At 69.9% G+C, this 42,691-nt stretch carries 31 protein-coding genes, 1 tRNA gene and 2 pseudogenes (1 of these 34 running past the window's edge); 12 read left to right on the forward strand and 22 right to left on the reverse strand.

Annotation, left to right across the window (positions count from 1 at the left end):
- The 12 genes from ACWDEN_RS35725 to ACWDEN_RS35780 form a co-directional block, all read right to left on the reverse strand.
- A protein-coding gene (locus tag ACWDEN_RS35725) for a hypothetical protein (protein ID WP_351617293.1) crosses the window boundary here: on the reverse strand, positions 1–1,575 show its 5' portion. 147 nt of this gene lie to the left of the window's left edge; the window shows 1,575 of its 1,722 coding nt (coding positions 1–1,575); it begins with the start codon at positions 1,573–1,575; the stop codon falls past the left edge of the window.
- Positions 1,572–2,600, reverse strand: coding sequence for a hypothetical protein (locus ACWDEN_RS35730; protein ID WP_351617296.1), 1,029 nt, complete (start codon positions 2,598–2,600; stop codon positions 1,572–1,574). Before ACWDEN_RS35730 ends, ACWDEN_RS35725 begins: the two co-directional genes overlap by 4 nt.
- A gap of 1 nt (position 2,601) precedes the next feature.
- Complete coding sequence (locus ACWDEN_RS35735; RefSeq protein WP_351617299.1) at positions 2,602–2,934, reverse strand: hypothetical protein; 333 nt, start codon at positions 2,932–2,934, stop codon at positions 2,602–2,604.
- Between the two features lie 181 nt (positions 2,935–3,115).
- Positions 3,116–3,814 carry a DUF4232 domain-containing protein gene (locus ACWDEN_RS35740; protein WP_351617301.1) on the reverse strand — a complete coding sequence of 233 codons (699 nt, stop codon included), beginning with the start codon at positions 3,812–3,814 and terminating at the stop codon, positions 3,116–3,118.
- A gap of 142 nt (positions 3,815–3,956) precedes the next feature.
- Complete coding sequence (locus ACWDEN_RS35745; RefSeq protein ID WP_450862071.1) at positions 3,957–4,529, reverse strand: AMP-binding enzyme; 573 nt, start codon at positions 4,527–4,529, stop codon at positions 3,957–3,959.
- Complete coding sequence (locus tag ACWDEN_RS35750) at positions 4,442–4,810, reverse strand: acetyl-coenzyme A synthetase N-terminal domain-containing protein (protein ID WP_351617304.1); 369 nt, start codon at positions 4,808–4,810, stop codon at positions 4,442–4,444. Before ACWDEN_RS35750 ends, ACWDEN_RS35745 begins: the two co-directional genes overlap by 88 nt.
- Complete coding sequence (locus tag ACWDEN_RS35755; protein ID WP_351617307.1) at positions 4,807–5,430, reverse strand: RBBP9/YdeN family alpha/beta hydrolase; 624 nt, start codon at positions 5,428–5,430, stop codon at positions 4,807–4,809. Before ACWDEN_RS35755 ends, ACWDEN_RS35750 begins: the two co-directional genes overlap by 4 nt.
- Positions 5,427–6,770: an MFS transporter gene (locus ACWDEN_RS35760; RefSeq protein ID WP_351617310.1), complete on the reverse strand. Its 1,344-nt coding sequence runs from the start codon at positions 6,768–6,770 to the stop codon at positions 5,427–5,429. The genes ACWDEN_RS35755 and ACWDEN_RS35760 overlap by 4 nt, the downstream gene beginning before the upstream one ends.
- A 33-nt stretch (positions 6,771–6,803) precedes the next feature.
- The gene (locus tag ACWDEN_RS35765; protein ID WP_351617313.1) at positions 6,804–7,724 is read right to left on the reverse strand and encodes a TauD/TfdA dioxygenase family protein; all 921 of its coding nucleotides are present in this window, start codon (positions 7,722–7,724) and stop codon (positions 6,804–6,806) included.
- Positions 7,725–7,762: 38 nt separating this feature from the next.
- Positions 7,763–8,737 carry a quinone oxidoreductase family protein gene (locus ACWDEN_RS35770; RefSeq protein ID WP_351617316.1) on the reverse strand — a complete coding sequence of 325 codons (975 nt, stop codon included), beginning with the start codon at positions 8,735–8,737 and terminating at the stop codon, positions 7,763–7,765.
- Between the two features lie 48 nt (positions 8,738–8,785).
- The gene (locus tag ACWDEN_RS35775) at positions 8,786–9,844 is read right to left on the reverse strand and encodes a BKACE family enzyme (protein ID WP_351617318.1); all 1,059 of its coding nucleotides are present in this window, start codon (positions 9,842–9,844) and stop codon (positions 8,786–8,788) included.
- 303 nt (positions 9,845–10,147) lie between these two features.
- Positions 10,148–11,170: an AraC family transcriptional regulator ligand-binding domain-containing protein gene (locus ACWDEN_RS35780; protein ID WP_450862075.1), complete on the reverse strand. Its 1,023-nt coding sequence runs from the start codon at positions 11,168–11,170 to the stop codon at positions 10,148–10,150.
- A 183-nt stretch (positions 11,171–11,353) separates the two neighbouring features.
- Here ACWDEN_RS35780 and ACWDEN_RS35785 point away from each other — a divergent pair, with 183 nt between their 5' ends.
- Positions 11,354–12,715: a TauD/TfdA family dioxygenase gene (locus ACWDEN_RS35785; RefSeq protein WP_450862077.1), complete on the forward strand. Its 1,362-nt coding sequence runs from the start codon at positions 11,354–11,356 to the stop codon at positions 12,713–12,715.
- Positions 12,716–13,824: 1,109 nt separating this feature from the next.
- Positions 13,825–14,151, forward strand: a complete 327-nt coding sequence (locus tag ACWDEN_RS35790; RefSeq protein ID WP_351617329.1) for a hypothetical protein — start codon at positions 13,825–13,827, stop codon at positions 14,149–14,151.
- Positions 14,152–14,581: 430 nt separating this feature from the next.
- Here ACWDEN_RS35790 and manD read toward each other — a convergent pair whose 3' ends face one another.
- A complete protein-coding gene (gene manD / locus ACWDEN_RS35795; protein ID WP_450862079.1) occupies positions 14,582–15,823 on the reverse strand; it encodes a D-mannonate dehydratase ManD in 1,242 nt (413 codons plus the stop codon).
- Between the two features lie 88 nt (positions 15,824–15,911).
- On the reverse strand, positions 15,912–17,357 hold the full coding sequence (locus ACWDEN_RS35800; RefSeq protein ID WP_450862080.1) for a gluconokinase, GntK/IdnK-type: 1,446 nt from the start codon (positions 17,355–17,357) through the stop codon (positions 15,912–15,914).
- Positions 17,358–17,679: 322 nt separating this feature from the next.
- On the opposite strand from ACWDEN_RS35800, the gene ACWDEN_RS35805 reads away from it, so the two are divergent.
- The gene (locus ACWDEN_RS35805) at positions 17,680–17,877 is read left to right on the forward strand and encodes a hypothetical protein (RefSeq protein WP_450862081.1); all 198 of its coding nucleotides are present in this window, start codon (positions 17,680–17,682) and stop codon (positions 17,875–17,877) included.
- A gap of 34 nt (positions 17,878–17,911) precedes the next feature.
- Here ACWDEN_RS35805 and ACWDEN_RS35810 read toward each other — a convergent pair whose 3' ends face one another.
- Positions 17,912–18,901, reverse strand: a complete 990-nt coding sequence (locus ACWDEN_RS35810; protein WP_450862083.1) for a helix-turn-helix transcriptional regulator — start codon at positions 18,899–18,901, stop codon at positions 17,912–17,914.
- 297 nt (positions 18,902–19,198) lie between these two features.
- On the opposite strand from ACWDEN_RS35810, the gene ACWDEN_RS35815 reads away from it, so the two are divergent.
- Positions 19,199–20,704, forward strand: coding sequence for a hypothetical protein (locus ACWDEN_RS35815; protein ID WP_450862085.1), 1,506 nt, complete (start codon positions 19,199–19,201; stop codon positions 20,702–20,704).
- A gap of 67 nt (positions 20,705–20,771) precedes the next feature.
- Here the strand turns inward: ACWDEN_RS35815 and ACWDEN_RS35820 are convergent, their stop codons facing one another.
- Positions 20,772–22,358, reverse strand: coding sequence for a Na+/H+ antiporter (locus ACWDEN_RS35820; RefSeq protein WP_450862087.1), 1,587 nt, complete (start codon positions 22,356–22,358; stop codon positions 20,772–20,774).
- A gap of 533 nt (positions 22,359–22,891) precedes the next feature.
- On the opposite strand from ACWDEN_RS35820, the gene ACWDEN_RS35825 reads away from it, so the two are divergent.
- A complete protein-coding gene (locus ACWDEN_RS35825; RefSeq protein ID WP_351617355.1) occupies positions 22,892–25,150 on the forward strand; it encodes a SpoIIE family protein phosphatase in 2,259 nt (752 codons plus the stop codon).
- A gap of 676 nt (positions 25,151–25,826) precedes the next feature.
- Positions 25,827–27,035: an Ig-like domain-containing protein gene (locus ACWDEN_RS35830; RefSeq protein ID WP_450862105.1), complete on the forward strand. Its 1,209-nt coding sequence runs from the start codon at positions 25,827–25,829 to the stop codon at positions 27,033–27,035.
- A 113-nt stretch (positions 27,036–27,148) separates the two neighbouring features.
- On the opposite strand, the gene pntB is transcribed toward ACWDEN_RS35830, so the two are convergent.
- The 3 genes from pntB to ACWDEN_RS35845 form a co-directional block, all read right to left on the reverse strand.
- On the reverse strand, positions 27,149–28,615 hold the full coding sequence (gene pntB, locus ACWDEN_RS35835; RefSeq protein WP_450862089.1) for a Re/Si-specific NAD(P)(+) transhydrogenase subunit beta: 1,467 nt from the start codon (positions 28,613–28,615) through the stop codon (positions 27,149–27,151).
- Between the two features lie 6 nt (positions 28,616–28,621).
- Positions 28,622–30,184 carry a Re/Si-specific NAD(P)(+) transhydrogenase subunit alpha gene (locus ACWDEN_RS35840; protein WP_450862091.1) on the reverse strand — a complete coding sequence of 521 codons (1,563 nt, stop codon included), beginning with the start codon at positions 30,182–30,184 and terminating at the stop codon, positions 28,622–28,624.
- A gap of 202 nt (positions 30,185–30,386) precedes the next feature.
- Positions 30,387–31,724: a protein kinase domain-containing protein gene (locus ACWDEN_RS35845; RefSeq protein WP_450862092.1), complete on the reverse strand. Its 1,338-nt coding sequence runs from the start codon at positions 31,722–31,724 to the stop codon at positions 30,387–30,389.
- Between the two features lie 153 nt (positions 31,725–31,877).
- On the opposite strand from ACWDEN_RS35845, the gene ACWDEN_RS35850 reads away from it, so the two are divergent.
- Positions 31,878–33,491 (forward strand): glycosyltransferase family 2 protein, encoded by a 1,614-nt coding sequence (locus tag ACWDEN_RS35850; protein WP_450862094.1) that lies wholly within the window; start codon positions 31,878–31,880, stop codon positions 33,489–33,491.
- Between the two features lie 12 nt (positions 33,492–33,503).
- Here the strand turns inward: ACWDEN_RS35850 and ACWDEN_RS35855 are convergent, their stop codons facing one another.
- On the reverse strand, positions 33,504–35,735 hold the full coding sequence (locus tag ACWDEN_RS35855) for a bifunctional glycosyltransferase/CDP-glycerol:glycerophosphate glycerophosphotransferase (protein ID WP_450862096.1): 2,232 nt from the start codon (positions 35,733–35,735) through the stop codon (positions 33,504–33,506).
- Positions 35,736–35,965: 230 nt separating this feature from the next.
- On the reverse strand, positions 35,966–37,222 hold the full coding sequence (locus ACWDEN_RS35860; protein ID WP_351615320.1) for a cytochrome P450 family protein: 1,257 nt from the start codon (positions 37,220–37,222) through the stop codon (positions 35,966–35,968).
- Positions 37,223–37,695: 473 nt separating this feature from the next.
- On the opposite strand from ACWDEN_RS35860, the gene ACWDEN_RS35865 reads away from it, so the two are divergent.
- The 4 genes and pseudogenes from ACWDEN_RS35865 (at position 37,696) to ACWDEN_RS35880 (ending at position 41,052) form a co-directional block, all read left to right on the forward strand.
- Positions 37,696–38,286 carry a hypothetical protein gene (locus ACWDEN_RS35865; protein WP_450862098.1) on the forward strand — a complete coding sequence of 197 codons (591 nt, stop codon included), beginning with the start codon at positions 37,696–37,698 and terminating at the stop codon, positions 38,284–38,286.
- Positions 38,287–38,584: 298 nt separating this feature from the next.
- Positions 38,585–39,415: a class II glutamine amidotransferase gene (locus ACWDEN_RS35870; RefSeq protein WP_351615326.1), complete on the forward strand. Its 831-nt coding sequence runs from the start codon at positions 38,585–38,587 to the stop codon at positions 39,413–39,415.
- A gap of 466 nt (positions 39,416–39,881) precedes the next feature.
- Positions 39,882–40,876, forward strand: a pseudogene (locus ACWDEN_RS35875) (SulP family inorganic anion transporter); the annotation flags it as partial.
- 68 nt (positions 40,877–40,944) lie between these two features.
- Positions 40,945–41,052 (forward strand) — tRNA-OTHER (locus ACWDEN_RS35880).
- Between the two features lie 153 nt (positions 41,053–41,205).
- On the opposite strand, the gene ACWDEN_RS35885 is transcribed toward ACWDEN_RS35880, so the two are convergent.
- Positions 41,206–42,213 (reverse strand): tyrosine-type recombinase/integrase, encoded by a 1,008-nt coding sequence (locus tag ACWDEN_RS35885; protein WP_450862100.1) that lies wholly within the window; start codon positions 42,211–42,213, stop codon positions 41,206–41,208.
- Between the two features lie 73 nt (positions 42,214–42,286).
- Between ACWDEN_RS35885 and ACWDEN_RS35890 the strand changes: the two are divergent.
- Positions 42,287–42,691, forward strand: a pseudogene (locus ACWDEN_RS35890) (hypothetical protein); the annotation flags it as partial.

A 42,691-nucleotide genomic window follows, 5' to 3' on the forward strand; every position in this document is an offset into this window, starting at 1 on the left:
GCTGGTGCGCAACCGGTCGACGACGAGCGCCACGCCTCGAGGGGTGACACGCTGCTCGTTCTCCAGGCATCGTTCGAGCAGGTCCCAGCCGTCGCGGGGCAGCGCCGCGCCGTACAGGCGGGCGGCGATCTCGGCGATGACCGCACCCGAACCCCGGGGCACCCCGACCGGGTCGGAGGGGTCCGCCAGTTCCTTGCAGGCCAGATCGACAGCCTCGGCGCGGCCGTGGCCCCGCAGCCCTTGGACGTACTCGACGAAGAGCCCGGCGTCGGCGCCCTGTTCGAGGACGCGCGCGGCCAGTCGCTGGGCGATCGTCTGCGCCGCACGGTTGCGGTCCCTCGGCCGCTCGATCCTGACCAGCAGACCGGCCAGATCGGTTCCGGAGCGGCCGTCCGTGTGCACCGCGGCGGCGATGCGCAGCAGCCTCCTGCATTCCGGCTGGGCGTTGAAGTTGCCCAGTACCGTGTCCAGGTAGTCGAGTTCCACCGGCGAGCGGGGCCCGGCCGCTCGCGCCGTCCCCCTGGCCACGATGTCGGCGAGCAGGTCCTTGGTCGTCCTGGTGAGAGCCTCCGAGCGGTGCCAGGCGATGACGATCTCCGCCAGGTGCTCCACGTTGTCGCGCGACGCGGCGTACTCGCGGATCAGCACGCACTTCTCGGCGGCCCCCTGCCTGGCCAGCTGGCCGCAGATTTCAGCGATGTCATGCTGGGACAGCCGTGTGCCGACATGCTCCACGAGAGTGTCGGGGCTGTCGGTCCGGGTGGCGATCAGATGGGCGACGATCCGTCTGGTCTCGGGTACGCGATCCGGAATCCGCAGCTGTGCGTCGACCCACTCCTCCAGGATCCGCTCGGAGGGACTGAGCTGGTGCAGTGCGCCGGCGAGATCCTGGAACTCCCTGGGAATCGGGTACGAGGCCTGCGACGGCACGTGCACGTGCTCGGTGATCGCGACGAGGGTCTGCCGGAGGAGCTCGGCGGCCTCTTCCCCGCACTTCTCGTCGCGCAGCGCGATGTAGAGCAGGGCCTTGTCGAGATTGGTCCGCCCCGAACTCGGTGTGGTGAACACGCGCAGCGTCCTGTCCACCAGCTCGCTCTTTCCGGCGCGACGGCACTCCCTGACGAAGACGGCGACGTCGAGCACCGTCCGCTGGCAGGCGATGTCGTGGATGACGCCGTCCGTCAGCGGCGGGTGCCTGCCCTCGCTCGCGCGCTCGGCGTCCCATTGCCGGATGGCGAGTTCCGCGGCATGGATGATGTTCCGGCTCAGCGCCGCCGTGGCCACCATGTTGACGGCGTCCCGGTAGTCGAAACTCACCGCGCATTCGATGAGCCGGTCGATGGTGCTGAGCATGGCGAACGCGTGCAGGGCCCTGATCGCGTTGGCGGGCCGGGGCCTCTCGCTGCTCCCGGTGACGGGCTGCTCGCCCTCCCGCATGGCCTGCATGCGCTCCTTGAAGGCGGCGACCGAGCACTTGGTCACCCATTCATAGCCGAAGCCCCACGGCTCCGTCGCACCGTCGCCCTCGGAACTCCTGGCCACGCCGGAGCCCGCGGCCTTCTGGCCCTCCGTCATACGCGCAGTGCCTTCTCCACCTGGTTCCAGTAGCGGGCAAAGGCATGGGGCGAGCTGAACGCCTGGTTGGCCCTGACGTCGATGTGCCGCGCGAGATGCCGGCTGGCCTCATCCGGCCTGGAGCTGAGCAGGGCGACCACGTCGCCGGTCTTCCGCTCGTCCTTCAGCAGTTCGTCGAGGCGGGAGTCCCGGTCCATCAGCAACGTCCTGACCCAGTCCGAGGGCTCGACCGGGAGCTGCGGGACCGGGTCGCGCTTCTTGAGTTCCATCTGGTTGGTGAAGAGCGGGGTGCCGTCACGGGCGTCGTTCAGCGACATCCTCGGTACCTGGTGCTGGGCACCTGTGCAGTTCTCCATCTCCTTCTTCACCGCCTCCCGCAGGAGGCCGATGGTGAGCTGGTGATTGTGGTCCTTCGTGCCATCCTGCAGTACGTGCAGCAGATGCCCGCTGAACGGTGTGCACTTCGAGAGGTTCCCCGGCAGGGCTGAACAACCGTCGGCGGGTGCGAAGTTGGCGTTCTTGACGGCCGTGAACACACAGGTGCCCTCGTCCAGCGCGCCCAGCACTCCGGGAAGGACGGGCTCCTCCCCCAGCTGGGGCAGCAGGTTCGAGTAACAGCAGTCGGCGATCAGGACCTTCAGCCTCGCCCTGGCCTTGCGCATGACGCGGTAGACATACCAACTGGAAAGCCAGGTCCACGGCTTGTCCCGGTAGGACGAGCCCACGGAGAAATGGACCTGCGCGCCGGGAACGTCACTCCAGTACTGACCGTGGCCGACGTACACCACCAGGAGTATGTCGTCGGGCCCCGTCTCGTCGGCGGCCTCCTGCAACGCCCTCATCACGCCGTCGGCCGTCTGGACCTCGTCCTCGGTCAGGACCCGGCAGCAGTCGGCACCCCACATCTCGTCGCCCGCGAGAACCTCGCCGTACATACGCGCGCTCTCGCCGATCGGCGGATGGCTGTCCATCCCCGAATCGACGGCGTACCCGGCCGGTCCTATCACCACCGCACGGGACGCCATCTCAGCTGTCCAGCCCTTCCGCCGTCGGCTCCGCCGCGGAGTCGGGTACGGACTCGGTGCCGACCGAGGTCTCGGGCGGATCCAGCCGCTCATCGCGCCAGCGCTCGACCACCCGCTTCACGGCGTCCACCGCGGCCGACACGGTCATCTCGGTCGCCTTGCCGACCGCGGCCACGAGGACGACCTCGACGATGCCGCCGGTCAGCACCCTGCCCTGGTCGACGGGCGACGAACGCCACGACAGACCGGTCGCCGCCGCCAGCTCGTCAAGCATCCGGTCCCGGTCGTCCAGACCGGTCAGCCCCTTGACGGTCACCGAGATCCTCGTAGCCATGCCAACGCCCCCGCCTCGAGCTCAGGTCCACAACCAGGACGCCGAAACCGGTTCCGCGGTTCCCCGCGTCAACGCCCATACCAGCGTACTCACCGGGGCAAGCCGCCCCGGGGTGATGAGCACGACCATGCGGTGGCGCTGGTTGAGCCCGGCGGGCGTCGGCATCGAGGATCTTCGCTTACTACGGCGTACTTCCAGAGCCCGGCTGGAGCGCGCTGACGCTGAGGATGCCGACCGTCCCGGCGCAGGCCTTGGAGTTGTAGGCGACGTAGATCGGGGTCGTCTGGCCCGGCGGGTAGACCTGGAGGTACTGGGTGGCGGTCGGGTGGCACTGCGTCGTGGGGTAGTTGCCGGCGTCCGTGATCCTCAGCAGGGCGTTGCCGGTCGCCCCCGGTGCCAGCGTCACCAGCGCGCGGGGTGCGGTGGTGTTCCGTGTGGCGGCGGGGCCGATCTGATGAACGGGGCTGCCGCCGGCCAGCGACACGCCAGGGTAGCCGTACAGGGTGCAGGTGATCTGCGAGATGTTGGTGAAGTCGATCACCTGGTAGACGCTCCCGGCGGTGCCCTGGCTGACACCCGGTCTGGCGTTCAGGGACCGGGTCGGGCAGGCAGCGACGGTGCGCCCACGCGTTGTTCCGGCCGGTTGCGCCTGGGCGCCGGTACGCGTACTGCCGGCCCGAGCCGTGGTGGCCACGGCCGGCGTTGTCGCGGTCGGCGTTGCCGCACCCGGCGCCGACGTGGCCGGCGCGCCAGAAGCCGTGTCCGCGGCTGTGCCACCGGAGGAGGAGGCCGAGCCCGCGCTGCAGCCGGTGGCGAGCACCGCGACGCAGGTGAGCGCGGCGGCGGGGAGCACTCGCCGGAGCGTGAGGGGAGAGGACATCGCGGTTGCCTTTCTGCTGCGCGAAGCGGCTCCTTGGCCGTTCGACACTCATGACGCTCCAGTTGCCGCGCCGGTTGTACCGGACGCGTACCAGTGGTTTCACCGTTACGTCACGCCGCTCGGCACCGCGGACGGCTCGGCCCTATGTCCTGCCTGTCACGTTCGTCCACGCGTTCCCGCTCCCGTTCGTCCGTGCTCCGAACGCGGCGAACCAGTCCAGCATGTGGCCGTCGGTGACGGCGCCCGGGCCGGTGACGTCGGCCGTGTTCGCGCCCTGCAGCAGCCGTTTGACCGGCACCTCGAGCCTCTTCCCGGTCAGCGTGCGGGGCAGTGCGGGCACCCGCACGATCACGTCGGGCACATGGCGTGGGGACAACTGGTGTCTGATGGCCGCGGTGATCCGCTCCCGGAGGCCGTCGTCGGATTCCCCGCCGTCCTCGGTCACGACGAACAGCGGCATGAAGTAGCCGCCGTCGGCCTGCTCGACACCGACGACGAAGCTGTCCGCGATGCCGGACAGCTGCTCCACCACCGCGTAGGTGTCGGCCGAACCCATGCGCACCCCCATGCGGTTGAGCGTGGAGTCGGAACGGCCGGAGACGACGACCGACAGGTCCGCTTCCACGGTCACCGAGTCACCGTGCCGCCACATGCCCGGGTAGGTGGCGAAGTAGCCGGCCCGGTAGCGTGCGTCACCGGGGTCGTCGACGGGCACCGTTCGGCGAAGTTCAGCCGTGCGCCGGTGAACCAGCGGGCTCCCGGTATGGTGGCCTCGCCCAGCACCTCGTCGTACCCGGTGACGGCGTCCAGCCCGTAGTACTCCCACACCGCCGACCAGAAGCCCGCGAGATCGGTGGAGCTCCACCGCCACAGCTCGGCGTAGTCGGCGAAGCGCAGGCCGCGGGTCTCCTCCAGCCATTCCATGAACACCGCGACGTTGGAGTCCTCCAGTTCGCGGCGTCCCGGTGTCCACAGCAGCTCGGTGTCCGGCGTCATGGGTGCCCTCCGGTGGGGGTCGCCCCGAGCGGCTTGCCGGCGGTGTCGGTCTCCAGCATGCGGATCAGTTCCTCGGCCAGGGGCCACTCGCCGTAACCCGAGGCGGGGTTGAGGTGGCCGACCGCGCCCAGCTCCACGAGGCGGCTGCCCCAGCTGCGGGCCAGCCCGGCGACGCGCTCCGGGGTGCCGAGAGGGTCGTCGGCGCTGGCGGCGACGAGGCTGGGGAAGGGCAGCGGTGCGCGGGGCACGGGGGTCCAGCCGTGGTCCGCCAGGTCGGCGGGGGTGGGGTAGCCGTCCGGCAGCGGTGTGTCGAAGTCCGGTGGCGTGGCGAGCAGCGCGCCGCGCACGTCGGCGTGGTGGCGCCCGGCCCAGTGCACGGTGGTGACCGCTCCGGCGCTGTGGGCGACCAGCAGGACCGGTCCGTCCAGGGGCGCCAGCGTGGCGGCCAGGTTGCCGACCTGGACGTCCAGACCGAGTCGGTTCCCCTCCACCGGGGGAACGGTGCGGACGGCGCGGCCGGCCTGGGCCAGCCGTTCCGCCAGCAGGGTCTGCCAGTGGTCGGCGACGTGGTCGCGCAGACCGGGGACGATGACCACGGTGGGTTCCGCGGTGGGGCTCATGAGGGGATCTCCGACGGGTGCTTGGGCTCCGCCTTCACGGCGAGGTCGTCGAGGCGGAGGAGGTCGCGTTCGTACCAGTGCCGGCCGACCAGGAAGGCCACCGTGGCCGCGACCGCGACGAGGGGCACGATGCGCAGGGCACCCAGCAGGCCGAAGCGGTCCGCGAGCGCACCCGTGACAGCGGGGCCCGGGGCCAGCCCGAGCAGGCTGTTGGCCAGGGTGAGGGTGGCGAACGCGGTCGCCGCGATGGAGGAGGGGGTCAGGTTGGCCACCATGGCCGCCGCCGGTCCGGCGGAACCGGCCGACAGCAGGGCGCCTGCCGCCAGGGTCAGCAACTGGGCCGGTCCTGTGGGCAGTTGGAAGGCGAGGGTCAGCAGGAGGAGTGAGCCGAGGCTGCAGCCCACGGCGACGGCCCACTTGCGGATCGGGGTGGTGGAGCTGACGCGGTCGGAGGCGATGCCTCCGAAGATCATCCCGAGGCCGATGATCATCGCGTAGCCGCCGGCGACCGCGCCCGCTCTGGCCGTGGTCATGTGGTAGGAGCGGTTGAAGAAGCTGGGCAGCCAGGACAGGAGCGCGCCCGCGATGAACAGTTGCAGTCCGCTGCCGACGTAGGCGCTGACGACGGAGACGGAGGAGAACAGGCGGGGCAGGTGGGCGCGCAGCCGCCGCTCCTGCGCGCCGCCCTCGCCGCCGGTGGACTGTCCGCGCGGCGCCAGTCTGCTCTCCTTGACCACGATGCCGTACACCGCGGCGAGGACCAGGCCGAAGATCCCCATCGCGGCGAACGCCCAGCGCCAGCCCGCCGCCTGGGCCACGGCGCCGCCGACGGCGACGCCGAGCACCGAGCCGAAGGCGCCGCCCGCGATGAAGGCACCGGAGAGGGTGGCCCGAAGGGCGACCGGAAAGACGCTGAGGACCACGGCGATTCCCACACTGCCGTAGGCCGCCTCACCGATGCCGACGAAGAGCCGGCCGACGAACATCTCGCCGTAGCCCGCCGATACGGCACACCCGAGGGTGGCCAGGCTCCACAGCGTGGCGGCGAGCAGCAGGCTGCGCACCCGCCCCCAGCGGTCGGCCATGAGGGACATGGGGAAGGTGAGCACGCCGACCGCCAGGGCCACGATGCCGCTGAGCGACCCCAGGGCGGCGTCGGACAGCAGCCATTGGGCCTTCAGCATCGGGAAGACGGCGTTGAGGACCTGGCGGGACATGTAGTCGGACAGCAGCAGGCCGAAGCCGAGTGCGAAGACCGTCCAGGCATAACCTCTGGACACGGGCCAGGCCGGCGCGGACGCGGCCGGGGCCGTGGACTGCGCAGTGGTGTGAAACTCCATTGTCATCACCTCGACTGCTCGGGAAGTGGCAGGTCAGAACGGTCTGTCGCCCACGATTCCGGCGCGCTCCATCTTGCGGACGGCGGGCCAGTAGTCCTGTACGGCGTAGTGCTGGGTGGAGCGGTTGTCCCAGATGGCCACGCTGTTCGGACTCCAGCGCCAGCGCACCTGGTACTCCGGGATGGCGGCCTGGCTGATCAGATAGGCGAGCAGGTGGCTCGCGCCCGGCGCGTAGTCCTGGCCGAAACGCACGTTCTCGGGCGTGTGGTAGTTGACGAAGTGCGTCGCGAAGGCGTTGACGAACAGGATCTTCTCGCCCGTCTCGGGGTGGGTGCGCACGACCGGGTGCTCGGCGTCCGGGAACCGCTCCTTCAGCGCGTGGCGCTGTTCCTCGGGCATGACGGCGCCGAAGGTGGCCTCGATGCTGTGGCGGGCGCGCAGCCCCTCGATCCGCGTCTTGATGTGGTCGGGAAGCCGGCGGTACGCCTCGGCCATGTCGACCCAGATCGTGTCACCGCCGACCGGGGGCGATTCGACGCAGCGCAGCACGGCCCCCATCGAGGGGTTCACCCGCCAGGTGCCGTCCGTGTGCAGGGCGTTCTCGTAGTGCTCCGGGGGGCTGTCCAGGTCCTTGTAGATCCGGACCAGTCCGGGGTGGTCGGGGTCGCTGCCGGCGACGGGGTGGTCCTCCAGCGGGCCGAAGCGCGAGGCGAACGCGACGTGGTCGGCACGCGAGATGTCCTGGTCCCGCAGGAAGAGGACCTTGTACCGCAGCAGCAGGCTCTTGATCTCGGCGAACAGGTCGTCGTCACGGGCCGCGTCGGCGAGGTTCACACCGGTGATCTCTGCTCCGATGGTGCAGGTGAGCGGCTCGGCCTCGATCGAGGTACGGCACGCACCGGGGCGTACCGGCGCCGGGGCGTGCCGCGGCGACGACGAGAGGGTGTCTGGCATGGGTGCTCACTCCCTGGGTGGATACGGGGTGCGCCCTCTCACAGGACGAAGACCGAGGACCCGGTGGTCCGGCCGGCTTCCAGGTCGCGGTGCGCCTGCTCCGCGTCCTCGAGGGCGTAGCGCTGATTTATTTCGATCTTGATGCGCCCGGAGGCGACGTGCTCGAACAGCTCGCCGGCCAGCGCGGCGCGCTCGGCGGGGTCGGCGATGTAGTCGGCCAGGGCGGGCCGGGTGACGAACAGCGAGCCCTGGACGGCGAGTTGCATCGCGTCGATGGGTGGTACGGGACCGGAAGCGGTGCCGAAGCAGACCAGCAGGCCGCGGCGGGACAGCGAGGCCAGGGAGCCGGCGAAGGTGTCCTTGCCGACGCTGTCGAGAACCAGCGGCACTCCGGCGCCGTCGGTCAGTTCCCGCACCCTGTCGGCGACGTTCTCCTGCCGGTAGCGGATGACGTGCCGGCATCCGTGTGCGCGGGCGATCTCCGCCTTCTCCTCGCTGGAGACCGTTCCGATGACACGGATGCCGAGCAGTGCGGCCCACTGGGACACGATCAGGCCCACACCGCCGGCCGCCGCGTGCAGCAGTATCGTGTCCCCCTCCCGCAGCGGGTGGATCCTGCGCAGCAGATAGGCCGCCGTCAGGCCGCGCATGGTCATCGCGGCCGCCGTCTCGCAGCTGATGCCGGCGGGCAGCCTGATCAGGTGCGAGGCGTCCATGACCCGTTCGGTGCTGTAGGCCCCCAGCGGGCTCCCGGTGTACGTCACCCGGTCCCCCGGGGCGACGTGGGTGACGCCCTCGCCGACGGCTTCCACCACTCCGGCGGCCTCGACGCCGATGCCGTCGGGCAGCCGTACCGGGTAGAGCCCGGTACGGAAGTAGGTGTCGGCGAAGTTCAGGCCGACGGCCTCGTGCCGGATGCGCACCTGGCCCGGTCCGGGGTCGCCGACGGACACCTCCTCCCAGGTGAGGACGTCAGGGCCACCGGTTTCGTAGAAGCGGACGGCGTGTGCCACGGAGAGCTCCCGGAGGGGGTCGCAGGGGTGGGGTAGGGGGGCCGTGGATCAGGCCTGGACGTCGCGCAGCATGAAGCCGCGCTGTCCCGGTCGGCGGTTGGGCACCATGCCGAGCCGGGCGAGGGTCTCGTCGGCATCCGCGTAGTACTCGCCGAGCTTGTAGATCCGCTTGGCGTCCGCTCCCGTGGCGATCTCCCGGCCGAGCGCCTCGGAGATCCTCACCATCTGCTCGACCTGGGCCACGGAGGACATCCGCTCGCCCTTGGCGCGCCACAGGTTGTCCTCGTTGCCGACGCGCACGTGCTGGCCGAGGGCGATGGCGACGGCGTTCATCGGGGCCACGGCGCGCATGGAGCTCTCGATCGTCAGGACGGCGCCGTCCGGCACGCGGCGGATGAACTCGACCAGGTCGGCGGGGTGCCGGCCGGCGAAACCGCCGCCGATGGCCACGTAGTTGAGGATCAGCGGCCCGGTGTGGACGCCCGCGCGGATCAGCCGCTCCACGGTCTCCAGCTGGGCCAGGTGGGCCAGCTGGAAGTGGGGCTGGATGCCGTTCGCGTGCAGGCGCCTGAGGTGCTCGAGGTAGAACTCCGGACCGGCCTCGACGACCATGTCGCGGTAGGCGCGGTAGTAGTCCGGCTTCGCGATCGACGTGCCCTCCAGGTCGTCGTCGTTCATGATCTCGACGATGTTCATCTGGCTGGTGTTGATCGCGATCGTCACCTGGTCCGGCGCCGGGGTGAGTTCGGCCAGCAGGTGGCGGGTGTCGTAGGCGAGCCACTTGGCGTCACCGCCCTCCCCCTCGGGGGCGAAGGAGATCGAGCCGCCGATCTGGAGCACCATGTCCGGCACTGCCTCGCGCAGCCGCCCGAGCAGCTCGTTGAACATGGACATCCGCTTGGAGCCCTTGCCGTCGAGCTCACGGACGTGGATGTGGAGCACCGTCGCGCCGGCGTTGTAGCAGTCGACGGCCGCCTGTACGTGCTCGTCCATGGTCAGTGGCAGGTCGTCCGCGTCTCCGGGAAGCCACTCGGGGCCGTACGGCGCGGCCTGGATCACCAGCTTTTCCTGGTTCTCGGGAAAGAGAGAGTCGTCGTGGAAGTGCACGGTGCTTCTCCTTGTCGCAGGGGTGAGCGCGTCACGGGGCAGGCGGCGGACGCGACAACGGGGCACGCGGCAGCGGACGTCCGGGCTGGTGGTGACACCTGGCCCGGACGGCTTCGGGCCGGTCCGGAGGGAGTGCCCTCAGGGGAGCAGCAGAGCACTCCCTCCGGAGGCCGGCCGCCTGCGCGGTGGTGCAACCGTAGGGCGGGCGCCGCACGCCTGCTTTGCCTGTGGTGACAGGTGACTTGCCCATCGGGGACACACCAGCGGATCCATGGCCCTACCGCCCCCGCGTATCCCGCAGGCTCAGCTCCCGCCGAGCCCCGCCGGGCCGCTCCGGCTCTTGCGCCACTCCCGCGGACCGGTGCCGAAGTGCTCGTGGAACCAGCGGGAGAACGCACTCAGCGAGGAAAACCCCAGCAGCGTCGAGACCTCGGTCAAGGAGCGGCTGGGATTGGCGACGAACTGCTCCGCGAGCCCCATCCGGGTCGAATTGAGCAGGGAGGAGAACGTCTCGCCGGAACGGGCCAGATGACGGTGCACGGTGCGCCGGTCGACGCCGAGGCTGCGTGCGATCTGCTCGATGGAGCAGCGCCCGGTCGGCAGCAGCGCCTCGATGAGGTCGCGCACCCGGTCGGCCTCGGACGCCTCCCTGGGAGCCGCGACGGGCTCGAAGTACTGGCGGGTGTAGCTGCGCAACTGCGCGTCGGCCATGGCGTTGGGGGCGTCCAGGTCCCCGGCGTAGCAGACGATGCCGTTGAAGTCGCGGTCGAACTCCACCAACGGCCCGAACAGGCGGCGGTGGCCGGCGGTGTCCCGCGGCGCCCGGTGGGCGAAGCAGACCGACGACGGGCGCCAGCGCGGGCCGAGGAAGCCGCACAGCACGCGGTGGAACGCGCCCACGGCGAGCTCCGTGCCCTGCCGGGCCGGCTGCGGCTCCCCGAGCCTGAGGTCCACCTTGAGCGTGGCCACCCCGTTGCCCTCCGAGAGCCGGGCGTGCAGGACCTCGTTGTACGTGTGCTGATGGCGGATCAGCAGTGCCAACGCGCTGCGCACGTCCGGCTCTTCACGGACGAGCAGGCTGATGGGGCCGAGGTTGGAGAAACGCCGCAGCTCCGCAAGGAGCAGACCGAAGTCCTCGCGCCCTGAGGCTGCGGCCGACAGCTCCAGCAGTCCGACCACCGCGGTGCCGGAGATCCACCGGTCCTGCACGGCCAGGTCCGCGGTGTCCAGGCCGACGCTCTTCATCAGTGCACGGGGATCGAGACCGAGGGAACGGCTCAGCTCGACGTAGCCGTTCAGCGCGGCGGTGCGGACAAGGGGCCTCATGGGCACGCTCCAGGGGCGGCGGGTCCCCAGAAGTTAAGTTTCCCGTCCCCGGACGTCAAGCATGGGGCACGGGTGATGCGTAGCATCCCCGTCAACGCGGCCGTGGGGCGTCCGGCAGCCGCACGGCCTGCCCGCCGCACCACCGGACGAAGCCCCTCGGCTCACCAGACCTCGGAGGCGACCATGGCCGAAACCCCGGATACGACGGCGCCGACCGGACCGTTCACGGGCCCCGCCCTGTGGTACGGCCCCGATGCGGCGGCCCGTGACGACTGGGTTCTGCGGCTGTCCGCCGAGCACCGTGAGGAACTGCGTACGGCCGTGCACACCGCCCGCGGGCGAGGCGCCACCCTGCTGCGGATGACCGTCACCGACTTCCCGCTGCCCACGCTCGCCGCCGAGCTCCAGCGCGCCGCGGCGTCGCCGGCCGAGGGACCGGGCTTCGTCCTGCTCCGGAGCGTGCCGGCAGATCTGCTCGGCGAGGCGGAGGCGAGCACCGTGCTGCGCGGCATCGGTCAGTACCTCGGCAGGCCCGTCCCGCAGACCGCCGACGGCCGCGTCCTCTGCCACATCCGGGACACCCGCCCGGTGCCGGGCCTGCCCCGGGCGGCGCTGCCGTTCCGCACCGCCGAGTCGGACCTGCTCGGCCTGCTGTGTCTGCGGCCGGCCCGCTCGGGCGGCCGGACGCTGCTGGCGAGTGCGGCCGCCGTGCACAACGCCGTGCTCGACACCCGGCCGGACCTCGCCGGGCGCCTGTACCGCAGGCACCTCTTCGACGGTCCGTCCGGTGAGGGCGCGTACCTGGCCTCCCCGCTTGTCACCCGGTACGGCGACAGGCCCAGCATGCGCTACGACCGGGCCCGCCTGGACAACGGCGCCGGCACTTCCGGCGACGGTGGTGCGGACGGTGCCCGGGCCGCCGACAGGGAGCTGTACGACCTCATCGAGACGACGGCCGCCTCGCCCGCCGTCCGGCTCGAACTGGATCTCCACCCCGGTGACCTGCTGCTGCTCGACAACCATGTCGTACTGCACGCCCGCTCGGCGTACGAGGACTTCGACGCCGCGGAGCACAGACGTCACTTGCTGCGCATGTGGCTGGCCCGCCACGAGGACACCGGCCATGCCGGGCGGCCGACCGGACCGCACGCCCGTCCCGTGACACGCGCCGGGGTCACCCCACGCGACGTGATCCTCCCCCGGAGCCTGCGCACGACGCGCCCCGGCTGCATGGAGCGCACGCCGCTCGTACGCCACGACGACACCGCCCTGACGTACGAGCGGCGAGATCAGGCGAGTGCCCGCCTCGCCACGGTCCTGCGCGACGGGGGGTGTCCAGCCAGGCGACTCTCACTGCACAAGGTCAGTTTCCGGCCGACTGCCCAGGACTCGCGTCGTCATGTCCCAGGCGGCCTGCCACATCGAGTCGCCGGAGGCGAGGAAGGTCTCGATGGTTTCACGATCCGGATATGCGAATCTGACCTCTTCGGGAGTAGTACCCCGCTGGAATTCCCCGGACGTCTCATACAGGTTCGCCAGCAGTGAGTAGAACACTGTCTCGCGCCGGCACCTCTTGTCCCAGTCGTCCAGCATCGCCGGTTCGTAGTGGAGAGAGGAGACCGGAACCGCGTTGTAACCGGTCGCCACCTTGCCGAAGAACCCTCCCAGAGCAGCAAAATTGAGCACGTTCAGGGACCCGACACAATGGACGAATCCAGCCTTTTCCATACTCAGCCAATCGCGCATTTCCGCAGGATAGGCTTCGGCCATTTTGGTGCTGGCAACAGTGAACATGTCACGGCGAACAATGGGGTGCGAGTAGATGCCACCCTCATAGGCCCCCATTCGTTTGCGATGGGCGTCGTACAGTGCGTACAGCATCGTAACCGCGTAGGACAACCGGAAGTACCCCACCGGCATGCTGACGTCCAGTCCGCGTTCCAACCCGGCCTTGACTCCGATCCGCTGGGCGTCGATCACCCAATACGTTGCCATGATGTCGGCGTCCGTCTCAGCGAATCGCTTGAACACCCGTTCCCCCAGCGGGTCACTGATCACTCCAGCGCGTTTGAAGTGCCGGAATGCCGCACCGTGCCGGCGGTGTACGTGTGCGCCCTCGTGTCCGGCGATGAACATGACGGCCAGGGAAGTCAGCGACTTGGCGTCGTAATCGGCATCATCCGTGCATCTCACCCTGGCGTACAGTGCCGCGATGTCCCGCCACCAGTTGTCGTCAGCTCTGGCAGCACCGAAAAGGGACTCCAGCTCGGCCGGGAGCCGCCATCGGTCCTCCCACGTCGCGTCCATGCCCGCGCACGTCAAAAGCGGCGCCTTGACATGCAGGTACCCGCACAGGAGGTGCGCCAGAACGTAGACGCGACATACCAGCCCGAGGGGGATTGCTATGGCGTAGTGGTGCGGCCCGACTTCCTTGGTTCGACAGGTGAAGAAAGGGGATCTCACCAGTTCTATCTCTGTGGAAACCCCGACGAGGCGATCATAGTCGGACAACTGTGCCCGCACATGCAGGAATGCATTCAGGCACGCCTCGACCGCTTCATCATCCATGAAACTCGGAAAGTCGCTTCGCTCTGCCGTTCCCCCCAGAGCGTCCATGAAAGTGGCGACTTCCACATCGCCCCCTAACTCGCAGTGTGACCTCGGCAGAGCTTGTGCACGCCGACCTGGACAACTTTCATCGCCAGGACGGCTGCGGGAACTTCGACGTGCAGATTCGCCTGCATAATGGCATCGGCGATCGCCGCGACAAGCAAGTAGTTGTTGTCACCCGGGTTCTCCATGGCCTGCATGACCGCGGTGCGACCGCAAACCGCATCTCGCACCCTGTTCTGGATGGAGGAAAACCACCTCCGCGCGATGAAGACGTGTTCTTCCTCATCGTCCTCGCGATTGCCGAAGTCATCACCGACCAGATGCTGCGCGATGAGGAGATCGATATCACGCTCGGAGGCATTCAGTAGTTCATCGATATGATTCTGCATTTCTCCCACCCCGTAAAGTTCGAAACCTGAGTGTAGCCCTGTACGTCACTCGTCCGCCGCGGAATGGGACGATCCGGAGTTTGCCCTGGGCCCTGGCCACAGGCGGGATGCCGTCGACGAGGGCGGGGGTCTGGGTGACGTCGTCGACGTAGTAGCCGATCGCGGGCGTGGCCCCCTCCATCAGCTCCGGATACGGCTACGACACTCGTCGACGGCGTCCCCGCCATCCTCTTCGTGCTCGGCGAGCGGGTCGGCGGCGCCGTGACGTTCGACCTCACAGGCGGCAGGATCGCCACGTGCGCGGCATCGCCGCCCCCACCCGCCTCGTCCGCCTCTCCGAAGCGCGGCGAGCGTTCTCCACCGATCGCGTTTCATGGGGTGTTGCACGGACAGGCCAGACCCCCCGGCTTCACCAGTCGTGCACGGTCCCGTCGTGCAGCCTGTTGACCGGCAAGTACGCCTGCTGATAGGGGAAGTGGCGTGCCGCTTCGAGGTCGAGTTCCACGCCGAGCCCCGGGGTGTCGGTCGGGTGCAGCAGTCCCTCCTCGAACCGGTAGGAGGTGCGGAACACCTCCAGGGTCCGCTCGGAGTGCCGCATGTACTCCTGGATACCGAAGTTGTGGACGGCGAGGTCGAGATGGAGCGCGGCGGCCATGCCCACCGGGGAGATGTCGGTGGGGCCGTGCATCCCGGACTTGATCTGGTAGAGGGCCGCGCGGTCGAGCAGCTTCTTCATCGCGGTGACGCCTCCGATGTGGGTCACCGCGGAGCGCACGTAGTCGATCAGCCGCTCGCTCAGCAACGTGGTGTAGTCGTAGACGGAGTTGAAGACCTCGCCGATCGCCAGCGGTGTCGTCGTGTGCCGGCGGATCAGGCGCAGCGCCGTCTGGTCCTCCGCGGGTGTGGCGTCCTCCAGCCAGAACAGGTCGTACGGTTCAAGGGCCTTGCCCAGCTGAGCGGCCTGGATCGGCGTCATCCGGTGGTGTCCGTCGTGCAGCAGCGGCAGCTCGGGGCCGAACTCCGCCCGGACGGCCTCGAAGACGGCGGGCAGGTGCCGTAGGTACGCGCGCGTGTCCCAGGTCTCGACGGCGGGCCGGGCCCGGTCGCCGGTCGTGCGGCGCGCGGGCTCGTAGTCGTAGCGCTCTCCGTCGCCTGCGGTCGAGGCGGCCACGCCGTACACCGAGCCGAAGCCGGGGATCCCGGTCTGGATGCGGATGGCCCGGTAGCCCTGTGCGAGGTGCGCGCGGACGGAATCGAGCAGTTCGGCCACGTCGCGGCCGGACGCGTGTCCGTAGGCGAGGGCGCCGGTGCGGGACGCGCCGCCGAGGAGCTGGTAGAGGGGCATGCCCGCGTACTTGGCCTTGATGTCCCACAGCGCCGTGTCCACGGCCGCGACGGCCGCCATGGTCACGGGGCCGCCCCGCCAGTACACACCCCGGTAGAGGTACTGCCAGGTGTCCTCGATGCGGGAGGCGTCCCTGCCGATGAGCAGGGGTACGACATGGTCGGCGAGGTAGGAGCGGACGGCCAGTTCGAGGCCGTTGAGGGTGGCGTCACCGAGGCCGACGACGCCGTCCTCGGTGGTGATGCGCAAGGTGACGAAATTCCGTCCCGGGCTGGTGACGATCACCTCGGCGGACACGATCTGCATGGTGAATCCCCCTCTTTCCGTCGGTCCGGTCGGTCTGCACGCTGAGCACGACGACGCGCGGCGCAGCGCACCGTGATGAGTCCGGGTGTCAGCGGCCCCAGGTGCGCCGGGCCAGTTCGGTCTGAACCTCGGCGACGATGCGTTCCACCGGCAGGGTGGCGCTGATGGTCATCCCGGCTTCGTCGTCCTCGAGTGGTTCCAGGCCCTCGAACTGCGACGACACCAGCGAGGCGGGCATGAAGTGCGAGGTCCGGTTCGCCACGCGGGACGTGGCCTCGTCCTCTTCGAGCGTCAGGTGCACGAAGAACGCGTCGGGCCTGGCCACCCGCAGCAACTCGCGGTAGATGCGTCTGAGGGCCGAGCAGGTGATCACCAGCCCTTCCTCCGCGCCCGCCATCCGCATCCGGCCCGCGATGGCGGCCAGCCACGGACTGCGGGTGCGGTCGTCGAGCGCGGTACGGTTCTCCATCGACTCCACGTTGCGCCTGGGATGGAAGCGATCGCCCTCTTCGAACGGCACCCGGAGCGAGTCCGCGAGGTACTGGCCCACGGTGGTCTTGCCGCATCCGCTGACCCCCATGACGACGACGGGGCCACGACGGGCGTGGAACAAGGCGGCCATGGCGTCCTGGAAGCCGGCTCGATGAGCGGATGGCAGGCCGTTGGCGTTGAACTGCTCCAGGCCGGTCCGCAGTCGGTCGCGTACACCGGGATCGCGCAGCCGCCCGCTTCGGATCTCGGCGAGCAGGGCCTCCGCGAAGGCCTCGGCGGCCGTGGGCAGCCCCTGGTCGACGGCGTAGGCCAGCCCCATGTGCAGCCACATGGCGATCGGCTCGGGCCGGGTGGGATACCGCTGGACGTTGTCGGCTCCGACGACGGCCCGCGTCGGCGTGACCACGGCCTCCTGGTGAGCGCCTGCCCAGTCTCTGTCGATCCGGTGATTCAGCGCCATGACGACCGGATGGGACAGGCGCCGGAACAGCTCGTTGCGCGAGCCGGCGAGAAGAGACCGATGGAAGGCCGCGTCCACGTCCCGGAAGCGCTGCCGGATGGCCGCGCCCTCCCGCGGTTGCGCGAAGTCCGGGTCCTGGCTCAGGGCGAGCAGGGTGCGGGCGTTGCCGGTCAGATCGTGGCAGATCTCCGCGGACCGGCTCAGCGCGGCCAGCCTGGCCGCACGCGGCTCGATCACCTCCCGCAACTCGGTCAGTGACCGCATCTGGCTGTCGGGGGCCACCTCCAGACGCCAGGCGATCACGTCGGGGTCCAACAGGTCCCACCGTTCCAGCGGCTGAACGGTGGCCCCGATCCGTGGCTGCAGATTGACCAGGCCCTTCTGGTGCAGCGTCTGCAGGACCTCGCGGGCCATGGGCCGGGTGATGTCGAACTCATGCGTGACGGCGTCCACGGTGAGGTGATGATCGCGCGGCTTGTCGCCTTCCACGATCTGGCAGCCCAGTTGTTCCACCACCTTGGCGGTGGAGCCCCGTGACGCGTCCTCGGGACCTTCGAGCGGGTCGGCTTCGGGACCAGTCATGGCAGAGACGCTAAATCACAGCGGCGAGTTGGTCAGCCATCCGAGCGCCGACAAAAGGAGCACAAAGGGCCGTAGGGGCGTACACCGGAGCACACCGCGGGCAACGACCGCCCCCGCGCGCACCCTATGGCGACCGATGAGACATCAGAGGACTTTCCTGATCTATCCCATATGCGTACCGTGGTCGCTCATTCGAAGTGTTTCGGTGATATCGACGATCAGCCACGGCACGTGGGCAAGTGCCGTCGCCAGACCGTATCGATGCGCGGCAGCTGACGCAGGGCTGCCTCAACCCGCTCTGACGCAGCCGCAGGAGAGCCGTATGCCCGAACAGACCTCGCCCACGCCACCGCCGGAGCGGTTGTCACTGCGCTGGGCGCTCATCCTCTTGGCCGCAGTGGTGGCGGGACTACTGACGGGACTGCTGACGTACGCCCAGTCCCGCAACTGGCCGGCCTCACTCCTGGCAGCACTCGGAGCGAGCGGCGCGACCCTTGTAAGCCTTCCGCTGCTGCTGTGAAACACCGGCCAGGGGCGCCCGGCCGCCCTGGCCGTCAGGATTGGCGGGCACGGGTCGCGAGGCGGTCGGCGAACGCTCTGACGAGGTCACGCAGTTCGTCGGGGCGTTCGATGACGAACGGCCGGTCGAGCGAGGCCAGCACCCCAGGCAGCCAGTCGAGTCGCTCCACCCGCATGTCGACGTGCAGCCAGCGCTCGGCCGCAGGATCCTCACCCGCCGCGGACTCCGGCTCCTCCACGCTCGCGATGCCGGCGGGAAGCCGAGCACGGATCTGCTCCACCGTCCCGTGGATCCGCAAGGTCACCTCATGCCGGTACGCCGCCGTGGCGAACCCGGACAGGACACGCTGCGCCGGGTCGTGTCCGGACGGTGCCTCGAACGACCCGGCCAGGGTCCGCACGTCTGTGATGCGGTCGAGTCGGAAGGTCCGTTCCTCCCCGATCCCGGGATCCGTGCCGGTGACATACCAGCGGCCCGAGTGAGCCACCACCCCGAACGGGTGCAGCATGCGCTCGCTGCGCCGACCCTCGCGGTCGGCGTACCTGATCGAGACGGGTCGGCGGTGACGTACGGCATCTGCCACGGCGAGCAGGACGCCGGCGTCAGGGGTGGCGAACTCCCCGGGCGGTTCCGTGAAGGCGAGGGAGTCCAGGACGGTGTCGAGCCGGCGGGCGAGGCGCTCGGGCAGCACTCGCCGGATCTTGGCCGCCGCCGTCTCACCCGCGGTGGCTGTCGTCGCCGTCAACCCCGTCCGGCGTCCGGCGATCAGGCCGAGCAGCACGGCGAGCGCCTCCTCGTCGCTGAGCATCAGCGGAGGCAAGCGGTAGCCGGGGCCGAGACGGTAGCCGCCGTAGCGGCCGCGCACTGCCTCGACGGGCACTTCGAGGTCGATCAGGTGGTCCACGTACCGGCGCACGGTGCGTGGGTCGACGTCGAGCCGGTCGGCCAGTTCGGCCAGCGTCCGGGTGCCGCCCGACTGCAGCAGTTCCAGGAGGGTGAGCACGCGGCTCGTTGGTCTCGACACGATCCGAGCCTACTGCGCATACTGGACCGATTCTGTCCTCTATACGGCCTGGCGACCGACTTGGTCGACGAACCCACCACCCTGCCCTGGGGGAAACCGGTCGCTGCTGTTCCGCGACCCCGCGCACCGCCGCTCAACTGGTCCAGCGGTAGCCCTCTTTGGTCATTGTTGACAGAACACGTCTATCGGCCCGGCAACCGCGAGAGTACCCTCGCCCCGTCCGCAACCCCTGTGCCATCACCCCCCACCTGAGGGGCGGACGCGCAAGTCCCCTTTCCACCTGAAGAGAGGACTCTGATGGCACGCACCATCAGACGGTGGCTGTTCGCGGGGGTGGGCACCCTCAGCCTCGCAGCGGCGGGCGCCGTGCCCGCGACGAGCGCTGCCCACCAGGCAACCTATCCGCACGTACGGCCGACTGTCGCCGAGTACACGCAGCTGACGACCAGCCAGTCTCCGCCGACGCAAGCTCAGTGCGCGTCAGTGGGACGCCGCTGTTTCACCCCGCAGGCGGTCCAGGCGGCCTACAACGTAGGCCCGCTGTACTCGGCCGGAGAGGACGGCCGCGGTCAGACGATCGCCGTCGTCGACTCCTACGGCAGCGACACCATGGCTCACGACCTGCACGTCTTCGACCGGGCCTTCGGCCTCGCGTCCATGTGCGGGGAAGAGAACGTCAGCTGTGCCCCCGGCATGCCCACCTTCAGCGAGCTTCATCTGCAGGGCTCGCCCGCCACCAAGGCGCCACCGTCCACGAGCAGTTCCCCCGGACAGGAGGACAAGAGCGCGTGGGCGCTGGAGGTGGCCCTCGACGTCGAGACCGCTCACGCGATGGCACCCGGCGCCAACATCCTGCTGGTCACCACCCCCACCGCCGAGACCCTCGGGGTGCAGGGCTTCCCTCAGATGATGGCTGCCGAGCAGTACGTCGTCGAACACCACCTCGCGACCGTCATCTCGCAGTCCTTCGCCTCCGCGGAGGGCGCCTTCGGCAGCGCCCATTCGCTGGAGAACCTGCGCTACGCCTACAAGGCGGCGGCACAGAACGGCGTCACCGTGCTCGGCTCGTCGGGTGACGACGGAAGCGCCGGTTCGGCCAAGGCGCCTGTGGGCAAGGGCGGTTCGACGCTCGCCGGTCCCGCCGTCGAGTGGCCCGCGTCCGACCCGCTGGTCACCGGAGTCGGCGGCACGGACCTGTGCACCGACCCGGGTGCCACCCAGGGCAGGGTCGTCGACAGCGTCTCCCCGCCAGGGGCCTGCCAGAAGGCCCCCGGCCAGTCGGAGATCGGCTGGATCGGCTCCGGTGGCGGATACAGCAGCGTCTTCGCCAAGCCGGACTACCAGTCGGGCGCGATGCCGGTCGGCAGCACCTCCATCGGCGCGACGCGCGGCGTTCCGGACGTCTCCCTGCAGGCGAGCCCGTCCACGGGAGCGCTGGTGTACCTGTCTCTCCCGCCCGACGGCCAGAGCGGGCTGAAGTGCGGCAGCGCACCGTGCAGCACGGGCTGGTACGACATCGGCGGCACCTCGTTGGCATGTCCCGAGTGGGCGGGCCTGGTCTCCCTCGCCGACCAGATCAACGGCGGTGGACTCGGGCAGATCAACCCGGCTCTGTACAAGCTCGCGTCGGACCCGGCCACGTACGCGGCCGACTTCAACGACGTCACCGTGGGCAACAACACCGCCGAAACCTCGGTGCCGGGCTACTCGGCCACCACTGGATGGGACCCGGTCACCGGACTGGGCACGCCGAACGCGGCGAAGCTCCTGCCCGACCTCGTCAGCGCCGTGCACAGCGGCTGACCTCCGGGACGGCAACCGTGCATCCCGGCGCCGGTCGGCGCCGGGATGCACGGCAGCCGGACTTCGGTCAGTCCCGGGGGCGGAGACTGGCTTCTTCGAGGTCGAGTTCGTGCTGGATCCGGCGCCGGGTGGCGTTGCTGATCTTGTTCGCTTCGTAGAGGCGCTGGAGCTCGGCCGCCTCGATGGCGATGAGTGTCCGGCGTATCTCGCGGTAGGCGTCGGCGGGTCGGGCGTCCGGGTCGCTGTAGTGGGCGTCTTCCACCTGGTGGATGCGCGCTTCCAGATGGTGACGGGCCTGTTTCAGGGCGGCCTGCGCGGCGGCACCCAGATCGGCGAGCTGGTCCAGATCGCCCAGCAGTTTGAGCTCATCGAGAGCGGTGCGGGCGATGTGCCTGCGGGTCCGGGCCTCCTCGCGGGCGGTGTGCTCCGGTTCCAGGGCGATGCCGGAGCGGCGGACGACGGGGGCCAGGGTGAAACCCTGGAAGACGAGAGTGAGCGCGACGGTGCCGGTGGTGAGCGTGAGAATGAGCGCCCGGTGCGGCAGCGGCGCCCCTGTGTGGGTGACCAGGGGGATGGAGAGCGCGGCCGCCAGCGGCATGACGCCCCGGGTGCCCGCCCAGGACAGGACGGCCGGAACGCGCCAGGAGAGGCGGTGGTCGCCCTCCCTGTGCCGGTGGTGGATCAGGGCGGACAGCGGGAAGATCCACAGCAGGCGGATCGCCAGCAGAGTGAAGGCGATCACCGGCACCCACAGCGGCCAGCCGTGCTCGTCGTGCGCGAGATGGCGGACGGCCGAGGGGAGCTCGAGCCCGATCAGGGCGAAGACGACACTCTCCAGCAGGAAGGTCACGGTGTCGTAGACGGCGTGCACCTGGAGGCGGACGGGGGCGTCGCCGAGTTTGTGGCGGGTGCTGCCGAGGACGACCCCGGACACGATGACGGCGGTCACGCCGGAGGTGTGCGACTGCTCCGCGATGACATAGGAGGCGTAGGGAGTGACCAGCGCGATGACGGTCTCCAGCATGGCGTCGTCGGTCCGTCTGCGGATCAGGGTCACCACTGCGGCGAGCGCCGCCCCGATGAGGGCTCCGCCACCGGCGAGGATCAGGAACTGCCGGGCGGTCCCGGACACGCTGATGGCACTGCCGGACACCACGGTGGCCACGGCGACCTTGTACAGGACCAGTGAGGTGGCGTCGTTGAACAGGCTTTCCGCCTGCACCATGGCCTGCACGCGCGGTGGGAGTGACAGGCGCCGGCCGAGCGCGGTCACGGCGACGGGGTCGGTGCTGGCCAGGACGGAGCCGAGGATGAACGCGGTCGCGGTGGTGAGCGGCGTGATCGCATGGGCCACGTACCCGACGGCGAGGGCCGAGGCGAGGACCAGGCCGAAGACCAGGCCCGTCACGGGCCGCCACACGGCGCGCAGGTCGCGGACGGAGATTTCCCCGGCCGAGGCGTAGAGCAGCGGTGGCAGCACCAGCACGTTGATCACGTGAGGCGGCAGGCGGACCTCGGGAACCCAGGGCATCAGCCCCACGAGCAGACCCACGACCACGAGGAGCGAGGGGGCGGGCAGGCTCCAGCGCCGGGCACCGGTCGCCACGGCGGTGGCCAGGACCACCAACAGCAGGACGACGATCAGGCCGGTCATGGAGCGTCCCCGGTGGGTTACGGCTTGTGACCCCCCTGGCCAGGTGCTTTACCAACGTAACCGACGTACGGCGGTGACGCAGCCGACGGGGAGCAACGACCACCCGGTGTCCGGCGCCTCCGGCCGAGCCCGGAGGTGTCCGGCAGTCCCGGCCGGCGGTCCGGTGCGGGGTCAGCGCGGCGCCGAAGGGCTGGGGGCTGGGTGCGCTGTCCGCGACACCCGCAACGTGGTGGTCGAGCAGCGGTGCCCGCCGTCGCCGCCCTGTCTGCCAGGCCGAGCCTGCCGCGCCCGTGACGCCGCGCTCGCCCGCGGCGACATCTCGTGTGACCGGGCGGACGCCGCCTTGGAGCGGTCACCGGTTCGCCTTCGGCGGACACGATCGACCGTTGTGCGGCCACTAAGCGACATACCGCCGCAGAGCCGTTCGTTTTCCGCTGGGATGACCGGTCTCATCGTGAGCCCGGGCGAGGACGAAAATGAGTGGCTTGGCCGAAACAGTTCCACCCGATCCCGCCGGCGTGGTGGGACAGCAGATGTGTCGGTGCGGCGCCGAGAGCCGGACAGGTACGCCGGGAGCCGCGGAGGAGAAGTTCCGCGGCCTGCTGGAAGCGGCGCCGGACGCGATGGTCATCGTCGACGACGCCGGAGCGATCCGCCTGGTCAACGCCCAGACCGAAGCACTCTTCGGCTACCGCCGCGAAGAACTCCTCGGCCGCCCCGTCGAACTCCTCGTCCCCGGCCGCTTCCGCACCCACCACACCGAACACCGCAACGCCTACGCCCACAACCAACAGGTCCGCCCCATGGGCGCCGGACTCGAGCTGTACGGACTGCGCAAAGACGGCACCGAATTCCCCGTCGAGATCAGCCTCAGCCCCCTCGAGACCGCCGACGGCCTCCTCGTCTCCGCCGCCGTACGCGACGTCAGCGAACGCAAAGCCGCCGAGGAAAGGTTCCGCGGCCTGCTGGAGGCGGCGCCGGACGCGATGGTCATCGTCGACGACGCCGGAGCGATCCGCCTGGTCAACGCCCAGACCGAAGCACTCTTCGGCTACCGCCGCGAAGAACTCCTCGGCCGCCCCGTCGAACTCCTCGTCCCCGGCCGCTTCCGCACCCACCACACCGAACACCGCAACGCCTACGCCCACAACCAACAGGTCCGCCCCATGGGCGCCGGACTCGAGCTGTACGGACTGCGCAAAGACGGCACCGAATTCCCCGTCGAGATCAGCCTCAGCCCCCTCGAGACCGCCGACGGCCTCCTCGTCTCCGCAGCCGTACGCGACGTCAGCGAACGCAAAGCCGCCGAAGAGCGCATCAACGAACTCGCCGCGCTCGTGGAGTCCTCGCAGGACGCCATCCTCGCCAAGACCCTCGACGGCCGCATCACCTACTGGAACGCCGCGGCCCAGCGGCTGTACGGGTTCACGGCGTCCGAGGTGCTGGGGCGGCACGTGTCGATACTGGCACCGTCCGAGCGGGACCACGAGGTCATCGCGCTCCTGGAACGGTTGCGCGAGGGCGAGAAGGTCGAGCACTTCGAGACACTGCGCGTCACCAAATCCGGCACCCTGCTGGACGTCGACGTCACCTTGTGGCCGACCCGGGCTCGCAACGGGGCGGTCGTCGGAGCCTGCGCGATCGTCCGGGACATCAGCGACCGAAAACGTGCCGAGGCGGAGTTGACGGAGCTGTACGAGCAGCAGCGGCACATCGCCCTCACGCTGCAGCGCAGTCTGATGGGCACGCCGCCCGCCATCCCGGGCCTCACCACCGCCAGCCGCTACCGCCCGGCGACACAGGGCGCCGGTGTCGGTGGTGACTGGTTCGACCTGATCCCGCTGGGCGCCGGCCGGGTCGGTGTGCTGATCGGCGATGTGATGGGCCGGGGGCTCGAGGCCGCGGCCGTCATGGGCCAACTCCGGTCCGCCGCACACGCATTGGCGAAGACCGGGTTGCAGCCCCGACAGCTGATGCAGGCCATGGAAGCCATGGTCGCCGACCTCGACGTCCCCGACCAACTGGTCACCTGCTGCTATCTGACCATCGCCGCCGACGCGGGCGAGGTGACCATATGCTCGGCCGGGCACCTGCCGGTTCTTGTCACCGTGCCCGGTGAAAGTACCCATACGCTTCCCGCGCCGGTGAACGCGCCCCTCGGCGTCGGCGGCGTGATCTACGAACAGTGCTGCACGACGATCGCCCGCGGCGCCACCCTCGTGCTCTACACGGACGGCCTGATCGAGACCCCGGGCACCGACATCGAGGACCAGCTCATCCACCTGGTGACCACCCTGGACAAACTCGCGATCACAGCTCCCGACCTGGAAGCCGCCGCCGACCACGTCCTGTCGACCATGCTCCCGGACGCCGACGGCCACGACGACGTCACGCTCCTGCTGACTCGGTTGCCCGAGGCTCCGCTGGCCACGGCCGCGACGGACCTGCCCTCGGTGCCGGAGTCCGTTCCGGCGGGCCGCGAGTTCCTCGACAAGACGCTCAGTGCCTGGGGCTGCACGAACCGCGTGGACAACGCACGCCTCCTGCTCTCCGAGATCCTCACCAACTCCGTCCAGCACGCGGAGGGCCCGATCACCCTGCACGTGTGCCGCACGGACACCGACCTCACCGTGGAGATCAGCGACCACAGCCCCCACCTGCCCCAGCCGCGGGTCGCGGCCGAGGACGACGAGTGCGGCCGCGGCCTGCTCCTCGTCCGCGCCCTTGCCGACGCCTGGGGCGTCCGCCCCACGGACGAGGGGAAGACGACATGGTTCGGCCTCAAGCTCTGAGCACGCGGCCGGGCTGACGCAGACCGGCCGATCTGGAGCCCCCTGGAGGCCTTCCCTTAGTCGATGAGTATCGCCGGCCGCCTCGAACGGGGCATCCGCCATGTGCCCGTCCTCGGCTCGGCTGCACCGAGGCACTCAGCCTGCTGGGCGCGCTCCCTGGCCGTGCCGCCTCCAGCTGTCAGCCACGGTCCACCGGCGAGCCCCGGCCAAGCCCACCCGCGTCCACCCGTCGTGGCCGACCCGCCGAGCGGCACAGATCACCGATGCCGCCCGTCCTCGGCGCCGCCGCCGCCCACAGCACCCGCGATGCGCACGCCCGGCGGCCGACAACCCTGCCGAGGGGCCTCACGTCCTACGCCCCTTGGTTCGCCCCGTCGGCCGGCGGGGTCGTCCGCCATCACGTCAGCGCCGCTGAGTCGGCCGACCCGACCACGCCGAGACATCCGGGAGCCAGATGCGCGGCAGCCCGGCAGCCGTCAGGCCGGCTGTTGATTCCCTCGGCCGCGCTCTCGCGGCACGTGGAATTCGCCACAATTCACTCCCTTCACGACGCATGAAGGCATAAGGGTGGACTCTTCAGGCCGGTTGCACTCCTCCGGTAACCAGCTCCAGGGATTCACGACCAGTGGCATGGGAGAAGCGCTTGATCACGGTACGTAAGCGACGCACCGGGCTGATGGCTACGGCCGGCGTATTCGGTGGCGTACTCGCCCTCACGGCCCTCGGCGGTACCAGCAACGCTGCCACCGGCGGCAACGGCTCCGGGAGTCACCCGAAATCCCAGGTGCGGGTGAATCGGGCGGCCGCCCAGGATGCTTCCGACGCCCGCATAGACATCACGCCCGGGCAGGGTGCCCATGGCGTGGGGATCAACGGCCCCGTCGAGGTCACCGTCAGCAACGGCAAGCTCACCAAGGTGACCATGACCGCCGTCGCGACCGGTGCCGGGATTCCGGGCACCCTGGCCGCTGACGGCACGTCCTGGAAGCCGAACGGCCGGCTGGAGCGCGCCACCAGATATCAGGTCGCCGCAGAGGCCGAGGACGCCAAGGGCCGCTCCGTCACCGGGAACGCCACGATCACCACGGTCTCCCCGGCCAACGACTTCATCGGGCACCTCTCCCCCGAGGACGGCTCGACCGTCGGCGTGGGCATGCCGGTGACGGTCGGCTTCGACAAGGCGATCAGCGACAAGGCCGCCGTGCAGTCGGAGATCAAGGTCAGCTCCAGCAGCGGCCAGCGAGTCGTCGGTCACTGGCTCGGCGACGACCGCCTGGACTTCCGCCCCGAGAACTACTGGAAGCCCGGCTCCACCGTCACCGTCAAGCTCAGCCACCACGGCATCCGGAAGACGGTCACGTTCACGATCGGCCGGAGCCAGATCAGCACCGTCGACGCCGGGACCAAGCAGATGACCGTCGTACGGGACGGCAAGACGATCAGGACCATCCCGATCTCGTCCGGCAGCCCCGAGCACCCGACGTACAACGGTCAGATGGTCATCTCCGAGAAGTTCGGGCACATCCATATGAACGGTGCGAGCGTCGGCCTCACGAAGAAGGACGGCAAGCCCGCGTACGACATCAAGGACGTACCGCACGCCATGCGCCTGACCGACTCGGGCACGTTCATCCACGGCAACTTCTGGGGTGCCGACTCGGTCTTCGGCAAGGTCAACACCAGCCACGGCTGCGTGGGCCTGAAGGACGTCCAGGGTGGCGGCGACGGCAGGCAGCCCGCCGCGTGGTTCTTCGACAACTCGATGATCGGTGACGTCGTGATCGTCAAGAACTCCGCGGACAGGACCACGTTGGCCCCGGACAACGGCCTCGGCGACTGGAACATGCCGTGGACCGAGTGGGTCTCGGGCAGCGCGACCGGCTGACGCCTCGTCACTCCACGCACGGGAACCCGAATCCCTCCCAGCGCGCGGCGGCCGACACCAGGTCGGCCGCCGCCCGCGTCGTCAGGGCGCCCCACCAGCTGATCAGCACCGGCTCACCGGCCGGCCACCGTGGCCTGACGCGCGGCCGGGGCCGCCCCATGGCCGCCGTCGGTGCTGAGCGCGCGCAGGATCTCCTCGACGCTCTGCTTGGCGTCGCCGAAGAGCATGCCGCTGTTCTCGCGGAAGAAGAGCGGGTTCTGCACGCCCGCGTAGCCGGAGGCCATGGAGCGCTTGAAGACGATGACCTGCTCGGCCTCCCAGACCCGCAGCACCGGCATGCCGGCGATCGGGCTGCCCGGGTCCTCGGTCGCGGCCGGGTTGACGGTGTCGTTCGCGCCGATGACCAGCACGACGGAGGTGTCGGCGAAGTCGTCGTTGATCTCGTCCATCTCCAGGACGATGTCGTACGGCACCTTCGCCTCGGCCAGCAGCACGTTCATGTGCCCGGGCAGGCGACCGGCGACGGGGTGGACGCCGAAGCGGACCTCGACGCCCCGCTCGCGCAGCTGTCGCGTCAGCTCCGCGACCGGGTGCTGGGCCTGGGCGACGGCCATGCCGTAGCCGGGGGTGATGATCACCGAGCGGGCCTGCGCGAGCAGCTCTGCCACCTCCGCGGCCCGCACCTCACGGTGCTCGCCCTGCTCCTCGCCCCCGCCCGTGGGGGCTTCGATGCCGAAACCGCCCGCGATGACGGAGAGGAAGGACCGGTTCATCGCCTTGCACATGATGTAGGACAGGTAGGCGCCGGAGGAGCCCACCAGCGCGCCCGTGACGATGAGCAGGTTGTTGTCGAGCAGGAAGCCGGCCGCGGCCGCCGCCCAGCCCGAGTAGCTGTTCAGCATGGACACGACGACGGGCATGTCACCGCCGCCGATCGAGGCGACCAGGTGCCAGCCGAGGGCCAGCGCCAGCGCGGTGACCGCGATCATCAGCGGCAGGTCCGGGCTGATCGTGAACCAGACGGTCAGTACGGCGAAGGCGCCGAGCGCGCCGAGGTTCAGCGCGTTCTTGCCCGGCAGCATCAGCGGACGGGACTTGATGCGCGCCGAGAGCTTCAGGAACGCGACGATCGAGCCGGTGAAGGTGACTGCGCCGATGAAGATGCCGATGAACACCTCGGCATGGTGGATGCCCAGCAGGTCGGCGCCGATCCGGGTCTGCGCCGTGCCGTGCGACTCCACCTCCAGGTAGCTGTTCCAGCCCACCAGCACCGCGGCGAGGCCGACGAAGCTGTGCAGCACCGCGATCAGTTCCGGCATCTGCGTCATCTCGACGCGGCGGGCCCGCCACAGGCCGATCGCCGCGCCGAGCGCCATGGCGAGCACGATGAGGGTCACCGCCCCGGCGGTGATGCTCTGCGCGGCCACCACGACCGTGGCGACCAGGGCGAGGACCATCCCGGCGATGCCGTAGACGACGCCGGCGCGGGAGGTGCGGTGCTGGGACAGGCCGGCCAGGCTGAGGATGAACAACAGGGCGGCGACCAGGTCGGCAGCGTGGGAGGCCGTCAGTGAGGTCATCTCGGCTCAGCCTTTCGAGAACATGGACAGCATGCGGCGGGTGACGGCGAAACCTCCGAAGATGTTCACGCTCGTCAGCAGGATCGCCACGAAGGACAACGCGGTGACGATCCGGTTCTCGTGCCCGATCTGCAGCAGGGCGCCGATCACGACGATCCCGGAGATCGCGTTGGTCACCGACATCAGTGGCGTGTGCAGCGCGTGGTGCACCTTGCCGATGACGTAGTAGCCGATCACCACCGCCAGGGCGAACACCGTGAAGTTCCCCGCGAGTTGGGCGGGGGCGAAGGCCGTCAGCAGGAACATGGCGAGCATGCCGAGCCCGATCAGGCCGAAGCGTCCCGCGGGCGTCAGCCTCGGCCGCTTCGGTTCGGGCTCGGGCTCGGCAAGCGTGGTCTCTGGCTGTGCGGCGGGCGCGGCCGAGACCGCCACGGGCGGGGGCGGCCAGGTGATGTCGCCGTCGCGCACCACGGTCACGGCCCGCTGGACGACGTCGTCGAAGTCGATCGCCAGCCGCCCGTCCTTGCCGGGGGTGAGCAGCTTCAGCAGGTTCACCAGGTTGGTGCCGAACAGCTGCGAGGCCTGGGCGGGCAGCCGGGAGGCCAGGTCGGTGTAGCCGATGACGGTGACGCCGTTGTCGGTGACGACCGCGCGCCCGGGCACAGTGCCCTCGACGTTGCCGCCCTGGGCGGCGGCCATGTCGACGACGACGCTGCCGGGCTTCATGGCCGCCACGTCCCGGGCCGTCAGCAGGCGCGGCGCCGGCCGGCCCGGGATCAGCGCGGTGGTGATCACGATGTCCACGTCCGCTGCCTGCTCGTGGTAGAGCTCGGCGGCGGCACGGTCGTAGTCGGCGGAGGTCGCCTTGGCGTAGCCGTCGGTGCTCGTCTCCTGGGCGGCCCGCACCGGGAGGTACTCGCCGCCCAGCGACTTCACCTGGTCCGCGACCTCGGGCCGCGGGTCGGTCGCCCGCACGATCGCGCCGAGGCTGGACGCCGCGCCGATCGCCGCCAGACCGGCCACGCCCGCGCCGGCGACCAGCACCTTCGCCGGTGGCACCTTGCCCGCCGCGGTGACCTGGCCGGTGAAGAACCGGCCGAAGACGTGCGCGGCCTCGATCACCGCACGGTACCCGGCGATGTTCGCCATCGACGACAGCACGTCCATCGACTGGGCGCGCGAGATGCGCGGCACCGCGTCCAGCGCCAGAGCGGTCACCCCGGCAGCGGCGAGGGTCTGAAGCAGTTCGGGCCTTTGTGCCGGCGCCAGCAGGGCGACCACGGTCGTGCCGGGCCGAAGCCGGGTGATCTCCGCGTCGGAGGGTGAGTTCACCTTCAGGACGACATCCGCGTCCCAGGCCTCGCCGATCTCCGCGCCGGTATCGAGGTAGGCCTGGTCACTGAAGCCGGACGCTGCGCCGGCTTCGGACTCCACCACGACCTCGTAGCCGAGACCCAGCAGCTGACGTACGGTCGCCGGGGTCGCCGCGACACGCGTCTCACCGGAGACGGACTCGGCCACCACGCCGACGCGCTGGGGTGGGCGGTGCGCAGGTTCTTGTGCAGACATTTCTCGTGTTCTCTCCTGGGAGGAGGGCTGGACGGGCTATCCGCGGTCAGAGGGCGTCCACAGGGCTCGTTCTCGTGGACGCCGGCCGTGGGAACCTACCCGTCGGGGTCGCCCGTGCCTACGGTCATGGCCGTGGTGTGTTTCACTCGGCGGTCGCTGTGCCGCCGTTCGCCCGCCCTCTGCAGGAGGTGACGCTCTACCTCTACTGAGGTGCGCCGGGAGACAGGGTGACCCGCAGGATGGCGTGACGCGGCACGTGGCTGCCGGGCGAGGGTGTCTGCTCGCATACCCGGCCGGCGGGCGTGCCGGGGTGAGGGCACGCTCGGTGCCGGAGGGGCTGGACGCGTACGCCGAGTGCCTGGGCGCTCGATCGGGCTTCGGTCATCGTCTCGCCGATGAGCGAGGGTGCCGCGACCCGGGGGCGAGCAGCGGCGCGGGGTCCGGTGATCACGCAGGTGCCCACGGCGGCCGCCAGCAGCACCGCCGCCGCCTGCAGTGACCGGCGGATGCGCCGTCGGCGCACGGGCGGCTCCTTCCGGGCATCCCGGGGCGGCGGCAGCTGGGTGTGCCGAACCGTCGCAGGTGGGGCCGGCAGCGGCGAGGTGACCGTCGGGGCACGGCCTGCCAGCACCGTCCCGATGGCGTCGCGCATCTCCTCGGCGGTCTGGTACCGGTCCGCGCGGTCCTTGGCCAGCGCGCGCAGCACCAGGGTGTCGTAGGCGGCGGGCAGCTGCGGGGCGTGGGCGGAGGGCGGCACCGGTGGTTCCGAGAGGTGCTTCATGGCCACGGCCAGCGGGGTGTCACCGGTGAACGGGGGGCGGCGGGTGAGCAGCTCGTACAGCAGGCAGCCGGTCGAGTACAGGTCGGTGCGGACGTCCACCTGCTCGCCCCGGGCCTGCTCCGGCGAGAGGTACTCGGCCGTGCCCACCACCACCGAGGTGCGGGTGAGGGTCGTACCCGCCCGATCCACCGAGCGGGCGATGCCGAAGTCCGTCACCTTCACTGCGCCCTCGTGGGAGAGCATGACGTTCGCCGGTTTGATGTCCCGGTGGACGATGCCGTGGCGGTGGGCGTGATCGAGCGCCTCCAGTACGCCGGCGGTGAGTTCCAGGGCGTGCTCGGGTCCGGTGATCCGTGCCTCGCGCACGAATTGGAGCAGCGTGGCGCCCTTGACGTACTCCATCACGAGGTACGGCACGAGGTGGCCGTCGATCGTGTCCTCGCCCGCGTCGTAGACGGCGACGACGGACGGGTGGCCCAACAGGGCAGCCGAGACGACCTCACGGCGGAAACGCGCCCAGTGTTCGGCATCGGCCGCCAGTTCCGGCCGGAGCGTCTTCACGGCGACCTGGCGGAACAGCAGCACGTCGTACGCCAGCCATACCTCGGCCATCCCCCCTTGGCCCAGGACCTGTTCCAGACGGTAGCGTCCGCCCAGACGACGTGAACGATCCACGGTGCTCCCCCTCGTTGCCGACTTCCGCCGAGGCACCGTAGGGGCGGTTCTTGTGGGATCTCTGTGAGCCGGGAACCTCCTCATCGGCAGGCGTGCCCCGCACCGTGCCGCACCCGGTGCCGGAGGCCCATCAGCCCAGTCCTACATAATGTAGGAGTCATCGGGTGCCGCCCACCGGGTCCTCCGCTCCGTCAACGGAGCAGGGTGCCTGTCACGACCGCACGATCAGGAGCAGAGTTGTCCAGCGCGAACGACGGGACGGTGACGGTGGTGGTCATCGCCTACAACGACGTGGAGCACGTCGCGGAGGCGGTGGCCTCGGCTCTGGCACAGGGCGACGCGGTCGGCGAGGTCGTCGTCGTGGACGACGCTTCCACCGACGACACCCCTCGCGTACTGGGACAGATCGCGGCCACCGAGCCGCGCGTGCGCGTCGTACGCCGTGCGGTCAACAGCGGCGGCTGCGGCACACCGCGCAACGACGGTATCGACGCGGCCCGCCACCCGTGGCTCGTCTTCCTCGACAGCGACGACGTGCTTCCGCCGAAGGCCGTGGACACGCTCCTCGCCGTCGCACTCCGGCACGACGCCGATGTGGCGGCAGGACTGTGCGTCCGGCGCGAGCTGCCCGGCGGACGTGAGATCCCCTGGCAGGAACAGCTGTTCACGACGGAGTCGGTGCACGACGGGGTGGCCGCGCGCCCGCGGACGCTGTGGGACACGCTGTCGGTGAACAAGATCTACCGCCGTGACTTCCTGCTGTCCCACCGGATCCGTTTCCCCGACGGCGCGGCGCACTACGAGGACTTCGTGTTCACCGCGCGTGTCTACGCGGCCGGGCCGCGCTTCGCCGTCACTCCCGAAACCGTCTACATCTGGCATGTGCGCTATGGCACCGGCCAGGCTTCGATCTCGCTGCGCCGGGACCGGATCCAGAACTGGCAGGACCGGGTCACCGCCCATCAGCAGGTGATGGAGATCATGCGGGACAGCGGCGACCAGGATCTGCTGATCGCCGCGCAGACGAAATTCCTCGAGTTCGATCTCGCCGTTTACCTGCGCGAACTGCCGCAGCGCACGCCGGAGTACCAGGACCACTGGTGGCGGATCGCCCGCGAGCACGTGGGCGCCTTCGAGGCGGAGGCCGTGCGCCGGGCCACTCCCGCCGCCCGTTGGCGCACCGAGGTGCTGCTCGGGCGCGAGCGTGCTGCCGTGGACATCCGGCGGCTGTCCGAGCTGGCGGCCGACCCGCCGCGGCTGACGCCGCCGTACGCCGGTGACGCGGGGCGACCGCTGTGGGACGAGGCGGATTCCGCCCCCGAGGGAACGGGCGAGATCGTGCTCGACGGTCTCGACGACGCTCCTGTCTCGCTGCTGCCCTTCCACGTCGTCGGGAACGTGGGTGCGGGTCGCCGGCTCGTGCTCGAACTGCGGCTGGCCGACCTCTACGGCAGGACCGCGCAGGCCGGCCCGGAGCGGGCGACCGTCGAGTTGCGGCACCGGGTCACGGGCGCGGCACACCGGTACGAGGCCGAGTGGGCAGCCGAGCCGGGCGGGCATGGCTGGCGTGCCGTCGTCACGGCGGACGTGGCGGCGCTCTGTGAAGGCGGCACGATCACCACCTGGGATGCCTGGGTGACTCTGACCTTCCGGGACGGCGAGTCGGCCACGCGGCCGCTTCGTGCGGGATCCGGCCTCAGGCGGCTGGTACGGATGGGCCGTCGGGGACGGGTGCTGCTGCTCCAGCCGTACGCCACCAACAGTGGCTGCCTCGCCGTGCGCGTCGCGGACGGCCTTTCCGGGATCCGCCGCGTGGTCGCGGGACGGTTCGCCCGCCGCGTGCGCAGCTGAGCGGCGACGAGGTCAACTGCCCGCCTGTGCCGGCCCGTTCTCGTTGGCCGGCTCTCCCAGGAAGACACGGCGCACCACGCGTTCGGCCGCGTGCCCGTCGTCGTAGGGGCAGAAGCGTGCCCGGAACCCGGAGCGCCGCTCGGCCATGTGCGGCCCCGCGTACTCGCCGCCGAGGAAGACCTTGGCGAGTTGCTCCTGCGTGGTGGCGACCGCTCCGGGCGCCTCGGCGAGGAGGTCGAAGTAGACGCCTCGTGCGCGGCGGTACGTCTCCCAGTCGGGCGCGTAGATCACGATCGGCCGGTCCAGGGCGGCGTAGTCGAACATCACCGAGGAGTAGTCGGTGATCAGCACGTCGGCGGCGATGCACAGGTCTTCGATCGACGGGTGGGAGGAGACGTCCACGACGCCCCGGGACGGGACGGTCCCGGGGGTGTCGAAGTAGTGCGCACGCACCAGCAGGACATGGTCGTCACCGAGCTGGTCGGCGAACCGCCGCACGTCGAGCAGGGGCGCCGCCTGGTCCTGGTGGTCGCGGTGGGTGGGCGCGTAGAGGACCGCGGTCTGTCCAGGGGCGATGCCCAGTGCGTCCCGCACCCGGTTCACCTCGTCGAGCGAGGCGTTGACCAGCCGGTCGACGCGCGGATAGCCCGTCTCCAGCACCTCGTAGCCGCCGGGGTAGACCCTGGTGAACACCTCGGTGGTGTGCGGGTTGGGCGAGACCAGGAAGTCCCATCGCCCGCACTGCTCCACCAGCCGGTCGAAGTTCATGCCGCGTGCGGCTGCGGGGTGGTCCCGCAGGTCGGTGCCCATCTTCTTCAGGGGGGTGCCGTGCTGTGTCTGCACCAGCACCGCGCCGCGCCGCTTGGGCAGGTCATAAGGGAAGTTGACGTTGTTGACCAGATACTTGGCCCGGGCCATGGTGCGCAGGCATCGTGCCGATCCGTCCACCACGTACTCGACCCCCGGCGGGATGGATCCCGTCCTGTCCTTGGCGACCACCCACACCCCGCGGATGCCGGGCGCGAGCTCGCGGGCCTTCTCGTAGACGGCCGCGGGGTTGCAGGCGTAACCGCGGTTCCAGTAGGCGGCGTAGACGGCAAGGCGGTCGTCGACGGGAAGCTGCAGGCAGGCGCGGTAGTAGGCCCGCCGTAGCGCCGTTGCCCCGAGCCGGGGTGCCCGCCGTGCCGTACGGCGGGCCCGGCCGAGGGTGGTACGAAGGGTGAGACGAAGCCGGTTCACCGGTTCCAGGGCCGCGTACGCGGAGTAGGCGCCCCGCTCCACCAGCCGGTACTGCAGGCCCCGCAGCCCGGACGGGTGGGAGTAGTCGCGTGGCCGGAACCTCCGGAAGTGTTCCGACGTCTGCCGGAAGAACTCGCGCCGCATCGTCTCCGGCACGAGTCCGGGGGTGGCGAGCACCGTCGTCGCATGTCGTACGGTCCGGTCGAACACCGCCCTGCGGAAGGGCTCGGCGGTCTCGGCCTCGCGGTCGACGAAGTCGAAGATCCGCTCGTACTGGCCGAAGAGATCGAAGTGTTTCGGGCTGGAGGTGTTGGTGATCGCTCCCTGACGCCCACGCCGGTAGTGGTAGCAGACACGGTCGAGCATGCTGAGCCGGCGCGCGGCGAGCAGGGTGGGGTAGGTGACGGAGATGTCCTCGTAGTACCCGTGCCCGAACTCCACGTCCAGGCCCAGCAGGAAGTCACGGCGCAGCACCCTGCTCCACGCGGTCATGACGAGGTCCATGGTGCCCGGGCGCTCCGCGAGCGTGAACGTCTCGGGGGCGTCCCGGAACAGATGCGCACGGACATTGCGCTCCAGGCCTCCCTCCGGGTCGAGGAGGGCGTGGTCCACGAGAAGCACGTCCGGCTCGGTCCGCTTCAGCCGCTCTGCGACCGCTGCGAGTGCCCCGTCGGCCAGCCGGTCGTCGCTGTCGACGAACCACACGTAGTCGCCACGGGCCCGCGCCAGTCCCTCGCCGCGCGCTCGGCCGAGGCCGACGTTCTGCGGCAGGTGGACCACGCGCAGCCGCTGGTCCCGGGCCGCGTACTCGTCGAGAAGGGCACCGCTGGCGTCAGGGGAACAGTCGTCCACGGCCACGACCTCAACACCCTGGAAGGACTGAGACGCCCCGAGGACCGAGTCGAGGCACTCCGGCAGATACTCCTGCACCTGGTAGACGGGCAGGACGATACTGATGAGTACCTCTTCGGACGGTTGCATGGCCGGGGTGTCGGTCGTTGCCACATGGTCTCCAGACAAGTGCACTTGTGCGCTGCGGCTCGCTGTGCCGAAGACGTATATGCGGCACCGATCCGATGACCATCCTGCCTGGCGACACACCGAGGCGCCCCTTCACAGGGGAACGCGGCAGCTCCTCGAGCACACAGTAGCCCTACGTGATGTAGGACTACCAGTGCGGTCGTCCAGGGCGAGGTAAGCAGGCGAATCGGACATACCGGAAAGCGATACGCGCCTCAGCGCCGGACCGGGCGGACCAGGCGGACCGGGAGCGCTTCGACGCTGTTGCCGATGAAGCTGCGCTGGCGGGGCAGTTCTGCCTCGGGGACGGCGAGGTCGAGGTCCGGGAAGCGGGTGAAGAGCCGTTCCAGGGCGATCGTGGCCTCGAGGCGGGCGAGCGGAGCGCCCACGCAGTAGTGCACGCCCTGGCCGAAGGAGAGATGCCGGGCCGCGCCGGGCCGGGTGACGTCGAAGCGGTCGGCGTCCGGGCCGTGGAAGGCCTCGTCGCGCCCGGCGGCGGTGTAGCCGGCGAGGACCGGGGTGCCCTGCGGGATCACGGTGCCGCCGAGGACCAGGTCGCGGGTGGGGTAGCGGAAGGGGAACCAGCTGACCGGGCCGTCCCAGCGCAGCGTCTCGTCCACCACGTCCGACCAGGTGGCCTTGCCGTCCAGGACCAGCGCCAGCTGGTCACGGTGGGTGCACAGTGCCCGTACGGCATTGCTGATCAGGTTGAGGGTGGTCTCGTGGCCGGCGACCAGCATCAGGCGCATCGTGCCGATGAGTTCGGCCTCGCTGAGCCGGTCGCCGCCGTCCTCGCGGGCGGCTATCAGGGCGCTGGTCAGGTCGTCGCCGGGGGCGGCCCGGCGGGCGGCCGCGATCGTGCCGAGCAGTTCGACGAGTTCGCGTACGGCGGCCATCACCTCCGCCGGGGTGGTGTCGGTGGCGATGACCACCGTGTAGGTGAGGTCGTGCAGCCGGCCGCGGTGCTCGGGGTCCACGCCGAGCAGCTCGCAGATGACGCTCATCGGGAGCGGGAGCGCGAAGTGGGTGCGCAGATCCGCGATGCCGTCCGGGTCCTCGTCGGCGGCCCGGCCCAGGTCGCCGAGGAGGCCGGCGGTCAGCTCTTCGATGCGCGGCCGCAGCCGCTCCACCTGGCGGGCGGTGAAGGCGTTGCCGACGAGGGAACGCAGCCGGCGGTGGTCGGCGCCGTCGGCGGTGTGCATGCCCTGGGCGTTGGCGAAGACCCGCAGCGGCCAGTCCGCGGGGATCGTGCCGTCGTTCAGGGCCGGGCAGTGGCGGGCGTCCTTGGCCACGTCGGGGTGGGAGAGGAACTCCTTGAGCGCGTCGTGCCCCAGGACGACCGCTGCGGGTACGCCGCCGGGCAGGACGATGTCCGCAACGGGCCCCCGGGACCGCAGGTCGGCGTTCAGGGCGTGCGGGCAGCCGCCGACGGGGTCGACGACGTGGGCGGGCGAGGGGGTGCGGGAGGACAAACCGGGACTCCTGACCGTGTGATCGAATACCGGCCAACAGTGCGGTGTCGAAGGCCGGTTGTACAAGTCCGTCCCCCGGGACGCTTCGGCCGGGGGCCCGGCCCGTCCGGCCCGGCTGACTTCCGAAGCCGGGGCGCGGCAGCTCCAGCCTCGCGTTCCGCTTTCGGTACGCCGACGCCTCTCGAGCCTGCGGGACACCGGCCGCGCAGCACGGTGTACTGCCTGATGTGCGTATGTGGAGGAGATCGCCGGATGAAGGCCGCTGCACGGCCTCATGCTGGACTCGGCTGTACCGCGCGTGGCAGGCGGCGGGCGGGCGCCTGGAGGCAAGTGCGGCGGGACGTTTGTGGGGACGCCTCAGCGCGGCGGACTTCTTCGGCCATTCGTTTCAGCTGGCGTCGCTTGCGTTCCTCTGCTTCTTCCCGTTTCTGATCCTTGTCACGGCCGCGTTCGGCCAGGACGCAGCGTTGGTCATGGCGGGATGGCTCGGACTGAACGAGCAGGCGGCCCAGGCCGTGGCCGGTCTCTTCAAACCCAATCCTGGGTCGGGCACCCTCAACCTGGTGAGCTCCCTGTTGTTGATCGCGGGGGCAGTCGCCGTGGCCGGCACTCTGCAGGGCTGGTACCAGTTCCTCTTCGGCGTGCCACCACGTTGGTGGCGGGATCTGGGGGCTCAGCTCGTGTGGCTGGCCGCGCTGGTCACCTACAGCGCGGCCCGGGCCGGGATCGGCGCAGCACTCGGACCGCGACTGAGCACCCTGTCCGGGTTCGTCCTGGCGCTGTTCTTCTGGTGGGGGACCATGAGGCTGCTGCTCACCGGAGCGGTCACCTGGCGCTTCGTCCTGCCTGCGGCCGTGGCCACCGGGGTCGCCTGGACCGGCCTCGGGTGGTTCTCCTCCCGCTTCTTCTCCGAAACGATCGTGGCCAACAATGAGAAATACGGCCCGGTGGGCGTCGTCATGGTCATCCTGTCCTGGCTGGTGGCGGTGGGCGTGGTCATCCACCTCGGCGCCGTCGTCGGACATGAGTTCGCCGAGCACCGCGCTCTTCGCTCACAGCACTGACATCGAGCTCCCGAGTCCTCTCGATGCGCTCCGCGCGGTGTGGAGGAGCAACCCGGGCATGCCGCAACCGCCCGGACGGCTCATACTTGTGGTGACCCGGCTGCACGGCGGCAGTGGTCCCTCGTGTCCGGTGGAGCCGCCCGGCATCCCGGGACCGGTCGGCGGCGCGACGGCGGAAACCATGCTCCCGTCCGCACTCCACAGGCGGCAGCACCCTCCTTCCGAGACCAGCATCCACCGTGCCGCGCAGAACACAACGGGGTCCCCGTCCACCGCCAGAGAGAGGTGGGGTTCGGACATGTGCCGCTGGATCGTCTACTCGGGCACCCCGGTCCTGCTCAGCCAGGTCCTGTTCCAGCCGGAACACAGCCTGATCGATCAGAGCCTGCACTCCCGCCTGGGGGTGGAGACCACCAACGGTGACGGCTTCGGGGTCGGCTGGTACAGCCAGGACCTGGCTACGCCCGCGGTTCTGCGCGACGTCGGCCCGGCGTGGAACAACCGCAATCTCCAGGAGGTCGCCCACCACGTCCGCTCGGGTCTGTTCTTCGCCCATATCCGGGCCACGACCGGAACAGCCGTTCAGCAGACCAACTGCCATCCCTTCCGCAAGGACCGCTGGCTGTGGATGCACAACGGCATGATCAACGAGTTCCACCGGCTCAGGCGTGACCTCGCGTTGGCCGTCGACCCCGCCCTCTTCGCCGACATCGAAGGGTCCACGGACTCCGAGCTCATGTTCCACCTGGCCCTGACGTTCGGCCTGGCGGACGATCCGCCGGATGCCGTCGCACACATGGCCGGTCTGATCGAGGGCACGGGTCACCGGTACGGCGTGGAACACCCTCTGCAGATGACGGTCGCCGTGGCCGACGGTGAGAAATTGTGGGCCTTCCGCTATTCCAGCGAGAGCGTCTCACGGTCGTTGTACTTCAGTACCAGGGTGGACGCTTTGCGATCGCTGCACCCGGACACCGCGTTCCTGCAGGAGATCTCGGACGAGACACGCCTCGTCGCCTCCGAGCCGCTGGGCGACCTTTCAGGGGCCTGGAACGCAGTTCCGGAGAGCAGCTACGCCATCGTCCAGCCAGGCCGGGACGCGCTCCACGCCTTCAAGCCGCGCTCCTGAACCGCGTGCTACGCACGACCTGCCGCCGGTCACAGGCCATGGCACGTGCACCACGTGGTCCGTCCTCTCCCCGGATCATGTCGCCGCCGCCTTCGTATGTGGATCCGGCCAGGGGACCGTCCACGGCCCGGGCTGCGGAGCTGCTCCGCACGGACGGGCCGAACTCGCTGCCGGAGGAGAACCCCGTACCGGGCCGGCAGCGCTGTCCGGCCCAGTGCCGCAGTCACCTGCAAACCGGCTTCGACAGCAAACAGATGAACGGGGGCCAGAGGTGACGCCATCCGGCGAGCCGACCGGTCAGAGGGGAACAACGGCCATGAAGAGCGGTCCTGCCCGTACGCACGGAGCGGCGCTTTGGCTGCGGGCCGTTCCCGGACTCCGTGCGCTGTCCTCGTATCGGCGCGAGTGGCTGCCGAAAGACGTGATCGCCGGAGTCGTCCTGACGACACTGCTGGTCCCGCAGGGCATGGCGTACGCGGAACTCGCGGGCCTGCCGCCGATCACCGGCCTTTACACCTCGATTCTGTGTCTGCTCGGTTATGCGGTGTTCGGCCCTTCGAGGATCCTCGTCCTGGGCCCCGACTCCTCGCTCGGCCCCATGATCGCGGCCACCGTGCTGCCGCTGGTCGCGTCGGGCGGAGATCCGAGCCGGGCTGTCGGCCTGGCCTCCATGCTCGCGATCATGGTGGCCGCCGTGATGCTGCTGGCCTCGGTGGCACGGCTCGGCTTCGTCGCCCATCTGCTCTCCAAGCCCACGATGATCGGCTACATGAACGGCCTGGCACTGACCATCCTGATCGGTCAGCTGCCCAAACTGCTCGGCTTCAAGGTCGAGGCGGACACTGTGGTGGGGCAGTGCGTCGGGCTGGTCGAGAAGCTGTCCGAAGGTGCCGTGGTACCGGCCGCGGCCACCGTCGGAGTCGCGGGCATCGCGGTCATCCTGGTACTGCAGCGTCTGCTGCCGAAGGTGCCGGCGGTCCTGGTCATGGTGGTGCTGGCCATCGGTGCCGCCACCGCCTTCGACCTCGGCACGCGCGGAGTGAGCCTCGTGGGTGTACTGCCGGAAGGTTTCCCGCCGCTCACCGTCCCGCACGTCCGGCTCGAAGATCTGGCGCCGCTGGCCGGCGGAGCCCTGGGTATCGCCCTCGTGTCCCTGGCCGACACGATCTCCAACGCGTCGGTCTTCGCCGCCCGGACCGGACAGGAGGTGCGCGGCAATCAGGAGATGGAGGGAATCGGTGTCGCCAACCTCGCGGCGGGGCTCTTCCAGGGCTTCCCCGTCAGCACGAGCGGCTCCCGCACCCGGTTGCCGAGCGAGCCGGCGCGAAAAGCCAGCTCACCGGGCTGATCGGCGCCGCACTCATCACCTTGATGCTGGTACTGCTCCCGGGCCTGTTCCGTAACCTGCCCCAGCCCGCTCTTGCCGCCGTGGTCATCACCGCGTCCCTGTCCCTGGCCGATGTGCCCGGGAGCGTACGGCTGTGGCGGCAGCGCCGCACCGAGTTCCTGCTGTCCATGACGGCCTTCCTCGGCGTGGCGCTGCTCGGCGTCCTGCCGGGCATCGCGATCGCCGTCGCGCTGTCGGTGCTGTAAATCTGCCGGCTCAGCCTTCCCAGGTTCGAATCCTGGCGCCGCCACACGGGAACAAGGGCCCGGTGACCTGCGAGAACAGCAGGTCACCGGGCCCTTGTCGTATCCCCGGGTGATCAGCGGACTGTCTCACGCTGTCTCGCGTTCGAACGCCCCATCTCGATGTGTGTGGACGGAGCGTGGACGGGATTTCTGGCCCGTCACCCGGCCTGCCGCAGGCGAGCGGAGATCTTGGCGTTCGCTGCCTCGTCGCCGTCCTTGAGGAAATTGGCGTATACCCGGAAGAGCACCGCCACGCTGTGGCCGGCGCGCTCCGCCACGAGTTGGGGTTCCACCCCGGAGCTGAGCCAGGTGGACACCGCAGCGTGGCGAAGGTCATACGGGCGCTTGGCCAAGACCGATTCGAACTCGCCACGAGTCAGAGCCCGCGAGCGGGCTTCGGCCCAGACCTCCCCGTAGCCCGTGTCCTGGACCAACCCGCCCCGCATGGTCTGGAACACGCGGCCGTCCGGGGCGGTGCCGTACGCGGTGAGGTGCCACCGCAGCAGAGCGACCAGTTCGGGCGGAATCGGTACGTGGCGGACGGCTCGCCGGGGCCGGTGCTTCAACCCCCGCTTATCGTGCGCCTCACCGCTGTCCGTCCAGGCAGCGCCGGAGCGGGGGCGAGTTTCCCTCAGTCGGAGCAGCCCCCACCCGCGCCGGGGCAGGTCGCAATCACGGCGCCGCAGACCGATGACTTCTGCCGACCGCGCAGCCGCGTAGTAGATGCAGCCGAAGAACGCCACCAGCCGACGGCCCCGCGGGCTCTGGTCCCGTACGGCGGCCAGCAGCTTGGCCGCCTGTTCGGGGTTCGGCACGCACTCGGGGTCGATTTCCTCTACAACCTGCTCCGGCGCCTTCCACTTGATGCGGATGAGCGGGTTGTCGGCGAGGAGTTCGGCCTCTACGGCGTACTCCAGCGAGTTGTAGAAGATCGCGCGCTTTCGGCTGATGGTTCCTGCCGCTGCGGTTGTCCCGTCCAGTTTCAGGGACACGGCGTTGAGAGCGGCCCGCGCCAGCAGGAGATCCGACAGGGCTGACGTGGGCAGCGACTTGCGCTTGAACCACTCCAACACTCTGGCCACGTCAGCGGGGGTCTCCTCGGCCCAGCGGTTCTTGTTGAACGCCCAACTATATAGGGCCTGTCGCACGTCTCTGACGTCGGGCATGCCTTTGGTGTCCTTCACGGCAGTGCAGTCGCAGTGCGGTCGCAGTGCAGGCCAGTGACAACAAGGGGTGAGGATGGACGTTGTTGGCGCCTGGACCGGCCAGAACGCAAGCGCGCTGAAGAGGGCGTTTCGCGAGACCAACGAAGGGTTCGCCGGCCGCCTCGGGACGTCGGCCAGGACTGTCGCCGCGTGGAGCGCAGACCCAGCATTGGTCCCAACAGCAGAGATCCAACGCGCCTTGGACACACTGCTCTTCCAAGCTGCGAGCGACGTGAAGGCACGGTTCGCCCTCCTTATCGGAGGGTCGAAGCAAGTCGAGAACGGGCACGCTGCCCCGCGTCAACTGACGCCTGCGCAGCAACGCTTAGCAAAAGATCCTCACATGGGTCTGCCGCACGATCGGGTGACATCTGAACTGGCTTGCCCTATGGGGCTGGTGGGAAGGATGTCGCTGTGCCCAAGCCTTATCCCGAAGAGT

The organism is Streptomyces sp. NPDC001153, from assembly GCF_053598315.1.

Excerpts from the sequence above, each read along its gene's own strand:
- ACWDEN_RS35780 (WP_450862075.1), bottom strand. The coding sequence starts at position 11,170 with ATGAGGCCCCTTGTCCGCACCGCCGCGCTGAACGGCTACGTCGAGCTG.
- ACWDEN_RS35785 (WP_450862077.1), top strand. The coding sequence starts at position 11,354 with ATGGCCGAAACCCCGGATACGACGGCGCCGACCGGACCGTTCACGGGC.
- ACWDEN_RS35740 (WP_351617301.1), bottom strand. The coding sequence starts at position 3,814 with ATGTCCTCTCCCCTCACGCTCCGGCGAGTGCTCCCCGCCGCCGCGCTC.
- ACWDEN_RS35820 (WP_450862087.1), bottom strand. The coding sequence starts at position 22,358 with ATGACCGGCCTGATCGTCGTCCTGCTGTTGGTGGTCCTGGCCACCGCC.
- ACWDEN_RS35830 (WP_450862105.1), top strand. The coding sequence starts at position 25,827 with ATGGCTACGGCCGGCGTATTCGGTGGCGTACTCGCCCTCACGGCCCTC.
- ACWDEN_RS35755 (WP_351617307.1), bottom strand. The coding sequence starts at position 5,430 with ATGAGCCCCACCGCGGAACCCACCGTGGTCATCGTCCCCGGTCTGCGC.
- ACWDEN_RS35765 (WP_351617313.1), bottom strand. The coding sequence starts at position 7,724 with ATGCCAGACACCCTCTCGTCGTCGCCGCGGCACGCCCCGGCGCCGGTA.
- pntB (WP_450862089.1), bottom strand. The coding sequence starts at position 28,615 with ATGACCTCACTGACGGCCTCCCACGCTGCCGACCTGGTCGCCGCCCTG.
- ACWDEN_RS35800 (WP_450862080.1), bottom strand. The coding sequence starts at position 17,357 with ATGACTGGTCCCGAAGCCGACCCGCTCGAAGGTCCCGAGGACGCGTCA.
- ACWDEN_RS35735 (WP_351617299.1), bottom strand. The coding sequence starts at position 2,934 with ATGGCTACGAGGATCTCGGTGACCGTCAAGGGGCTGACCGGTCTGGAC.
- ACWDEN_RS35845 (WP_450862092.1), bottom strand. The coding sequence starts at position 31,724 with ATGAGGAGGTTCCCGGCTCACAGAGATCCCACAAGAACCGCCCCTACG.
- ACWDEN_RS35840 (WP_450862091.1), bottom strand. The coding sequence starts at position 30,184 with ATGTCTGCACAAGAACCTGCGCACCGCCCACCCCAGCGCGTCGGCGTG.
- ACWDEN_RS35825 (WP_351617355.1), top strand. The coding sequence starts at position 22,892 with ATGTGTCGGTGCGGCGCCGAGAGCCGGACAGGTACGCCGGGAGCCGCG.
- ACWDEN_RS35885 (WP_450862100.1), bottom strand. The coding sequence starts at position 42,213 with ATGCCCGACGTCAGAGACGTGCGACAGGCCCTATATAGTTGGGCGTTC.
- ACWDEN_RS35750 (WP_351617304.1), bottom strand. The coding sequence starts at position 4,810 with ATGACGCCGGACACCGAGCTGCTGTGGACACCGGGACGCCGCGAACTG.
- ACWDEN_RS35865 (WP_450862098.1), top strand. The coding sequence starts at position 37,696 with ATGGCGGGATGGCTCGGACTGAACGAGCAGGCGGCCCAGGCCGTGGCC.
- manD (WP_450862079.1), bottom strand. The coding sequence starts at position 15,823 with ATGCAGATCGTGTCCGCCGAGGTGATCGTCACCAGCCCGGGACGGAAT.
- ACWDEN_RS35870 (WP_351615326.1), top strand. The coding sequence starts at position 38,585 with ATGTGCCGCTGGATCGTCTACTCGGGCACCCCGGTCCTGCTCAGCCAG.
- ACWDEN_RS35730 (WP_351617296.1), bottom strand. The coding sequence starts at position 2,600 with ATGGCGTCCCGTGCGGTGGTGATAGGACCGGCCGGGTACGCCGTCGAT.
- ACWDEN_RS35815 (WP_450862085.1), top strand. The coding sequence starts at position 19,199 with ATGGCACGCACCATCAGACGGTGGCTGTTCGCGGGGGTGGGCACCCTC.
- ACWDEN_RS35760 (WP_351617310.1), bottom strand. The coding sequence starts at position 6,770 with ATGGAGTTTCACACCACTGCGCAGTCCACGGCCCCGGCCGCGTCCGCG.
- ACWDEN_RS35805 (WP_450862081.1), top strand. The coding sequence starts at position 17,680 with ATGCCCGAACAGACCTCGCCCACGCCACCGCCGGAGCGGTTGTCACTG.